This window comes from Agromyces sp. CCNWLW213, from assembly GCF_037199545.1.
Taxonomy (GTDB): Bacteria; Actinomycetota; Actinomycetes; order Actinomycetales; family Microbacteriaceae; genus Agromyces.
The window spans coordinates 110223-150633 of the sequence record NZ_JBBBDX010000006.1 but is presented as its reverse complement, the minus strand read 5'-3'; the positions used below and the strand labels follow the sequence as shown (position 1 = coordinate 150633).

Here is a 40411-nt window from a genome sequence, read left to right as displayed (position 1 = left end):
CGCCCATGGGGGGGGGGGGGAACAGGGGGGTCGTTGTGATGTGAGGGGGGTTACCCCCGGGGAGAATACCCCCCCCCCCCGGACCCTGCGGTCCGGGCGGAGCGGCGCACACCCGCCCCGCCCGGCCGCGTCAGGCCGTGCCGCGCAGTCGCCGCACGCGGGGCGCGGCGAGCATCAGGCCGACCGCCAGGAGCGCGATCGCGAGGAACCCGGCGAGGCCCGACTGCAGGCCCGTGAGCCCGAGCGCGTTCACCGCAGTGAGCTCCGCGACCGCTTCGGTGCCCGAGGCGATGCCGATCAACCGGATGTGGTGGTCGCCCAGCTCGGTGCCCTCGGGCACCGCGATCTCGAATGCCACCGTGCCGTCGGCGCCTGCCGGCTGGGCCTCCATGAGGGTCGGCGTCGACTCGAGCCAGACCTGCACGAGCTCGCCCTCGGCGAAGCCCGCGCCGGACACCGCGAGGGTGGACCCGACCTTCACCGATGCGGCGTCGAGGCGGACGAGCGGTGCCGCGGCATCCGTCGTCGCGGTCGTGCCGGCGGCGGACTTGCCGCCGCCCTTGCCGTTGCCGTTGCCCTTGCCGTCGCCCTTCGCCGGACCGGTGACCTTCTGGTCGTCGACGAGCACCGCGGCCGTGCGTGCCGGGATCGTGAGCGTCCCGGTCTTCGACTTCCACTTCGTCTCCTTGACGACCTCGTCGACGCCCGTCTGGAGCGGCTTCGCGAGCTTGAAGTCGCGGCCCGCCAGCCCGTCGATGTCCTCGGTGATCGCCTCGGGCGAGGCGTTGAACACCACCAGGGCGCCCTCGAGCTCGGGGTCGACGTCCTCACCCAGCAGGTCGTCGATGAGCATCACGATGAGCCCGTCGGTGGCATCCGCCCCGCTGTTCGGGAACGACACCTTCTGCCGGATGAGCTCGGGCTCGCCCAGCTTGAGCAGGTCGACGCTGTCGCGCACGCGCAGCAGGTCGAGCGCGGCGACCTCGGCGGAGGCGATGTCCTCCGCGGTCGGCTTCAGCGACTCGTCGGCGAGCAGCTCCGTCATGGTCGGCCAGTGGTCCTCGTTGTCGGACTTCATCGGCAGGCCCGACCCGAAGGTCGACTCCTGGCCGGTCCAGTCGATCCGGTTGAACCAGTCGCCCGAGTTGTAGCTGTTGCGGTCGAGCGACTTCGAACGCAGCAGCTCCGTGCCGGCGTGCCAGAACGACGGGGACTGCGAGAACGTCACGGTCGCGAGCGACAGCGTGTTCATGCGGACGCGGTCGGCCATCGAGGTCTCCTGCGGCAGCTTCAGCACGCCGAGGTCGAACAGCGTCTCGTTGTCGTGCGCATCGACGTAGTTGATGACCTCCTCGGGGTGGTCGGCGTACCCCGCCGGCGCCCCGTTGTAGTCGACCTCGGCGCCGGACTTCAGCACCCCGTCGTGGCCGGTGAACTGGAAGTCGCGCAGGTTGCCTGCCAGGCCGATCTTCACCAGGTCGGTCTGCTCGCCGAGGTCGCGGACCTGATCGGCGGGCCGAGTGGGCTTGCCGTTCGGCTCGCCCGCGAGCCCGGTGCCGAAGCCCTGCTCGTACTTCGAGTCGCCCGCCACCGGGCTGCCGCCGTGCACGCCGTCGCGGAGACGGTCGTTGAAGGTGGCGATGCCCGTGCCGCCGAGCTGGCCCTGCGTGGCCTGCACGAACCGGGCGTTGTCCGCGACCTCGCCGAAGTTCCAGCCCTCGCCGTAGAGGAACACCTTCGACCCGTCGACGCCGTCCTCCTCGAGCGTGAGCTCGTCGAGCGCGGCGCGGATCGCCAGCATGTTCGCCTTCGAGTGGTGGCCCATCAGGTCGAACCGGAAGCCGTCGACCTTGTACTCCTTCACCCAGAGCACGGTCGAGTCGACCATGAGCTTCTGGGCGACCTCGTGCTCGGTCGCGACGTTCTGGCAGCAGGTCGAGGTCTCGACCCCGCCGGTGGCGTTCAGGCGGTGGTAGTACCCGGGCACGACCTTGTCGAGCACCGACTTCTCGCCCTGGCCCGACTGCGCGGTGTGGTTGTACACCTCGTCGAGCACGACCTGGAGGCCCGTGGCGTGCAGCGCGCCGACCATCTCGCGGAACTCGGCGACGCGGGCGCCGCCCTCGGGGTCGACCGCGTAGGAGCCCTCGGGCGCCTGGAAGTGGTACGGGTCGTACCCCCAGTTGAAGCCGTCGAGGTCGCGGATCTCCTCGATGCACGCCTGCTGCTCCGGCGAGGCCGGGCCGAACGACTCGAGGTCGCAGTCGGGGGTCGCCTGCTGATCGCGGCGCTCCTCGATGGTCGCGATGTCGAACGTGGGCAGCAGGTGCACCGTGTTGATGCCCGCCGCGGCGAGCTCGCGCAGCTGCGCGGTCCCGGCGCTGTTGCGCGTGAACGCCCGGTAGGTGCCGCGCTCGGCCTCGGGCACCGTCTCGTCGGTGATCGAGAAGTCGCGGACGTGCAGCTCGGTGATCGCGCGGTCGACCTGGCGCTCGACGGCCGGCGCGGGCGTCTCGGCCCACAGCTCGGGCTCGAGCGTCGGGTCGTCGAGGTCGACGACCACGGTGCGCGTCGAGTTCACGGTGAGCGCGACCGAGTAGGGGTCGGTCACCGAGTTCTGCTCGACCTGTCCCGTGGTGGGTGCGTAGACGTCGATCAGCCAGCGGTACTCGTCGCCGACCTCAACGCCGTCGGCGACCGACCAGGCGCCCGACTCGGCGTCGAACTCGGCCGGCACGACCTCGGGGTCGCCCGTGGCGCCCTCGGCCCAGACCTGCGCCGAGACCGACTTCGCGGTCGGCGCCCACACCGTGAGCGTGGGCTCGCCGCCGTCGAACGAGGCGCCGAGCGACGCGGATGCCACGGCCTCGGCGTAGAGGTCGTCGAGCACGCCCGGCAGCTGCACCCCGGTCATCGCCGTGAGGGCGTCGCCGTCGCGCTGGGCGACCTGCAGCTCGCCGGTGACGAGCTCGGCGATCGCCTCGCGGTCGAGGCCGACGGGTCGCAGTGCGACGTATCCGGCCAGGTGCGGGAAGGTCGCCGCGAGCTCCTCGCCGATGCCGGCGGGATCGAACTCGAGCTCGACGGACCGGTCGGCGCCGGTGACGGCGCCGTCGGCGTCGCCCAGGCCGCCCTCGGCCGCGTACTCGAGCGTGTAGCCGAGGTCGGCCGCGTTCGCGCCGCCCGGGAGCGACGCCGGCCACGCCAGCGTCTCGGCGTCGAGCCAGTAGGCGCGCTGCTGGCCGGTGCCGGCGAGCGGCGGGTCGGCCACCACGATCTCGAGCACGTGGGTCTCGAGCGTGTAGCGGAAGGTGACGAACTCGCCGTCCTCGGCGACGACGAACGAGATGTTGCCGCCGTTGCGGACGCCGTCAGCACCGTAGTTCTCATCCCACGAGAGGCCGTGTGCGACCTTCACCTCGTAGGAGCCGGCGGGCAGCCCGTCGGTCGAGAACTCGTAGATGCCGTCCTTGTCGCCGTCCTGCGCGAAGGTGACCATGCAGTCCGGCTGCCAGTCGCCGGGGCAGCCGAGCTCCGACTGCAGGCTGCCGGGCAGCGTGACGACGGGGCCCTCGGCCGTCGACGAGACGATGTTGGTGCGCGGGTCCCAGTAGAAGGTGATGGGCCCGCCCTCGGTGGTGTAGGTGACGTTCGGGCCGTCCTGCACGCCGTTGGCGCCGTAGTTCAGCGCCCAGCTGCCGTTGATCGCGACCTTGTACTCGTACGAGCCGGCCGGGACCTCGAACGTGCCGGCGTAGATGCCGTCGGCGCGCTTGGTCAGCTTCGCGGCCTCGCAGCCGGGCTGCCAGTCGCCGGGGCAGCCCATCTCGGAGTTGTGGCTGCCGGGCACGGTGACCAGGCCGATCTCCGGCTCGGGTTCCTCCTCGACGACGAGGTTCACGGCGTTGCCGACCGAGGCGTAGGTCGATGCAGCGGCGCGGTTGCCCGCGGCATCCGTCGACACGGCCCGGTACTCGACGAGCGTGCCGTTCGCGAGCCCTGCGGTGTCGTGGTAGACGCGAGGCGTGGTGTCCTCGGCGGTGCCGAGCGGGGTCCACTCGCCGGAGCCGGCGACGCGCCAGGCGAAGCTCGTCTCCTGCCACGTCGAGTCGGCGACGTCGGCCGAGACCGGCGTGACGCCGGTGACGCCGGCGCCCGCGGCGGGCACGTCGACGGCGATGGCGGAGGCCGCCTCGGGGGCGGTCACCTCGCGGTCGGCCTTCCACACCACGGCGCCGAGCGCCGGCACGGTGACGGATGCCACGCCGTCGCCGTTCGCCGTGACGGCGTCGCCGCCGCCGTAGAGCACCTCGAAGGCGCCGTCCGCGGTGAGGGTGGACACGTCCACGGTCTTCGCCTCGTTCGCGTTGTTCACGGCGACCAGGTACTCGACCTTCTCGTCGCGGTCGACGCGGCTGAACGCGTACACGCCCGCGCCGTCGGAGACGAAGCGCTCGACCTGCGCGCCCTGCTCGAGCGCCGGGTGGGCCTCGCGCAGCTCGGCGAGCGCGGCGATGTGCGTGTAGAGCGGGGCGTCGGTGTCGTAGCGGTCGACGCTCCCGGCCGTCTCACCCGTGACGAGCGGCTGGTTCACGTACTCGTCGACCTCGCTCGCGAAGAGGGTCTGGCGGGCGTCCTTGTCACCGCCGGCGCCGGCGAAGCCCTGCTCGTCGCCGTAGTAGACGACGGGCTGGCCGCGCGTGAGGTACATGAGCTCGTGCGCGAGCTCGTTGCGCTGCACCGCGGTGTCGCCGGAGTTGGCGAGGAAGTAGCCGATGCGGCCCATGTCGTGGTTGCCGAGGAAGGTCGGCAGGGCCGTCGCCGACGAGTCGGGCGTCGTGTAGTAGTCGTCGCCCGCGAACAGCGACTGCAGGTTCTTCGCCGAGTTGCCGGCCGCGAACGAGACGGCCTGCGACTGGAACGTGAAGTCGAGCACCGAGTTCATGTCGGTCTTGCGCACGTACGGCGAGAGCTTCACCGGGTCGGCGTCGTAGACCTCGCCGAACATGAAGAAGTCGGGCTTGCCCTGCGCGTGCGCGTAGTCGAGGACCTCGGTCGACCACTCCTCCCAGAACTCGAAGTTCACGTGCTTGGCGGTGTCGATGCGGAATCCGTCGATGCCGAGGTCGACCCAGTCCTGGTAGACGTCGATGAAGCCGTCGACCACGGTGGGGTGCTCGGTCATGAGGTCGTCGAGGCCGACGAAGTCGCCGAACGTGACCGACTCGCCCGACCAGGTCGAGTCGCCGCGGTTGTGGTACAGCGTCGGGTCGTTGAGCCACGCCGGCACCTTCACGTCGGCCTCCTCGGCCGCGACGGTCGGCGTATAGGGGAAGCTCGTCGCCGGGTCGAGCGCCGGGAAGTCGGGGCTGCCCGCGATCGTGCTCGGGTCGAAGACGTTGCCCGCTGCGTCGCGGTACGGGCTCGTGGCCTTGTCGATGTACGAGTACTGGCCCTCCTCGTACGAGATCACGTCGGCCGTGTGGTTGGTGATGATGTCGAAGTAGACCTTGATGCCCTTGGCGTGCGCCTCGGCGATCAGCGCCTCGAGCTCGGCGTTGGTGCCGAGGTGGGGGTCGATCTGCGTGAAGTCGGTGATCCAGTAGCCGTGGTAGCCGGCGGAGGCGTTCGCGCCCTCGCCCTGCACGGGCTTGTTCTTGAAGCTCGGCGTGAACCAGATCGCGCTCGTCCCGAGGCCCGCGATGTAGTCGAGGTTGTCGCGGATGCCCTGGATGTCGCCGCCGTGGTAGAAGCCCTTGTCGGTGGGGTCGAAGCCGTGGGCGAGCCGGTCTCCCTCGATGCCCGCGGTGTCGTTCGTCTCGTCGCCGTTGGCGAAGCGGTCGGTCATGACGAAGTAGAAGTTCTCGGTGCTGCCGGGCTGACGCACGGGCGGGGCGACGAGCGCGGCATCCGCCTGCTCGTCGTACGCGCCGCGGGCGCTGAGCAGCTCGAGTCCGACGCGCTTCTGGTTGTCGTCGAAGACGACGCGCACGTCGGTGTCGCCCGCGACGGTCAGCGGGATGTTGCCGTCGCCGCCGTCGAGGCCCCAGCTGTCGTCCCAGGCGTCGTTGGCGGCGACCTTGTACTCGTACGAGCCGGCCGGCACGGTGAAGTCCGCCGCGTAGACGCCGGCGGTGTCGGTCGGCAGCAGGTGCGTGGCCTCGCAGCTCGGCTGCCAGTCCTCCGAACATCCCAGCTCGTTCTGCAGCGAGCCGACGAGCGCGAACGTGTCGCCCTCCTCGGCTGCCGCTCCGACGGGTACGACGGCGAGGACGGATGCCGCGACGGCGCCCGTCACCCCCAATGCCAACCAGCTGCGAGCGCGCGCCCGATACGTCATCCTTGACTCCCGAATCCCGGGCACGACGACGTGCCCACCGACATTGGGTGCGACGCTATCGCGACGGTCCGCTTAATGCAAGCGTTTACAACTCGTTGCGCCTCGCTTCGCGTGCCCGTGTCGAGACGTGCCCTTCTCGGGGGTGGGCCGCCGGGCCGGCGAGGCGGCCGGCATTCCGCGTCTGCCGCCGGTCGTTCTCGGAGACCGCCGCGAGAAACCGCGGATCTGCGCGTGATCGGAGGGCGGGATGGTCACGCTCGACGCAGGGGCCGCGCCCGGAAGCCGGCGGCGCAAGCGTTTGCGCGATCACAGCACGCGAGCGAAGGCGGCCCGGCGGAACTGCTCCTCGCGCAGCCGAGCGGCATCCAGGCGGAGCCGGTGGAGCGCGATCGCCTCGTCCCGGTCGAGCGGCCGGGTGCGGCGAGCCCGGCGCAGCCGAGCGAGGACGTGGCGGAGCTGGTCCGCCACGGTCCTGCGCCCGATGGGGCGCACCGGCGAGGCGGTCGGCGTGATGAGTGCGGTGTTCATGATGACTCCTGGTCGAAGGCGTCCGGTGGTGGGCGAGGTCGGGTCTCAGCGGGTGAACGTCGGCGTCCGGCGGTAGCCGTCGCGCCGGAACTGCACGGCGGCGCCGGCGACCGCCGACGCGGCGAGCAGCGTCATCGCGATCATCGTTGCGAGCATCTCGCACCTCCTCTCCGTCCGGATCACGGCCCTGACCGGGCCTGTATCCGTTCTACGACCGGAGGTCGGGGCGTCGCGTCAGCGACCGCTACCGAGATCGCGCGGCACTGCTACCGACATCACGGCGCGGTGATGCCGAGCCGACCGCGGGCGTGCGAGGGGAGCCGGGTCACCCGGCCTGTTCGAGCACGTCCGCCGCGATGCTCGCCGCCTCGTGACGACTGGCGACGCCCAGCTTGGCCAGCAGGGCCGCCACGTGGGTGTCCACGGTCCGCACCGAGAGCACGAGTCGATCGGCGATCTCCGCGTTCGTGAGTCCCTCGGCGACCAGACGCAGGACGTCGACCTGCCTCGCGGTGAGGCCCGCCGGGTTCCGGCGCGTCGCCGTCGACGGCCCCCGCGGGATGCTGCGGGATCCGCGCTGCCGGAGCCTCGCCCGAACGATCCTGGCGAGCGGCAGGGCCCCGATCCCGTCGAGGATCGCGAGCGCCTCGACGAGGTCGGCCTCATCCGGGCTCTCGGCGAGCGCGGCGGCCTCGTGATACGGGGCTCCGGCCGCCCGGAACACCTCCGCCGCCCGTCTCCACTCGCCGCGGGCGAGGACGGCGTAGGGGTTCCGGTCGTCGGACGGCAGGTCGACGTCGTCGCCGGCGGCGTGCAGCATGTACCCGAGCTCGGCGCGGAGCGACGTCGCCTCCAGCCGGACGGCCTCCTCGAACACCGGCCGCGCGACGACCCGTGCGCCGGCAGGATCGCCCCGCAGCAGCGCCGCCTCCGCCAGGGCTGCGGCAACGGGTCCGCGACGCTGCAGCTCGCCGAGCTGCTCGGCGACTCGCCAGGCCTCGGCGAGCATCGCCTCGCCCAGGGCTCCGTCGTTGCCGCGCCGGATGCGCACAGTGCCACCGACGGTGAGCGCGACGCACCTGGCGTGCGGCGCCTCGATGCTCCGGTCGAGGCGCAGGAGCGCGTCATCCCACCGGGCGCGCGCCAGGTCGAGTCGCGCCTGCTCCATCTGCTGATAGGTGACGAAGCCGAGGAACTCGGATCGCTGGGAGATCTCGAGGGCCTGCGCGAGGTGGAGCTCCGCGAGGTCCAGCCGGAACTGGTCGAGCAGCGACCAGACGAGGTTGACCGACGCGCGCGCGGCATCCTCGATGTCGTCGACTGCGAGAGCCACCTCCATCGCCTCGATGAGTTCGCCGATCCCGCGGTCGTCCTCCGCCCGGTACAGCAGGGCCGTTCCGTGATTGTTCAGCGCGTGCGAGAGCACGGCGGTGGCGCCGCTCTGCCGGGCGAGCGCGATCGCCCGGTCTGCGAGTTCCATCGCGCGGTCCGTGTCGTGCGCGAGCAGGGCGAGCTGCGACTCGTTGCTGAGCGCCATCGCGTAGAGTCCGGGGTCGCCGGCGTCGACGAGGACGGCGGATGCCTCGGCGGCCGCGGCCTCGGCCGCGGAGCGCCGTCCGGCGAACCATTCGAAGCGCGAGAGCCATCGCAGGCTCGCGCCCAGCCGCTGCGCGTCGCCGAGCTCGCGGCGGAGCGCGATGACCTCGGTCTGGGCGACGACGGAGTCCGCGGCCGCGTCGGTGGTGTACGACTCGATCGCGTAGGCCTCGAGGAGCTCGACGCGGTCGACGGGCGGGTAGCGGTCTGCGTGCTCCCGCGCTAGGGCGAAATGCGCGCGCGCCTGCCGATGGGCACCGGATGCCGCGGCCTCGAGCCCCGCCCGCGGCGCCCACTCCACCACGGCGTCGACGTCGCCCGCACCGCGAGCGTGGTGCACGAGACGTGCCGGATCCGCGGTCCCGTCCGCGAGGAGGGCGATCAGCACGCGACGCTCCAGCTCGATGCGACGGGAGGCGGGCAGGCCGTCCACCACCGCTCGGCGCGTGAGCTCGTGGCGGAACTGCACTCCGTCGGGCTCGACCACGAGGAGCCCGCCTTCCTCGGCGGCCCGGACCGCTCCCGCGCCGCCGGGCACGAGCCGCGCCAGCAGGTCGGGAGCCACCGGCGACGGTACGACCGCGAGTTGCTCGACGTGGTCCTGCGTGGCGGCGTCGAGCCGGCGGAGCCGGCCCGTGACGGCGTCGACCACGGTCGGCGGCACGCGCGCCGCGTCAGCCGACGCCACGATCTCGCTGACGAAGTACGGGTTCCCCTCGGTGAGCGCGACGACGCGGCCGACGTCCAGTCCGCTGCCCGCCGTGAGGGCGCCGACGGCGCTCGCGGAGAGCCGCCCGGGTGCCATCCGATCGACGCGGTCGCCGTGGCCGAGGTCGCCGAGCAGCCGGTTCAGCGGATGGTCGCGCTCGAGCTCGTCACGGTACGTCAGGACGAGCGACGCGCTGAGGTCGCCGATGCGGCGGGCGATGAAGCGGAGGGCGTCGAGCGTGGCCTCGTCGGCCCAGTGCACGTCCTCGATGACGAGCACGGTCGCGGGCGAGCCGGAGAGCTCGTCCCGCAGCGCGTCGAACACCTCCTCGCGATCGCCGCCGCGAAGTGCCTCGCCCAACTGCGGACGCACCACCGACGTCAGGTCGCGCAGCGGTCCGAGCGGACGGGGGGTCGACATCGCATCGCACGCGCCGAGCAGCACGCGAACGCCGTCGGGCGGGTCGGCCCGCAGCGCGTTCACGAGGCTCGACTTGCCGATGCCCGCCTCGCCGTGGAGCAGCACGACCCGGCCCCCGCCGTCGGCGGCGTCACGTGCCGCGGAGCGCAGGGCGTCGAGTTCGGCGTCCCGTTCCAGCAGCTCCCGGCCCATGCAGCGATCGTGCCCGCGGCCGCGCGCCGACGCAACCGTAGGCCCAGCGAGGCGCGCCTCGTCGCCGGTCCTCGGGCCCGCCGGCGCGTCGACGCCTCACGAACCCGGGTCGGTTCTCACTCGGACGCGAGGCCCGACTGCCAGCGCCGCTGTTCGCGCATGAAGAGCACGGCGAAGATGCCCCAGAGGCCGATGTCGTCGGCGATCCCGAGCGGGCCCAGCATGAGCTCGGGGATCAGGTCGACCGGTGAGATCGTGTAGACGACCGCGGCGACCGCGGCAGCCCAGGTCATCGGTGCGACCCGGTGCTCCCCGTTCTTGATCGCCTTCAGGAACTTCCACATGCCTCCAGTGTGCGGCACGACCGGACGCAGGTCCACCCGTGCGCGACCCGGGGGAATCAGAGCCCGGCGGACGCGGCACAGCGAATGTTGCCGTTCCCGCCGAGTGTGACCGCCGCATCGGCATCACTCGGCGCGAACGGGAACACTCGACGTGCTGGATCAGAGGCCGGAGTAGGCGTGCAGGCCCTTGAAGAACAGGTTGACCACGGTGAAGTTGAACAGCACCGCCGAGAAGCCGATGATCGCGAGCCACGCCGATCGGGTGCCGCGCCATCCGCGCGTCGCCCGGGCGTGGATGTAGCCGGCGTAGACCACCCAGATGATGAAGGTCCACACCTCCTTGGTGTCCCAGCCCCAGTAGCGGCCCCAGGCCTTCTCGGCCCAGATCGCGCCGGCCATGAGCGTGAAGGTCCAGAGGATGAAGCCGATGATGTTGATGCGGTACGCGAGGTTCTCGAGCGAGGCCGCGGAGGGCAGCGTCGCGAGGAACGACTTCTTCGCGGCGTCCGCCGTGGCCGCCACCGCCTCGCGGCGGGCCTGCATGAGCTGGACGACCGACAGAGCGAAGCCGAGCGCGAAGAAGCCGACCGCCGTGGTCGCCACGAACACGTGGATCACGAGCCAGTACGACTGCAGCGCGGGCGGCAGCGGCACGACGCTCACGTAGAAGTTGACCGTCGCGACGCCGAGCGACACGAGCACGAGCCCGGTGATGAACGTGCCGAGGAATCGCAGGTCGGTCTTCCGCGAGAACGTGATGACGACCAGGTACACCGTCGTGATGACCAGGGTCCCGGTCAGCGCGAACTCGTACATGTTGGCCCACGGCACACGTTCGGCGGCGATGCCGCGCAGCACGGTCGCCACCAGGTGCAGCGCCCACGCGATGACCGTCAGCGCGACGGCGACGCGGAGCGACGCGGAGCGGCCGTAGTCGACCGCGCCGTCCCGCGGCGGTCGAGGGGATGCCCCCTTCGCCGTGGCCGTCGCCTTCACCGCGGTCCGCACCGAGCCGCCGCCCGCGGCGGAGGCCGTGGCATCCGCCGTCGCCGGACGGGACGACGCGACCTGCGCCCCGGCCGCCGGCGCGGACGCCGCCGACCGCTTCGCGAGGTCGATCGAGTAGGCGATGAACGCGAGCGCGTACACGGCCATGGCCGAGTACACGGAGAGGATGGAGATCTCGTCGAGCGTCACTGTTCTACCTTACGTCGAAGAACTCTCGGGGCTCCGGGGAGCCGGGTCGGATGCCGCTCGCGCGGGCGTCGCGGCGGGGCCGCCGTGCGCGTCGGCGAACTCCTCGACCGCCCGGTCGAGCCCGGGGTCGTCACCGCGCGCGAGGCCGGCGTACTCGAGCACGGTCGTGCCGTCCGGTCGCGCGACGGCCTTGACCCACATGCGCCGGCGCGGGATGAACAGCGACAGCAGCAGCCCGCCGAGGATCAGCACGGCGAAGGCGAGCACCCACCCCTGCGACGGGTCGTGGTGCACGTCGAACGAGGCGAAGCGGGGCACGCTCTGCGAGAAGTCGTCGGCCGCGGCATCCGGGGTCGCGGTCTCGAACTCGACCGTGCCGAGCCCGTTCGGCAGGTCGGCCGACTCGCCCGGCATCAGCTCGATCGAGTCGACGCCCGTCTGCCCGCCCGTGAGCTGCTCCATGCCGCTCGTGTCGAGCTGGTACACCGAACGCGGCGTGCCCTCGTCGATCCCCAGGTCGCCCTGGAAGACGTTGAGCGTCAGGACCGGGAACACGAGGTCGGGGTACGACGACGTGAACGCGCCCGACGGCAGCGTGGTCTGCGTGGGATAGAAGAAGCCGACCATGCCGACCTGCTCGTCGAGGCCGTCGGGCACCTTGACGACGCCGATCGACGTGAGGTTCGCATCCTGCGGGAGGAACGGCACCGAGTCGGTGAACACGACCTCGCCGTCGGCGTCGCGAACCGTGATCGTGGGGGCGTACCCGTTGCCGAGCAGGTAGACGTCGGTGCCGTACTCGTACAGCGGCTCGTTGACCTTGACCTCGCGCTCGACCGCCTCGCCGTCGCCCGCGATCGTCACGCGCGCGGTGAAGTCGATCGGCTGGCCGAGCGCATCGCGGTTCTCGGTCTCGTACACGGCCTCGAGCTCGTCGAGCGTCAGCCGGTACGGCGTGAGCGACCGGTCGTCGAAGAACCGGCCCGGGTTGAACGAGTCGTACGCGGCGAGCGTGTTGACGAACGACTGCCCCTCGACGATCACGCGCTGGCCCGAGAACCCGAATCCGCCGCCGATGCCGACGGCGACCAGCACCCCGACGAGTGCCGCGTGGAAGACGAGGTTGCCGGTCTCGCGCAGATAGCCGCGTTCCCCCGAGACGGATGGCACCCCGCGCACGTCGTACCGTTCGACCCGGTAGCCGGCGCGCCTGAGCTCCGCGGCGGCGCGCTCGATCGCGGCATCCGCCTCGTCGACGGCGTGGGTCGAGCCCGCCGAGGCCACCTCTCCCGGCAGGGTCTCAAGACGCGGCTCCGCCGCTCCTCGACCTGCAGGAACCAGCACGCGCTCGGTGAACGCCGGCAGCCGCCGGAGCCGCGCGGGCGTCTTCGGCGGCCGCGCGCGCAGCGCCTGGAAGTGGTGCCTGGTGCGCGGCACGATGCAGCCGATGAGCGAGATGAACAGCAGCAGGTAGATCGCCGAGAACCACACCGACGTGTACACGTCGAACATCTGGAACGAGTCGAGCACCGGCGCGAGGTCGGGGTTGTCGGCGAAGTACTGCACGACGCCGTTCGGGTCGCTCGAGCGCTGCGGCACGAGCGATCCGGGGATCGCCGCGATCGCGAGGAGCAGCAGGAGCAGCAGCGCGGTGCGCATGCTCGTGAGCTGTCGCCAGGCGAAGCGCAGCCACTCGGTCGGCCCGAGCTTCGGGGCGGTGACGGCGCCGTCCGGGTTCCGGGCAGCGGATGCCGCGGGGTCGGCGTCCGCCGGGGCGGCCGTGCCGTCGTCGTAGTCGGACGGGCGCAGGGGATCGACGCCGCCGCTGCGCGCGGCTGCGGCATCCGCTCGCTCAGCCTCAGATCGCCGGGACGAAACCACTGATCACCGCCTGCAACTCGTACATCCAGATGGTCCAGAGGCCCGACACCATCAGCAGGCCGATCACGATGAGGAGGGCGCCGCCGATGATGTTCACGGCGCGGATGTGGCGCCGCACGAACGAGAGGGCGTTCGCCGCCCACCCGAACCCGAGCGCCACGAGCACGAACGGGATGCCGAGTCCGATGCAGTACGCGAGCCCGAGCAGGGCGCCGCGACCCGCCGACGCCGAGTCGGCGCTGAGCGCGAGCACCACCGCGAGGGTCGGGCCGATGCACGGCGTCCAGCCGAGGCCGAACACGACGCCGAGCAGCGGCGCCCCGGCGAGTCCGGTGGCCGGGCGCCACGACGGCTTGATCGTGCGCTGCAGGAACGTGAACTGCCCGATGAACACGAGGCCCATCACGATGAGCACCACGCCGAGGATGCGGATGATGAGGTCGGAGTAGCGCGCGAGCCACGCGCCCAGCGCCCCGAACGCCGTCGTGAAGACGAGGAACACGAGCGTGAACCCGGCGATGAACAGCAGGACGCCGAGCAGCAGCCGGCGGCGGGCGCGACGCTGCTCGTCGACCTCGGCGCTCGCCTCGGCGAACCCGCCGAGGTAGCCGAGGTAGCCCGGAACGAGCGGCAGCACGCACGGCGACAGGAACGACACGAGCCCCGCGGCGACGGCGATCGGCACGGCCGCGAGCAGCTGGCCGCTGAAGACGATCTCGCCGAGGTCCATCCGTCGCCGCCGCTACGCCGCCGCGGCCTCGTCGACGAGGTCGCCGACGATGGTCGACAGGATCGACGCGTCCTTCAGCTGCCCGAGGATGCGCGCCGCGACGCGGCCCTCGGCGTCGAGCACGAGCGTCGTCGGCACGGCCGCCGGGGGCACGTCGCCCGCGAAGGCGTACTGCACCGCGCCGTCGTCGACGTCGATGATCGACGGGTACGTGATGCCGTAGTTCTCCTCGAAGGATGCCGCGGTGGCGGCCTGGTCGCGCACGTTCACGCCCACGAACGTGGCGCCGCCCCCGTCGAACTCCTCGGAGACCTCCTGCAGCATCGGCGCCTCGGCGCGGCACGGCGCGCACCCCGCGTACCAGAAGTTCACGACGACGACCTCGCCCGCGAGGTCGGCCGAGTCGATGGACTCGCCGTCGATGGTCTCGCCGGCGAACTCGACCGGCTCGCCGCGCTGGTCGGCGGGGAACTCCGAGATGGTGCCGTCGCCGGCGATGTAGCCCTTGTTGTCACCCGCTCGGTACTGCTCGGCGAGCGGGTCGCTCGAGCAGCCGGCGAGCACGAGCACGGATGCCGCGGCGACTGCGACCGCGGCGGAGAACCGGCGCACCGCCATCACACCGCCCCCACGTCGGTCGCCTGCTCCTGGAGCCCGGCCGCGGGGTCGCGGTACCCGACCTCGACGAAGCGGCGCCCGCGACGCTCGAACGTGGTGATGCTCGACAGCGCGCACCGGCGCCGGCGCGGGTCGTGCGCGAGCGACTTCCCGGCGATGCGACGGTGCGCCATCCAGATCGGGAGCTGATGGCTGACGAGCACGACGTCGCCGTCGTCCACCGCCTCGGCGGCATCCGTCATCGCGGCGAGCATACGGTCGGCGATCGAACGGAACGGCTCGCCCCAGCTCGGCTCCCACGGGTTCGCGAGGTACGCCCAGTTGCGGATGTCGCGGAGCGCGGACTCGCGCCCCGACATCCGCTTGCCCTCGAACCGGTTGGTCGGCTCGATGATGCGCTCGTCGAGCGTCGGCTCGAGCGAGAAGGCCTTGCCGATCGGCTCGGCGGACTGCTGCGTGCGCTGGAGCGGCGACGAGACGAGCGAGGCGACGCGGCGCTTGCGCACGACGAGGTCGACGGCGGCGGCCTCGGCCATCGCGTGCCCGAGGTCGCTCAGGCCGAACCCGGGGAGGCGACCGTAGAGCACGCCCTGGGGGTTGAAGACCTCGCCATGGCGCACGAGATGGATCTGCTCGGCCGGCACGCCCTCCAGTCTACGAAGGGGTTCCCTCGGAAAGCGCCGAGCGCCCGCCACCCGCCGAGTCGCCGAGTCGCCGGAAACCGACCCACGACGGCACGGGACGGTCGGTTCCCGGCGACTCGGCGGGAGGGCGGGCAGGAGGACCGGCGCGAAGCGGGCGGCGAGAGGCGAGCGCAGGGCGGGAAGCGGGCCGGTCGGACGCCGAAACCGCGGCCGGTAGGATGGGCGCTCGTGAACACGCGCACCCTGGTCAAGCAGCTCGCCGCCCTCCCCGACGGGCCGGTCACCGTCGCCGGCTGGGTCGAGACCGTCCGCGACCAGAAGAAGGTGCAGTTCATCATCCTGCGCGACGAGTCCGGGGCGGTGCAGCTCGTGAACCCCGCGGTCCGCGAGCTCGATCCCGAGGGCGTCAGCGTCGGCGCGGCCGAGGCGCTCGCGCTGACCGAGCAGATCTCCGCGCTGGGCCACGGCACGTTCATCACGGTCACGGGTCACCTGAAGCACGACGAGCGCGTGAAGCTCGGCGGGCTCGAGGTCAAGATCGAGTCGCTCGACGTCGTGACCGAGGCGGAGGAGACGCCGATCGCGGCCGACTCCAGCCTCGACAAGCGGATGGACTGGCGCTTCCTCGACCTGCGCCACCCGAAGCAGAACCTCATCTTCCGCGTGCAGACCACGTTCCTGCACGCCCTCCGCACCTACTGGGTCGAGCGCGACTGGGTCGAGATCCAGACGCCGAAGCTCATGGCCTCGGCGTCCGAGTCGCGGGCCGAGCTGTTCGAGCTCGGGTACTTCGAGGGCAAGGCCTACCTCGCGCAGAGCCCGCAGTTCTTCAAGCAGATGGCGCAGCCCGCCGGCCTCGGCCGCGTGTTCGAGGTGGGCCCCGCGTTCCGCGCCGACCCGTCGTTCACGTCGCGCCACGCGACCGAGTTCACCTCGATCGACGCCGAGATGAGCTGGATCGACTCGCACGAGGACGTGATGCGGATGCACGAGGAGCTCCTCGTCGCCGGGTTCACCGCGGTGAAGGAGAAGCACGGCGCCGAGATCGAGGAGCTCTTCGGCGTCGAGGTGACCGTGCCGTCCACGCCGTTCCCGCGCATCCCGCTCGCCGAAGCCAGGCGCATCGTGGCCGAGCGCGGCTACGTCGTGCCGCGCGCCGACGCCGACATGGACCCCGAGGGCGAACGCCAGATCTCGCAGTACGTCAAGGAGGAGCTCGGGCACGAGTTCGTCTTCCTCACCGACTACGCTTCGAGCATCCGGCCGTTCTACCACATGCGCCACGAGGGCGACCCGTCGCTGACGAACTCGTACGACCTCATCTACAACGGCGTCGAGATCTCGACGGGCGCGCAGCGCGAGCACCGCATCGACGTGCTCGTCGAGCAGGCGAGGGAGAAGGGCCTCGAGCCCGAGGAACTCGAGTTCTACCTCGACTTCTTCCGCTACGGGGTGCCTCCCCACGGCGGCTTCGGCATGGGCCTCGCGCGCCTGCTGATGCTCATGCTGCACGAGCACTCCATCCGCGAGACGACGTACCTCTTCCGCGGCCCGACGCGCCTGCTGCCCTAGTCGCGGGCAGCGTACGGCGCACACTCGGCGGGCGCCGAGCGTAGGGTCGAGTCGTGGGCGCGACGACGACCCGGATGGTACGGCTCGAGGGCGGCGCCTTCCGCATGGGCTCGGCCGAGCAGCCCGAGGAGGGCCCCGTCCACGTGCGCGCCGTGGATCCGTTCGAGATCGACGTGCACCCGGTGACGAACGCGCAGTTCGCCCGATTCGCCGACGCGACCGGGTACGTCACCGTGGCCGAGCGCGAGCTGGACCCCGCCGACTTCCCCGGTGCCGAACCGGCCGACCTGGTCCCGGGCTCGCTCGTGTTCACCCCGACGCACGGCCCGGTCGACCTGCGCGACTGGCGGCAGTGGTGGCGGTGGGTCGAGGGCGCGAGCTGGCGGCATCCGTTCGGGCCGGGCTCGACCGTCGACGACCGGCAGGACCACCCGGTCGTGCACGTGGCCCTCGAGGATGCGCTGGCGTACGCGGCATGGGCGGGCAGGCGGCTCCCGACCGAGGCCGAGTTCGAGTTCGCGGCCCGCGGCGGGCTCGACGGCGCCCGCTTCGCGTGGGGCGAGGAGGAGCGGCCGGACGGCCGGCTCATGGTCAATCGGTGGCAGGGCGACTTCCCGTACCGCAACACCGGGGCGAGCGGATGGCGCGGCACCTCGCCCGTCGGCACGTTCCCCGCGAACGGATACGGCCTGCTCGACGTGACCGGCAACGTGTGGGAGTGGACGACGGACCACTGGATCCCGCGCCACGTCGTGCCGGGCGCCGAGCCGGGCGGCGGCGTCGAGCGCGGCCAGCGACACGACCTGCTGGCGGAGGCCGCCGCGGCGAGCGCGGAACCGGGCTCGCGGATCCCGCGCCGGGTCGTCAAGGGCGGCTCGCACCTCTGCTCGCCCGACTACTGCCTGCGCTACCGGCCGGCGGCCCGGTCGGCGCAGGCGGAGGACTCGTCGACCACGCACCTCGGCTTCCGATGCGCGCGGGACGCCTGAGGCCTCAGCCCGTCGCCGCCGCGCCGCCGATCGCCGCCGGCTCCGTCGCGCCGGCGTCGTGCTCGGCGGTCGCGGTCGACCGTGCGGCGCGCAGCACGACCTCGAGCGGCGCCGCCTCGGCGCGCGCGAGGTCGGCGATCGCCGGTCCCTCGATGCGGCGTCCGCGGTGGTCGAACCGCGAGGCGTGGAGCGGGCAGTCCCAGGTCGATTCGGCCGCGTTCCAGTTCAGCACTCCGCCGAGGTGCGGGCAGACGGCCGAGACCTCGCACGTGTCGCCGCCGACCGTCGAGATCCCCACGGGCCGGAGTCCGCGGCGCGCGATGCCGCCGGCGCCCTCGGGCGGCGTCGGCGCGATCTCTGCCTCGGGTGCGCGCAGCGCGCCGACCCAGCCGCGCACCGCGGCGACGCCCGTCCGGAGCCCCGCCATGGCACCCGTCGCGACGTCGGCCGGCGCGGTCAGCCGGGTGCCCATCCGGTGGGCCCAGTCGGGCCGTCGCGCCCCGAGGATCTCGTGGGTGATCCGGATCCCGGCCGCGACGCCGTTGGTGAGGCCCCACTTGCCGTACCCGGTGCCGAACCAGACGCGGCCGCGGCCGCGCGGCATCCGCCCGACGAACGGGACCGTGTTGAGCGAGTGGTAGTCCTGCGCGGCCCAGTGGTCGGGGTCGCCGGCGTCGGGCCACCACGCACGCGTCCAGTCGAGGAGCTCGTCGAGCAGCTCGGCCGTGTCGGCGCGTCCGGTGGGGTGATCGCCGCCGCCGACGATCAGCCGGGTGCGTCCGCCCCACTCGGCATAGCGGATGCTGCGCGAGGGGTCGTCGACGGAGAGGTACAGCCCGTCGGGCAGGCCGTTCCCGCCGCCGGACGATGCGTCCGCGAGCCCCGGGAGCTCGAAGGAGACGAGCATCGACCGGACCCCGACCGCCTTGGCCCAGTACAGGCCGCGGTCGAGGATCGGCGTGCCCGTCGCGATGACGACCGCGCCGCCGGTGAACACGCCCGCCGAGGTGCGCACGCGCACGGGGTCGCTCGCACGGACCCCCAGCACGCGGATGCCCGTGACGAGGTTCCCGCCCGACGCGACGAACAGGTCGGCGAGGCCCCGCATGAGCTCCGCCGGGTCGAGCGCGAGCTGACCGTCGAGCGCTGCGGCGCCCGCGAACGGGAACGGGATGTCGTCGGCCACGTCGCGCACGCGGCGCACCGGGAGCCCCGCCTCGAGGCCGGCGCGCACCTCGGCGTCCACGGCGTCGAGCCCGTCGACCGACTGGGCGTAGCTGTACGCGGTCGCCTCGCGCACGGGGACGCCCGCGCGTTCGCAGGCGCGCCGCAGCCAGTCCTGGCCGGCGCGGTTGCCCTGCACGTACGCCCGCACGAGGCTCGCCGCGTGGTGGCGCCGGATCGTGGACAGCCGGGTGCCCTGGAGCAGGCTCGCCTTGCCCGTGTTGCGGCCGCTCGCGAGCGCGCCCGGCACGTCCTGCTCGAGCACGACGACGCGGCGGCCGGCGTCGCGCAGCATGATCGCGGTCGAGAGCCCGGTGATGCCGGCGCCGACGACGATGACGTCGGCATGGTCGGGTACGCCGGGCAGGTCGGCGGCGAGCTCGTCGGTGGTCGTCATCCGGCAAGTCAACGCCACGCGGCCGCCACCGTCACCCCCTTGAGCGAACGGATGCCGCAGGCTAGCGCCGCGCGGCCGGCACGGCCGCGGATCAGCCGCGGGCGAGGAGCGCGGTCTTGAGCCGCACGGGATCGAGGCGCCAGTAGGCGTGCATCTCGCCGTCGATGAGCAGCACCGGGATCTCCTCGGCGTACCGCGCTCGCAACGACTCGTCGTCGATGATGCTGAGCTCGTCGAGCGTCGTGCGGGGTGCGCCGGGCGTCGCGGCGAGCTCCTCCCGGACGCACGCGACCACCTCGCGTGCGTCGTCGCACAGGTGGCATCCGGGCTTGCCGATGAGGGTGAGGCGGATGTCGGGGGCGCTCATGCGCTCAGGATACGTCCGCCGGCGAGGAGCACGGACGCCGAGCAGCACGGACGGAGGAGGCGCGCGCACCGCGACCGGGCAGCGAAAAGCGCCAGGCCGGGGCCTGGCGCTTCGTGCCGGTCGCCGGAGCGACCTACTTCTTGTTGCGACGCTGGTGGCGCGTCTTGCGAAGCAGCTTGCGGTGCTTCTTCTTCGCCATGCGCTTGCGACGCTTCTTGATGACGGAACCCACGAAAACCTCACAAAGATCCGAGTCGGCCGCGCGTGCCGCAGCCGAGGGCCGAAAGGCCTCGCGGTAGTCTAGCCCATTCGCCGGTGGGGTGCCGATTTCGAGGGTCGCCCGGGGTGCGGCATCCGCTACCGTCGAGGGATGCCACGACCCGAACTCGTGATCCGCACCACGCGCGAAGACGACTGGCCCGCAGTGCGCGCGCTCCGACTCGAGATGCTGCGCGACACTCCCCTCGCCTACGGCGACACGCTCGAGCGGTCGCTCGGGTACGACGAGGCGGAATGGCGCGTGCGCGCGCGCCGTGGCGAGGGACCGAACCAGACGGTCCTCGTCGCGATCGAGGGCGAGCGCTGGGTCGGCACGATGGGCTGCTACGTGCCCGACCAGGCGACCGGCCCGCTCCTCGTCGGCGTGTACGTCGCGCCCGACCGGCGCGGCGACGACCGGGGCGTCGCCCGGGCGCTGCTCGCCGAGATCGAGGACTGGGCCGCGCAGCGGTCGGACACGCTGCGGCTCGAGGTCCACGAGGACAACCCGCGTGCGCGCCGGTTCTACGAGAAGCTCGGGTTCGCGCTGACCGGTCACAGCCGGCCGTACGAGCTGGAGCCCGGCGGGCTGGAGCTCGAGATGGCCAAGCGCCTGCGCTAGCGGCGCTTCTTCGCCGCCACGACCGCGGTGACCTGGTGCGCGGTGTCGGCGAACGCCTTGCCGAGCGCCGACGCGAAGGCGCGCTGCTCGTGGTTGAGGTCGGCCTCGATCGCGGCGTCGACCCCGGCGAGCGCGGCCGCATCGGCCGCGGCATCCGTCGACACGAACGGGATCAGCCAGTCCTCGAGGCGCTCGAGCGGCCCGCGGTCGAGCCGGTAGTAGCGGTGCTGCCCCTCTTCGCGCACGAAGACCAGGCCGGACTCGCGGAGCACCTTGAGGTGCTTGGACACCGTCGGCTGGCTGACGCCCAGCGCGGTGACGATCTCGCCGACGCTGATCTCGCCGTGGGACTCGGGAACCGAGGTCTCGCGGTCGAGGAGCACCCCGAGGATGTCGCGCCGGGTGGGATCCGCCACCACGTCGAAGATGTCCGCCATGGGTCAAGGGTAGTCATTCGCGACGGGGAGTACCATGACACACGCGTCGAGCGGAGGAGGGCGGATGACCGCGCAGCCGGTGGGACGCCGTGGGCTCTCCCGTCGCTCGCCAGGAGGCCGCCGCCGCTCCTGGCTCGGCGGCGTCCGCGACGCGATCGACGCCCTCGTGCGCTCGTCCCCGGCCCGGTTCGCCATCCTGGTGTTCGCGAGCCTCGTGCTCATCACGACCCTGCTGCTGTCGATGCCGATCGCGCGCGCGGGCGAGACGAGCGCCACGCCGCTCGCCGACGCCTTCTTCACCGCCACCTCGACCATCTGCGTGACGGGGCTCACGACCGTCGACATGGCGACGTACTGGTCCCCGTTCGGCAACGCGGTGATCTTCATCGGCATGAACATCGGCGGCATGGGCGTGCTCACCATGGCCTCGATCCTCGGCCTGGTCATCTCGCGACGGCTGGGCCTGCGCGCCAAGCTGATCGCGGCGAGCGACACGAACGCGGCGCGCGCGCACGCCGGCCCCGTCTCCGAGAGCCAGGCGATCCGGCTCGGCGAGGTCGGCGGCCTGCTCGTGACCGTCGCCGTCAGCACCCTCGCCATCGAGGCGGTGATCATGCTCGGCATGATCCCGAGCGTGCTCGCCCAGGGCTACGACGTCGGCACGAGCGTCTGGTACTCCGCCTACTACTCGGTGAGCGCGTTCACCAACACCGGCTTCGCGCCGAACCCGCTCGGTCCGGTCGAGTTCTTCGACGACTACTGGTTCCAGTCGCTGCTCATGCTCGACGTGTTCCTCGGCAGCCTCGGCTTCCCCGTGATCTTCGCGCTGCTGCGCACGTGGCGCACCCCGCGCCGGTGGAGCGTGCACGTGAAGCTCACGCTCACGACGACCGCCATCCTCTGGGTCGCCGGCGCGCTCACCTTCCTCGTGCTCGAGTACGACAACCCGAAGACCTACGGCTCGTTCGGCTTCGGCAAGACCCTGTACGAGGCGTTCTTCATGTCCACGATGACGCGCTCCGGCGGGTTCGCGACGATCGACATGGCCGACCTCTACGGGTCCAGCCTGCTCGTGACCGACATGCTCATGTTCGTCGGCGGCGGCTCGGCCTCCACCGCGGGCGGCATCAAGGTGACGACGCTCGCCGTGCTGTTCCTGGCGGCGTACGCCGAGGCGAAGGGCGCTCCCGCGATGGAGGCGTTCGGCCGCCGCATCCCCCGCGACATGCTCCGCCTCGCGGTGAGCGTCGTGCTGTGGGGCGCGAGCATCGTCGCCGTGTCGACCGTGATCATCGTGCAGATCACGAAGGCGCCGCTCGACTTCGTGCTGTTCGACGTCATCTCGGCGTTCGCGACCTGCGGTCTCTCCACCGGACTGACCGGCGACCTTCCCACGGAGGGCAAGTACGTCATGGCCGTCACCATGTTCATGGGACGCGTGGGCACCGTCACGCTCGCGGCCGCCCTCGCGGCGCAGCAGAAGCACCAGCTGTTCAAACGACCGGAAGAGAGGCCCATCGTTGGTTGATCGCATCAAGCACGACGCCCCCGTGCTCGTCATCGGACTCGGCCGGTTCGGGGCGGCCACCGCCGGCCAGCTCGACCGCCTCGGTCGCGAGGTGCTCGCCGTCGACGACGACGAGGCCCTCGTGCAGAAGTGGGCCGAGCGCGTGACGCACGCGGTCGTGGCCGACGCCCGCTCGCTCGAGGCGCTGAAGCAGATCGGCGCGCAGGAGTTCTCGATCGCGGTGTGCGCGGTCGGCTCGTCGATCGAGGCATCCGTGCTCATCACGGCGAACCTCGTCGACCTGAAGATCCCGCAGATCTGGGCGAAGGCGATCTCGACGTCGCACGGCAAGATCCTCGAGCGCATCGGCGCGAGCCACGTCATCTACCCCGAGCGGGAGGCGGGCGAGCGCACCGCGCACCTGGTGTCGGGCCGCATGCTCGACTTCATCGAGTTCGACGACGACTTCGCGCTCGTGAAGATGTATCCGCCGAAGCCGATCCGGGGCAAGAACCTCACCGAGTCGGGCGTCCGGTCGCGGCACAACGTGACGGTCGTCGGCGTGAAGAGCCCGGGCAAGCCGTTCACCTACGCGACCGAGAAGACCGTGGTGTCCAACCACGACCTCATCATCGTGTCGGGCACCGAGGGCGACATCGAGCGGTTCGCCGCGCTCGAGTGACGGATGCCGCACGGCGCGCGCGTCACTCCATGAGGCCGGCGACGGTCGACACGATCGTCGCCACGAGGCCGATCGAGAGCAGGATGGCGGCGAGTCCGCCGAGCAGGCGCGGGATCGGCGAGTCCGCCTCGAAGCGGAGCCGGTCGGGCGTGCGTCGGCGGTAGTACGCCCGCTGCGACTCGCCGGGCTCGACGTGCTCGCGCTCCTCCTCGTCGAGCGGCCGCTCGTGGAACTCGCCGCCGGCGAACCAGCGCACGCACCGCCCCGCGGGCCCGTCGGCGACGACCGCCTCGGTGGGCTCCCACGTGCCGTCGACGACGCGCGCGAACGCGAACGCGAGCAGGCACAGGGCGCCGCCGACGAACGTGATCCACGCGACCACCTCACCGACGAGCGCGATCACGACGAGCACACCCATGCGCTGAGCGTACCTTCGCGGCGAGGCGACGGATGACGCGGCGCGGGCTCCGGGCCTCCGGCCCTACCGGTGCACCCGCCCCGGGCGTACCATCCGCGCCATGACCACGGTGATCAGCACGCGCGCCCTCGAGAAGCGGTTCGGGCGGACGGTCGCGCTCGACGGGCTCGACCTCGAGGTCGGCGCCGGCGAGATCCACGGGTTCCTCGGACCGAACGGCGCCGGCAAGTCCACGACGATCCGCATCCTGCTCGGCCTGGCGCGGCCCACGGGAGGCGAGGCCCGCCTGTTCGGCGAGGACCCGTGGCGGAGGGCGGCCGAGCTGCATCGCCGCGTCGCGTACGTGCCCGGCGACGTGAGCCTGTGGCCCAACCTGACCGGCGGCGAGTCCATCGACCTGCTGGCCCGCCTGCGGGGCGGCACCGCCGACCGGCGGGCGTACGACGCGCGCAAGGCGCGCCTCCTCGAGGTGTTCCAGCTCGATCCGCGCAAGAAGGGGCGGGCGTACTCGAAGGGCAACCGGCAGAAGGTCGCCCTCGTCGCGGCCCTCGCCACGCCCGCCGAGCTGTACATCCTCGACGAGCCGACGAGCGGCCTCGACCCGCTCATGGAGCAGGTGTTCAACCGCGAGATCAGGCGCGCCTCATCCGAGGGGGCGACGGTGCTGCTCTCGAGCCACATCCTCTCGGAGGTCGAGGCGCTGTGCGATCGCGTGTCGATCATCCGCGCGGGACGACGCGTCGAGTCGGGCACGCTGCCCGAGCTGCGGCACCTCACTCGCTCCTCTGTCGGGTTCGCGCACCGTCCCGAGCAGGACGCCGAGCTGGCCGCGATCGCCGGCGTGCACGACCTCGTCGTCGACGACGGCCGGGTCCGGTTCACCGTCGACAGCGACCGGATCGCGCTCGTTCTGCCCGAGCTCGGACGGCTCGGGGTGCAGGGGCTGACCGTCGCACCGCCGTCGCTCGAGGAGCTCTTCCTGCGGCACTACGGGGACGACGTGTCGACGGCCCGCGAGGAGGCCCACCGGTGAACCGGCTGGCGGTGCTGCTCGCGCACCGGGTCCGGCGCGACCGGGTGCAGCTCGCGCTGTGGATCGTGGGCACGGCCGCGCTCGCGCTCATGGCGACGACGGCGGTCGCCGACACGTTCGGCGATCGCGCGGAGCGCGAGTCGATCCTCCGGCTGACGATCCTCGCGCCGGCGATCCTCGTGTTCCGCGGGACCCCGAACGGCGCGGGCGAGGGCGAGTTCGCGACCTTCCTCATCCTCGCGTTCCTCGCGCTGCTCGCGGGCCTCATGAGCACGTTCCTCGCCGTCCGGCACACGCGCGGCGACGAGGAGCAGGGGCGGGCGGAACTCGTCGAGGCGACGCCCGCGGGCCGGACCCTGCCGACGGCCGCGACCGTCGTGCACGGCGTGCTCGCGAACGCCGTGCTGGGCGTCGCCGTGGCGCTCGCGTTCGGCCTGAGCGGGCTGCCGGCCGAGGGCTCGGCGGTCGCCGGCGCCGCCGTCGCGGCGACCGGCGTCGCCTTCTTCGGGGTCGGCCTCGTCGCCGCGCAGGTGTTCCGCACGTCGCGCGGGGCGAACGGGTTCTCGGTCGCGGTGGTCCTCGCGGCCTATCTCCTCCGCGGCCTCGGCGACGCGATGGGCGAGTCGTCGGAGGACGGCCTGACTCGCACCGCCGCCTGGCCCAGCCGGCTCTCGCCGATCGGCTGGGCGCAGCGGGCGGAGCCGTTCGCGGCGAACGACCTCGCCCCGCTGCTGCTCTCCGCAGGGGTGGCGGCCGCGCTCGTCGCGCTGGTGTTCGCGTTCCAGTCGGCGCGCGACAGCGGCGCCAGCATCCTGCCCGACGCGCAGGGCCGGGCCGCGGCCGGGCCGCTGCTCGGCAGCTCGCTCGGGCTCGCCTGGCGCCTGAACGCCGGGGCCGTCCTGGCGTGGGCGGTCGGCGCCGCGGTGTTCGGCGTGCTGGCGACGACGCTCTCGCCGCTCGTCGACGAGATCGGATCGGACGCGCCGGCGATCGTGGAGACGCTGCGCCGGATCGCGGGCGAGACCGCCTCCTTCGAGGAGGCGTTCGTGACGACCTTCTTCACGATGGTGGGCATCCTCGCCGCGGCCGCCGGTCTGCAGGCCGTGATGCGCGCGCGACTCGAGGAGGCGCACGGCACCGCCGAACCCGTGCTCGCGACGCCGGTCTCGCGGGAAGGGTGGCTCGCCGGATACGCGGTCGTGGCAGCGATCGCCGTCGTGGCGGTGGTCGGCCTGGCCGGCGCCGGCGCGGTCTTGGGCGCGGCGAGCGCGGACGACCCGGGGGCGACCGCCGAGCTCGCGCTGCGGGCGGCGCTCGCGCAGCTGCCCGCCGCGCTCGTCTACCTCGGCGCCGTCCTCGTCCTCCTCGTGGTCGCGCCGCGGCTGACGATCCCCGTCGGGTGGGCGCTGCTCGCGCTCGGGGCGTTCTTCGGCGTCTTCGGCGAACTCCTCGGCATCCCCGACTGGATGCACGAGCTGTCGCCGTTCTCGCACGTGCCGGTGCCCGTCGGCGGCGAGGTCGACTGGACCGGGGGGTCGTGGATGCTCGCCATCGCGGCGGGGCTCGTCGCGGCATCCGTCGTGGGGATGCGCCGCCGCGAGCTCGTGACGGAGGGTTGACCGCCCGCCCGCCGCGTACCCTTGACGGGTGCAGTGCCCGTACTTCGACGCGGGGCGATGCCGGTCGTGCTCGCTCATGGGGCAGCCGTACCCCGGGCAGCTCGCCGGCAAGCAGCGGCATGCCGAGCAGCTCCTCGCGCCGTTCGACGTGCCGGCGTGGCTGCCGCCCGTGGCATCCGGCGAGCGCGACTACCGCAACAAGGCGAAGATGGTCGTCGGCGGCACCGTCGATGCGCCGACCATCGGCATCCTCGACGCCGACGGCCACGGCGTCGACCTGCAGGCGTGCGGCATCTGCTCCCCCGGCCATCGGGCCGCGTTCCCGGTGCTCGCGCGCTTCATCACGCTCGCCCGCCTGACCCCCTACGACGTGGCCTCGCGCCGCGGCGAGCTCAAGCACGTCATCGTGACCGAGTCGCCCGACGGCGAGCTCATGGTCCGCTTCGTGCTGCGGTCGACCGAGCCGCTCGGCCGCATGCGCAAGCACCTGCCGACCCTGCTCGCCGAGCTGCCCCACGCGCGCGTCGTCACGGCCAACCTGCTGCCCGAGCACAAGGCCGTGCTCGAGGGTTCCGACGAGGTCGTCCTGACCGAGGCCGACACCCTGCCGATGCGGCTCAACGACGTGACGATGCACCTGCGTCCGCAGAGCTTCTTCCAGACGAACACCGCGATCGCCGAGGCGCTCTACGCCGAGGCCCGGGACTGGATCCGCGGCCTCGCCCCCGAGGACGCGTGGGACCTCTACTCGGGCGTCGGCGGGTTCGCGCTGCACCTCGCCGACGGCGGCACCGAGGTCACGGGCATCGAGACGAGCGTCGAGGCCGTCGCGAGCGCCGAGCTGAGCCGAACGGATGCCGCGCTCTCGCGCGTCCGCTTCGCCGCGGGCGACGCCACCGCGTACGCCCTGGCCGCGGCCTCCGCTCCCGACCTCGTGGTCGTCAACCCGCCGCGCCGCGGCATCGGCGCCGAGCTCGCCGGGTGGCTCGAGCGGTCGGATGCCGCGCACGTGCTCTACTCGAGCTGCAACGTCGCCTCGCTCGCGAAGGACCTCGCCGCGATGCCGTCGCTGCGGCCGGTGAGGGCGCGCGTGTTCGACATGTTCCCGCAGACGACGCACTTCGAGGTCATGGTGCTGCTCGAGCGCCGGGCGGCGTAGGTCTCAGGCCCGGGCGGCGTACGCCTCAGGCGCCCGCGGCGAGCTCTCGCGCACGCGCGAGGGCCGCGTCGGTCGCGCGGCCGAAGAGCCCCCCGAGGTCGGCCTCCTGCAGCACGGCGATCGCGCGCTCGGTCGTGCCCTTCGGGCTCGTGACCCGTCGCCGCAGTTCGGCGGGCTCGTCGCCGGATGCCGCGAGCAGCTCGCTCGCGCCTCGGAACGTGCCCTGCACCATGGTCGCCGCCTGCTCGGGCGTGAACCCCTTGGCGACGGCCGCCCTCGTGAGCTCCTCGATGAGCAGGAACACGTACGCCGGACCCGAGCCGGAGATCGTCGAGAGCGCGTCCAGCTGCGACTCGGGGACCACGAGCACCTCGCCGACCGTCTCGAAGAGCGACACGACGAGGGCGAGGTCGTCCTCGGTCGACCGCGTGCCCGCGGAGACCCCCGTGACGGCCCGGCCGACGACGGCGGGCGTGTTCGGCATCGTCCGGACCACGGAGACGTGCGACGGCAGGTGCGCCTCGAACGTGGCGACGGTCACGCCAGCGGCGACGCTGACCACGATCGCGCCGGGTTCGAGCGCGTCGGCGATCTCATCGAGCAGGTCGGGCACCATGGCGGGCTTCACGGCGACCACCACGAGCTTCGCCCCCTCCACGGCACGGCGGTTCGCCGCGGGGTCCGTCTCGGTCGCGGAGGCGGTGACCCGCGGCTCGTCGGCGAGCTCGGCCGCGCGCGCCTCGCTGCGATTCGTGGCGCGGATGCCGCCGGCCACCGCGACGTGCGGCTGCAGGAGCCCGGCGAGGATCGCCCGGGCCATCGACCCGGCACCGAGGAACGCGATCGCGGGCAGGTCAACGGGCTGGCGGGAGGTCATGGGTGCCATCCTAGGATTGGCGCATGAGCGCATCAGGCGGACACAAGGCGATCCTCGCGGCGTTCCTCGCGAACACCGGCATCGCGGTCACCAAGTTCATCGCGTGGCTCGTCTCGGGCTCGGCGTCGATGCTCGCGGAGGCGGTGCACTCGGTCGCCGACGCGGGCAACCAGCTGCTGCTCTTCGTGGGCGGACGGAAGGCCAGGCGCGAGGCCGATCGCGAGCATCCGTTCGGCTACGGCCGCGAGCGCTACGTGTACGCGTTCGTCGTCGCGATCATCCTGTTCTCGCTCGGCGGACTGTTCTCGATCTACGAGGGCGTCGACAAGCTGCGGCACCCGCACGAGCTCGAGAACGCGTGGGTGCCCCTCACCGTGCTCGCCATCGCGATCGTGCTCGAGTCGTTCTCGCTGCGCACGGCGGTCGTGGAGTCGAACAAGGTCCGCGGCACGCAGACGTGGGTGCAGTTCGTGCGGCGCGCGAAGGCCCCCGAGCTGCCGGTGGTCCTCCTCGAAGACATCGCGGCGCTGCTCGGCCTGGTCTTCGCGCTCTTCGGGGTGGGCCTCACGGTCATCACCGGCAACACCGTGTTCGACGCGATCGGCACGCTGATGATCGGCACGCTGCTCATCATCGTCGCGATCATCCTCGGCATGGAGACCAAGAGCCTGCTCGTCGGCGAAGGGGCGAACGAGGCCGACCTCGGACGCATCGAGAAGGCGATCATGGCCGGCCCCGAGGCCGAGCGGATCATCCACATGAAGACCCTCTACCTCGGTCCCGACGAGCTGCTCGTCGCGGGGAAGATCGGCTTCCACGGCGACCAGAGCCTGCAGGAGGTGTCGACCGCGGTGAACGTCATGGAGCAGCGCATCCGCGAGGCCGTGCCGGAAGCCCGGGTGATCTACCTCGAGCCCGACATCTACGTCGACCCCGACCTGCAGGCGCCGCCCACCGACGCGATCGTGATCAAGGGACTCGAATGACGGATGCCGCGGGCCGCCCCGTCGCGCTCGTGCTGCGCCACGACACGGCGATCGGCCTCGGCAACCTCGGTCCCGTGCTCGAGGAGCGCGGGTACGGGATCGCGACGGTCGACGCGGCGCACGAGGACGTCGCCGCCGTCGACCCGCTCGCTCCCGACCTGCTCGTGGTGCTCGGCGGCGACGAGGCGGCGTACGAGACCGACCGGTACCCGTACATCGGGCACGAGATCGAGCTGCTCCGGCAGCGGGTTGCCGCCGAGGCCCCGGTGTTCGGCGTGTGCCTCGGCGCGCAGATGCTCGCCGAGGCGATGGGGAGCCGCGCCTACCGGGGACCGCGCAAGGAGGTCGGCTGGCTGCGCGTCGAGCTGACCGAGGCGGGCGCGTCGTCGGCGGTGCGCCACGCGCGCGGCATCCGCTTCGTGCAATGGCACGGCGACACGTTCGACCTGCCGGAGGGCGTCGAGCTGCTGGCGTCGTCCCCCGAGTACGCGAACCAGGCGTTCCGGCGGGGCGACTGGCTGCTCGCCGTGCAGTTCCACCCCGAGGTCACCCGCGCGATCCACGAGGACTGGCTCGCGGCGTGGGGCCACGAGCTGCCCGAGTACGGACTCGACGTCGAGCGGATGCGCCAGCTGCAGGCCGAGTGCGGGCCGGCGGCCGAGGCGGCGTCGCGGACGATCCTCGGCGAGTTCCTCGACGGACTCGACGCCGCGCCCTCGCTGCGCACCGCCGGTCGAGGGGCGGCTCAGTCGCGCACGGGCCGGCGTGCGGGGTCGGTGAAGAAGTCGACGAGCAGCCGCGAGGCCGCCTCGGCCTCCACACCCGCGTAGACCTCGACCCGGTGGTTGAGCCGCCGGTCGCGGAGCACGTCGTAGAGCGAGCCGGCCGCACCGGCCTTCTCGTCCCAGGCGCCGAACACCACGATCGGGATGCGCGCGGCGACGATCGCGCCCGCGCACATGACGCACGGCTCGAGGGTCACGACCAGCGTGCAGTCCGTGAGGTGCCGGTCGCCGGTGACGCGCGCCGCCTCGCGGATCGCGAGCAGCTCGGCGTGCGCGGTCGGGTCGTGATGGAGCTCCCGCTCGTTCCGGCCCCGCGCGACCACCTCGCCGTCGCGGACGACGACGGCGCCCACCGGGACGTCGTCCGTGGCGAGGGCGGCGGACGCCTCGGCGAGCGCGAGCCGCATCCACTCGGCGTGCTCGGGCCGGTGCTGCGGCATCCTCCACCCGCCCCCTTCTCGCCCGCGGGGAAGCCCCGCATCTAGACTCGAGCCTATGCGAGTCCACGTTGCCGACCACCCGCTCATCACCCACAAGCTGACGGTGCTCCGCGACGTGAACACCAGCTCCCCGGTCTTCCGTTCGCTCGTCGAGGAGCTGATGACGCTGCTCGCGTACGAGGGCACGCGAGAGGTGAAGGTCGAGCCGATCGACATCGTCACGCCCGTCGCGCCGACGACGGGCGTCCGCATCGCCGACCCGAAGCCGCTCATCGTGCCGATCCTCCGAGCGGGCCTCGGCATGCTCGAGGGCATGGTGAAGCTCCTGCCGTCGGCCGAGGTGGGCTTCCTCGGGATGGCGCGCAACGAGGAGACGCTCGAGCCGACGACCTATGCCGAGCGGCTGCCCGACGACCTGTCGGGCCGGCAGTGCTTCGTCCTCGACCCCATGCTGGCGACGGGCGGGTCGCTCATCGCGGCGATCGAGTTCCTCCTCCAGCGCGGGGCGACGGATGTCACGGCCATCTGCATCCTCGCGGCGCCCGAGGGGCTCGCGGCGGTCGAGAGGGCGCTCCACGGCAAGGGCGTGTCGATCGTGCTCGGCGCGGTCGACGAGCGACTCAACGAGCACGGCTACATCGTCCCGGGCCTCGGCGACGCCGGCGACCGCCTGTACGGCACCGTCTGAGTCGGCCCGCGTCGTCGCCCCGCGGGCGATCGGTGATACGCGACCTCGCATCGCAGGATCTTCATCACCGGACACGCCGACGCGCACTGGATTTTCCAAGATTCGATGAATCCGTGCCACGTCGAAGGATCTTTCGACGCGGCCTGGCGGAGTGGAGGACCCCCACCGCGCCGACGCGGCAGCGCGCACCGCGTGCGACGTCGCGAGGCGTCATCCGTCGTCACTGTTTGACACATCCTCGCCGGGCGGGTTGACTTCCCCCCATGACCGACACCGCACGCCCCCTGATCGCCCTCGAGGCTCAGAGGATTCCCGGCACGATGATGCCGTCGCGTGCGCTCATGTGTTGTCGAATGTGCCGCTGACCAGCGAACCCCTCGCCGAGTCACGCGACTGATCCCATCCCGATCGGCGCGGCTCCGTCGAACCCGATGCGCTTCCGGGTTCTCCAGGCCCATCTCGCGGCCATCGCTCCAGGCCCCTCGACCGGGGTCCACGACGCACCTTCAGCACAAGGATCCGCCATGTCTCTCACGCTCACCCGTCCCGCCCGTCCCACTCACCCGGCCCTGCGCACCGCGCACCCCGCGGCCTTCGTGTCGCAGCCGGCCCGTCCCGTCGCCGCACCCGCCGCGGCGCCGGCCGCGCCGGCCGCGCCCGCCGCCGAGCGGCCCGCGCCGCGCGTCCGGGCCGTGCCCGAGGGCACCGAGGCCCGCGGCTTCGTGCTCTACGTCGGCATCGACGAGTCGAAGGCCGAGGCGGACGGCACGAGCCTCCACCGCATCGTGGAGGCGCTCCGGAGGCTGACCGCCGAGCTCGCCCCGTCGGCCGAGACCTACGCCGCCGTCGCGCTGGCCCCCGAGGGCGCCGGCGGTCGCGACGTCGACGTCGTGCGCCTCGCGCTCCAGGATCCGGCTGCCCTCGCGAAGCAGCGCGAGGAACAGGGCGACGGCCTCCGCGCCGACGCGGACCGTCACCCCGACGGCGTCATCATCGACATCTCGCGCAAGCGCGTGCTCCTCGACGGCGAGCCCGCGGGCCTCACCTACAAGGAGTTCGAGCTCCTGCAGTACCTCGTGCTCCGCGAGGGCCGGACGATCGACCGCCACGAGCTCATCGACGGCCTCTGGTCCGACGAGGACGAGGTGCCGAACGAGCGCACCATCGACGTGCACGTGCGTCGCCTCCGCGCGAAGCTCGGCCACTACCAGGACATCGTGCGGACGGTGCGCGGCGTGGGGTACCGATTCGACCGGCACGCCGACGTCTCCATCCGGCAGGCGTCGACGCCGAGCCCGGACGTGTTCTAGCCCGCCCCGCATCCGGAGGCCGTCCCGCATCCGGGGCACAGGGGACTAGCGCCCGTTACCGATCCGTTATATATTCGTCGTGCGCCGGTTGTTTGCTGTGGCGGCCGACGCGGAATGTGATTGCAGGACACTCTTGGTGCAAGGGCGAGGGCCGGTCGTCAGCCTCTACGACCGGCCCTCAACCGTCTCTCCGGGCGTCCTCCCCCAGAACGGGTGACGTGGCAGCCGCGGTCCCCGCAGGGCCTCCCCCGCTTCCCTATCCTTGACTGACCGGCGGCACGTCGCCTCGACGACGACGCGGCCGGCACGACCCGAGGAAGGAGCACGGCGTGGCGGATCGCGCGATGGCGGTGGCGGCATGGGAGGCGCTGTTCCGAGCGCAGGTGCAGGTGATGCGCGGCCTCGCCGCCGAGTTCCCCACCGACGTGATGTCGTTCAACGAGTACGACGTGCTGCTGTACCTGTCGCGCGCGCCGGGCCGTTCGCTCCGGCTCAAGGAACTCAACCGGCACGTGCTGATCTCGCAGCCGAGCGTGAGCCGGCTGATCGACCGGCTGGCCACCCGCGGGCTCGTCGAGAAGTCCGACGACCCGCACGACGGCCGTGGGACCCTCGTGCGACTCACGCCGTACGGGTTCGAGCAGTTCCGGCGGGCCGCCATCCTGCACATGCAGTCGATCACCGAACGCGTGGGCACTGCCCTCGACGAGGAGGACCTGCGCGAGCTCACGGCGCTCTGCGACCGGCTCCGGGTGGCCCAGGAGGAGCGGGCGGCGCGGGCCCGCTCGAACACGCCGACGGTGGAGTGAGCGCCCGTTCGCGTCAGCCTCGATCCGCCGGAGCGGCGTCCGACCCGAGCGAGGTCCAGCGGTCCCGGCTGAGCCGGTACCGGCCGAACCCGATGCCGTCGTAGACCGCCTCGCCGTCCGGCACGAAGCCCCACCGGGCGAGCACGGCAGCAGGCCTGCGACTGTGCGGCAGCGAGACGAGGACCGCATCGAGCCCGAGCTCGTGGAACCCCGCGTCGATGGCCCGTCGCGCGATGTCCGCGCCCCGACCCCAGAATCGGGGGTGGAGCACGAGGCCCAGGTCGGCGCCGTCCGGCTCGGCCTGGAAGCCGCCCCAGCCGGCGAACTCGCCGTCGAGCAGGATCGCCCAGGGCCCGTAGCCGTTCGTGGCCCACTGGGCGTCCTTCGCGGCGACCCACTCCACCGCCGCATCGCGCGTGAAGGGCTCGCCGACCAGGGGCATGTGCCGCGCGTTCCGCGGCTCGTTCAGCAGCGCCGCCACCTCGTCCGTCGGGATCTCGGTGAGCCGGACGAACGAGACGGCGGGATCGCTCATGGCGGCAGCGTACCGCCGACCGCCTCAGGCGACTGCGAGGCGCCTGTCGCCGACCGGCGCGCCGTCGCCGACGTGTCGACCGAGCGCGCGGAAGTCCCATCCCGTCGCGCGGTACGCATCGGCGTCGAGGGCGTGCCGGCCGTCGACGATGCGACGCGACGCGACGAGACGGCCGAGCTCCTCCGGATCCGCGCGACGGAACTCGTCCCATTCGGTCAGCAACGCGACGACGTCGGCGCCGTCCACGGCCTCCGCCAGCGAGTCCGCGTAGTCGAGATCGGGGTACGCCCGGTGCGCGTTCCCGTTCGCCTCCGGGTCGTAGACGCGGACCTCTGCGCCCTCGAGGTGGAGCATGCGCGCGACCTCGAGCGCGGGAGCGTCGCGGACGTCGTCGGAATCCGGCTTGAACGCCGCCCCCAGCGCCGCAACCCGCGTGCCCCGGAGATCGCCCCCGGCGAGCTCGCGGATCAGGTCCAAACGGGAATGCGGCGGTGGACCGGGGGCGCGGCCTCGGTCCTTTCCCACGGTGATCGGCAATTCCGCGTCGTCGGCGATCGGCTTGCCGCCGGGCGGGGCTCTCCGGAAACCCGTTCCGATGGCCGGATCCGGGGCGGTGGTCCGCAGGAAATGACGGTGGGGCGGGAACCCTACCTCCCGCCCCACCGCGGCCTCGAAGAGGCCCTCCCCGCCGAGCGACCCGAACTGAGCTCGGCGAGCTGGATCCCGAGCGACCTCTGCTGGGACATCCGGTCGCAGGTGGCGTCTTTCGACGACTGCCGGGCTCGGGGACCCGGCTCGGGTGTTGAGGAATCGTATCCTCCCGGCCGCACCAGGCACACCGCCCCAGAGCGGGGGTCACGCGCTCAGGGGGCAGGGCGGAGCCGGATCAGGCCTCGCGCGGGGTGTCCTCGGGCCAGTCGACCGACGCCTCGTATCCGTCGTGCCGGCGCAGGTAGGCCGCGATGAACGGGCAACGCGGGACGATGCGCTCGCCGCGCGACACGGCGTCGTCGAGGACGTGACGCGCGAGCATGCTGCCGAGTCCCTGGCCCTCGCGGCCGGGGAGCACGACCGTGTGCGTGAACACGATCCTGTTCCCCGGCCGGGTGCGGAACGCCGCGAAGGCGACGAGCTCGCCGTCGATCTCCATCTCGTACCGGCTGGACTCGTCGTCGCGGCGGAACCGCACCTCGGCGTCGGTCACGACTCGACCGGCTGGATGACCTCGCCGCCGGAGGCGACGGAGCGTGCGGAGTCGGCCGACTCGACGACGACCTTGCGCGGCTTGGCCCTCTCGCTCACGGGGATCGTGACGCTGAGCACGCCGTTGGCGTAGTTCGCCGAGATGCGCTCGGTGTCGACGCCCTGGCCGAGGCTCAGCTGGCGCAGGAACGAGGCGGCCTCGCGCTCACGCGTGATCCACTTGACGTCGTCGCCGGAGGGCAGCGTGCGCTCGGCGCGGATCGTCAGGAGCTGGCCGTCGACGTCGATGTCGACCGAGCCCGGGTCGATGCCCGGGAGATCGGCGGTCAGCACGTAGTGGTCGCCGTCGCGGTACAGGTCCATCGGCATGCGACGCGGCCCGCGGCGGGTCGTGTCGAAGATGGCCGACGCGAGTCGGTCGAGGTCGCGGAACGTGTCGTTGGTGGCCATGATCGGTTCTCCTTTCGTTCTCGGCGAAGTTGAGTCGGGTCGACTCAGGCTCTGCCTCGATGATACGAATTGAGTCGGTTGGACTCAAGTTCTCATCGGCGTCAACCGCGCGAAGGTCCGGCCCATTCCCGGCGACGCGACGGCGTATTCGGCATCGACGAGCGCCCCGTCGGGCACGGGCGCCCGGGCGGCGCCCGCCACCAGGACACCCGGTCGACCGGCACCCGGCCGGCCGCCACCCGCCGCGAGGAGATCGCCGACCGGGACGGCACCCGTCGCCGACCCGAGCTCCTCGAACTCGTGGATGACGACCGGATGGGTCGTGACGACGAGCGTGATCAGCCAGACGAACACCAGCGCGAACGCGACGATCTCGAACACGGTGAGCGACACGAGTCCCAGCCGGTCGTGGATCACGAACGCGGACACCTCGAGGCCGAGCGCGACATGGGAGGTCCGCACCAGGATCCGCGGCGTCCGCCGGACGAGCACGGGCGTGAGCGCGGCCAGGAGGGCGAACGCCGCCCCCGCCGCGCACGCGAAGACGTTGTGCAGCACCTCGTCGGTGTCGATGGGCACGAGCCCCACCCCGGCGAGCGAGACGCCGATCACCGCGATGAGGACGCGCACCGTCGGCACCGCACCCCGTCGGGCGTCGTACGCGCGACGCTCGATGCCGCTCGCCAGGCGACCCGACATCGCCGCCATCGCCCCGCCGGAGAGGATCAGCCCGAGGTTGAAGCACGCCGCCGCCAGGTCGTTCGAGGTGCCGAGGGTGCTGAAGTTCAGCGCCCACCACGCCCCCGTCGACGTCATGCTCATGCTCGCCAGGCAGCCCGCGGCCAGCAGCATGGCCACGACGTTGAACGAGCGGTACGCCGACTGGCGATGCGCGCGACGATGCACCGCGCCGGTGACGGCGCCGAGCCCTCCGGCGATCAGGGCCGCCGCGACCACCGACCCACCCGGGAGCGACGTGAAGGCGTCGCCCGCCGCGCCCACCCCGAGCGCCGCGATGGCCGCCCACGCCGACGCGTTCGCCGCGGCCCGGCGGTCGCTGCTCATGCGCGGTCCCCGCCCGCGGGCGGACGTCGGACGGTGGTCGGCGCCGGCGACGAGCAGCGCTCCGAGGAGCACCGTGGCGACGGCGACCGCGACGAGCAGGCAGGCGGCGGCCGCCACCGCGTCGACGGCCCCGACGGTGCGACCGGACCATCGCAGCAGCAACTGCGCGACGGCGATGGCCACCGCCGCGGCGATCGCCGTCATCGCCGTGAGCAGCGCCGCGCGGCGGATGATCGGCGCCCGGCCGGTCGTGGTGCTGGTACCCCTCATAGTCGACCCCGATCGCGGAAGACAAGCCGGTTCGAGGGTAACCGGACAATCCGAGCGCACGACACCGGGTTGCGGGCGGGCCTGGCCGGACGGGGTCCGTTCCGTCCGCGGATCCGCATGATCCCGGGGATCGCGCCCCTGTCCCCCAAACCGGGGGACATGCTCCGGCGATGGTGCAGTCTTGTCGTATGGCACGTCTGGGAACCGACGCCGGGGTCGACCTCTCCCGGATCCGCGAGTCGCAGCCCGTGGCATCCGTCGCCACCGACGCCGCATTCGGCGCGCGCCTCGCGGCGCACTTCCCCACCCTGCACGATCTCTTCGCACGCCTCTACGGCGAGCGCCCCGACGGGCTCGAGGTGCTCGCCGACGTCATCGCCGACGCGGCCGCATCGTGGGCCGAGCGCCCGGCCGACCTCAAGGCCGCCGACGCCCGCCGCGAGCAGGACGCCGGCTGGTACCTGGCGAACCGGATGCTCGGCGGCGTCTGCTACGTGGACCGCTACGCGGGCGACCTCGACGGCGTGCGCGCGAAGATCCCCGAGTTCGTCGAGCTGGGCCTCACCTACCTGCACCTCATGCCGCTGTTCGCGGTGCCCGAGGGCAACTCCGACGGCGGGTACGCGGTGACGAGCTACCGGGCGGTCGCGCCGCACCTCGGCACGATCGACGACCTGCAGCGCCTCGCGGGCGAGTTGCGCGCGAACGGCGTCTCGCTCGTGCTCGACTTCATCTTCAACCACACGGCGTCGGACCACGAGTGGGCGCAGCGCGCGGTCGCGGGCGACCCCGCGTACGAGGACTTCTACCTGATCTTCCCCGACCGGACGATGCCCGACGCGTACGAGCGGACCGTGCGCGAGATCTTCCCCGACGACCACCCCGGCTCGTTCGTGCAGCTGCCCGACGGCCGCTGGATCTGGGCCACGTTCCACTCGTTCCAGTGGGACCTGAACTACGCGAACCCGTCGGTCTTCCGGGCGATGGCCGGCGAGATGCTCTTCCTCGCGAACCTCGGCGTCGACGTGCTGCGGATGGACGCGGTCGCGTTCATCTGGAAGCGGCTCGGCACGCCGTGCGAGTCGCTCCCCGAGGCGCACCTGCTGCTGCAGGCGTTCAACGCGGTGCTGCGCATCGCGGCCCCGAGCCTGCTGTTCAAGTCCGAGGCCATCGTGCACCCCGACGAGGTCGTCGAGTACATCTCGCTCGGCGAGTGCCAGCTGTCGTACAACCCGCTCCAGATGGCACTGACCTGGGAGGCGCTCGCCACGCGCGACCCGCGGATGCTGCGGCAGGCGCTCGAACGCCGGCACGCGCTGCCCGAGGGCTGCGCCTGGGTGAACTACGTGCGCGGCCACGACGACATCGGCTGGACCTTCGCGGATGAGGACGCCGCCGAGTTCGGCATCGACGGCTTCGACCACCGCCGGTTCCTCAACGCCTTCTACGTGAACCGCTTCCCCGGCAGCTTCGCTCGCGGCGTCCCCTTCCAGGAGAACCCGCGCACGGGCGACGCGCGGGTGGCCGGCACGACGGCGTCGCTCGCGGGCATCGAGGCCGGGGACCCGCACGGCGTCGACCGCGTGCTGCTCGCACATGCCATCGCGCTGTCGACGGGCGGCATTCCGCTGATCTACCTCGGTGACGAGGTCGCACAGCGCAACGACCACTCGTACGTGGCCGACCCGGCGCTCGCCGACGACAGCCGGTGGGTGAACCGGCCCCACTACCCGGCCGAGGCGTACGCGCGACGGCACGATCCGTCGACGCCCGAGGGGGCGGTGTACGCAGGGCTGCGCCGCCTCATCCAGGTCCGGCGCGCGACGCCGGAGCTCGCGGGCGGCCGGCTCGTGCCCTTCGACGCGAAGCACCCGACCGTGCTCGGCTACCAGCGGCCGGGCGGGGCGACGGATGCCGCGGCGTCCCCCGCCACGCTGCTGTGCCTGGCCAACGTGGGCGACGCCCCCGCGACGATCGACGCGCTCACCCTCTCGGGCTTCGCGCCGGAGGCGCACGAGCTCATCACCGATCGCCGCGTGAGCCTCGACCGCGGGATCGTCCTCGAGCCGTGCCATGTCGCCTGGCTGCGCGTGCGCGCCGCCGACGCGCCGCCGCGCTTCTAGCCGCGTGCCGCCGCGGAGACGACGAACGGCCCGCCGAAGCGGGCCGTTCGCGGTACCGCGCGCCCGGAGGGACTCGAACCCCCAACCTTCTGATCCGTAGTCAGATGCTCTATCCATTGAGCTACGGGCGCATGGGATGTCGCCTGCGCGCTCTTCGCTGATCAGGCAACCCCGTTACTCTAACCCACCCGTCGCCACCGCGCCAATCGAGCGGCGCCGCCACGCGCGTCGAGCCTTCGCGACTCGTCGCCGAGCGGGAGTACGTTCGGCACATGAGGCTCGTGTTCACGTCCTGGCTGGCCGGCATCGTCGTCGGCCTCGCGTACATGTTCGCCGTCGTCATCGCAGGGAGGTAGCCCGTGCGCATCCGCCAGCACTCGCTCAGCATCTTCTTCGGGGTGATCTTCCTCGTCGCCCTGGCCCTGCAGTCCGTCGCCGGGCTCGTGGTCGTCAACGAGGAGCACGCGCAGCACGGCGAGCCGATGGTGACCTGGGCCGACTTCGTGACGTCGTCGGACTTCGTCGTCGACGTCGCCGAGAACTGGCAGTCCGAGTACCTGCAGTTCTTCCTCTTCATCCTCACCACCATCTGGCTCATCCAGAAGGGCTCGCCCGAGTCGAAGCAGCCCGGCGAGGAGGGCGTCGGCACCGACGAGGACCAGCTCGTCGGCCGGTATGCGCGCGCGGACTCGCCGGCCTGGGCGCGCGCCGGCGGGTGGCGGCTGTGGGTGTACAGCAACTCGCTGCTGCTCACCATGGGCGGGATCTTCCTGCTCTCGTGGCTGGCGCAGGCCCTCGCCGGGCAGGTCGTCTACAACCAGGAGCAGACGCTGCACGGCGACGAGGTCGTGGGTCTCGCCCAGTACGCGGTCTCGGCCGACTTCTGGAACCGCACGCTGCAGAACTGGCAGTCCGAGTTCCTCGCCGTCGGCAGCATGGTCGCCCTGTCCATCGTGCTCCGCCAGCGGGGCTCGAGCGAGTCGAAGCCCGTCGGCACGCCGCACGAGGTCACCGCGGTCGAGGGCTGAACGGATGCCGCGGGGCCGGCGCGCCCGCTGCGTGGGGCCCGCCCCGCGGCATCCGCTCGGCTAGCCCTTGATGCCGGTCGACGCGACCCCGTCGATGATGCGCTTCTGCGCGAGGAAGAACACGATGATCATCGGGATGGTCGTGATGACGCTCGCCGTGACGATGATCTCCCAGTGCCACTCGCCGCCGAAGCCGTACGCGTCGACGAGCGACTTCAGGCCGCGGGGCACCGTGAAGGTCGACGAGTCGCGCAGGTAGATGAGGGCGCGCATGAGGTCGGTCCACACCGCCTGCACCTCGAAGACGAGCACGACGGCCAACGCGGGGCCGGTGAGCGGCAGCGCGATCCGCCAGAACA

Annotated in this window: 37 protein-coding genes and 1 tRNA gene (1 of these 38 running past the window's edge); 15 read left to right on the top strand and 23 right to left on the bottom strand. The window is 72.2% G+C overall.

Annotated elements, in window-relative coordinates; translation table 11 throughout:
- Positions 1–130: 130 nt before the first annotated feature.
- The 9 genes from pulA to WBQ80_RS12810 all read right to left on the bottom strand — a co-directional run bounded on the left by pulA (position 131) and on the right by WBQ80_RS12810 (position 15199).
- Positions 131–6340: a pullulanase-type alpha-1,6-glucosidase gene (gene pulA, locus WBQ80_RS12850; protein ID WP_442893188.1), complete on the bottom strand. Its 6210-nt coding sequence runs from the start codon at positions 6338–6340 to the stop codon at positions 131–133.
- A 306-nt stretch (positions 6341–6646) separates the two neighbouring features.
- Positions 6647–6868, bottom strand: coding sequence for a hypothetical protein (locus WBQ80_RS12845; RefSeq protein ID WP_336572151.1), 222 nt, complete (start codon positions 6866–6868; stop codon positions 6647–6649).
- A 325-nt stretch (positions 6869–7193) separates the two neighbouring features.
- Positions 7194–9785 (bottom strand): ATP-binding protein, encoded by a 2592-nt coding sequence (locus WBQ80_RS12840; RefSeq protein ID WP_336572152.1) that lies wholly within the window; start codon positions 9783–9785, stop codon positions 7194–7196.
- A 116-nt stretch (positions 9786–9901) separates the two neighbouring features.
- On the bottom strand, positions 9902–10129 hold the full coding sequence (locus tag WBQ80_RS12835; RefSeq protein ID WP_336572153.1) for a YkvA family protein: 228 nt from the start codon (positions 10127–10129) through the stop codon (positions 9902–9904).
- A gap of 159 nt (positions 10130–10288) precedes the next feature.
- Positions 10289–11284: a c-type cytochrome biogenesis protein CcsB gene (ccsB, locus tag WBQ80_RS12830; protein WP_336572203.1), complete on the bottom strand. Its 996-nt coding sequence runs from the start codon at positions 11282–11284 to the stop codon at positions 10289–10291.
- A 51-nt stretch (positions 11285–11335) separates the two neighbouring features.
- Positions 11336–13135 (bottom strand): cytochrome c biogenesis protein ResB, encoded by a 1800-nt coding sequence (resB, locus tag WBQ80_RS12825; protein WP_442892701.1) that lies wholly within the window; start codon positions 13133–13135, stop codon positions 11336–11338.
- A gap of 49 nt (positions 13136–13184) precedes the next feature.
- Positions 13185–13937, bottom strand: a complete 753-nt coding sequence (locus tag WBQ80_RS12820) for a cytochrome c biogenesis CcdA family protein (protein ID WP_336572155.1) — start codon at positions 13935–13937, stop codon at positions 13185–13187.
- 12 nt (positions 13938–13949) lie between these two features.
- Positions 13950–14555: a TlpA family protein disulfide reductase gene (locus tag WBQ80_RS12815; protein ID WP_336572156.1), complete on the bottom strand. Its 606-nt coding sequence runs from the start codon at positions 14553–14555 to the stop codon at positions 13950–13952.
- Positions 14555–15199 (bottom strand): histidine phosphatase family protein, encoded by a 645-nt coding sequence (locus WBQ80_RS12810; protein WP_336572157.1) that lies wholly within the window; start codon positions 15197–15199, stop codon positions 14555–14557. Before WBQ80_RS12810 ends, WBQ80_RS12815 begins: the two co-directional genes overlap by 1 nt.
- Positions 15200–15427: 228 nt before the next feature.
- On the opposite strand from WBQ80_RS12810, the gene aspS reads away from it, so the two are divergent.
- Both aspS and WBQ80_RS12800 read left to right on the top strand, forming a co-directional pair.
- On the top strand, positions 15428–16771 hold the full coding sequence (gene aspS, locus WBQ80_RS12805) for an aspartate--tRNA(Asn) ligase (protein ID WP_336572158.1): 1344 nt from the start codon (positions 15428–15430) through the stop codon (positions 16769–16771).
- Positions 16772–16845: 74 nt separating this feature from the next.
- Complete coding sequence (locus tag WBQ80_RS12800) at positions 16846–17760, top strand: formylglycine-generating enzyme family protein (RefSeq protein WP_336572204.1); 915 nt, start codon at positions 16846–16848, stop codon at positions 17758–17760.
- 4 nt (positions 17761–17764) lie between these two features.
- Here WBQ80_RS12800 and WBQ80_RS12795 read toward each other — a convergent pair whose 3' ends face one another.
- From WBQ80_RS12795 to WBQ80_RS12785, 3 genes are all read right to left on the bottom strand, one after another.
- Positions 17765–19381 carry an FAD-dependent oxidoreductase gene (locus WBQ80_RS12795; RefSeq protein ID WP_336572159.1) on the bottom strand — a complete coding sequence of 539 codons (1617 nt, stop codon included), beginning with the start codon at positions 19379–19381 and terminating at the stop codon, positions 17765–17767.
- A 91-nt stretch (positions 19382–19472) separates the two neighbouring features.
- Entirely contained in the window at positions 19473–19748 is a 276-nt protein-coding gene (locus WBQ80_RS12790) for a glutaredoxin family protein (RefSeq protein ID WP_336572160.1), read from the bottom strand.
- Positions 19749–19881: 133 nt separating this feature from the next.
- Entirely contained in the window at positions 19882–19980 is a 99-nt protein-coding gene (locus WBQ80_RS12785) for a 30S ribosomal protein bS22 (RefSeq protein ID WP_003792170.1), read from the bottom strand.
- 138 nt (positions 19981–20118) lie between these two features.
- On the opposite strand from WBQ80_RS12785, the gene WBQ80_RS12780 reads away from it, so the two are divergent.
- Positions 20119–20628 carry a GNAT family N-acetyltransferase gene (locus WBQ80_RS12780; RefSeq protein WP_336572161.1) on the top strand — a complete coding sequence of 170 codons (510 nt, stop codon included), beginning with the start codon at positions 20119–20121 and terminating at the stop codon, positions 20626–20628.
- On the opposite strand, the gene WBQ80_RS12775 is transcribed toward WBQ80_RS12780, so the two are convergent.
- The gene (locus tag WBQ80_RS12775; RefSeq protein WP_336572162.1) at positions 20625–21065 is read right to left on the bottom strand and encodes an ArsR/SmtB family transcription factor; all 441 of its coding nucleotides are present in this window, start codon (positions 21063–21065) and stop codon (positions 20625–20627) included. The two genes, WBQ80_RS12780 and WBQ80_RS12775, sit on opposite strands and share 4 nt — an antisense overlap.
- A 64-nt stretch (positions 21066–21129) precedes the next feature.
- On the opposite strand from WBQ80_RS12775, the gene WBQ80_RS12770 reads away from it, so the two are divergent.
- Both WBQ80_RS12770 and WBQ80_RS12765 read left to right on the top strand, forming a co-directional pair.
- Positions 21130–22593 carry a TrkH family potassium uptake protein gene (locus WBQ80_RS12770; protein WP_336572163.1) on the top strand — a complete coding sequence of 488 codons (1464 nt, stop codon included), beginning with the start codon at positions 21130–21132 and terminating at the stop codon, positions 22591–22593.
- On the top strand, positions 22586–23254 hold the full coding sequence (locus WBQ80_RS12765) for a potassium channel family protein (protein ID WP_336572164.1): 669 nt from the start codon (positions 22586–22588) through the stop codon (positions 23252–23254). The genes WBQ80_RS12770 and WBQ80_RS12765 overlap by 8 nt, the downstream gene beginning before the upstream one ends.
- Before the next feature lie 22 nt (positions 23255–23276).
- Here the strand turns inward: WBQ80_RS12765 and WBQ80_RS12760 are convergent, their stop codons facing one another.
- Positions 23277–23672, bottom strand: coding sequence for a hypothetical protein (locus WBQ80_RS12760; protein ID WP_336572165.1), 396 nt, complete (start codon positions 23670–23672; stop codon positions 23277–23279).
- 100 nt (positions 23673–23772) lie between these two features.
- Here WBQ80_RS12760 and WBQ80_RS12755 point away from each other — a divergent pair, with 100 nt between their 5' ends.
- From WBQ80_RS12755 to rlmC, 3 genes are read left to right on the top strand one after another with little or no spacing between them, the layout of a single operon-like run.
- Entirely contained in the window at positions 23773–24705 is a 933-nt protein-coding gene (locus WBQ80_RS12755) for an ABC transporter ATP-binding protein (RefSeq protein WP_336572166.1), read from the top strand.
- Positions 24702–26324, top strand: a complete 1623-nt coding sequence (locus WBQ80_RS12750; protein ID WP_336572167.1) for an ABC transporter permease — start codon at positions 24702–24704, stop codon at positions 26322–26324. Before WBQ80_RS12755 ends, WBQ80_RS12750 begins: the two co-directional genes overlap by 4 nt.
- A 28-nt stretch (positions 26325–26352) precedes the next feature.
- Positions 26353–27483, top strand: a complete 1131-nt coding sequence (gene rlmC / locus WBQ80_RS12745) for a 23S rRNA (uracil(747)-C(5))-methyltransferase RlmC (protein WP_336572168.1) — start codon at positions 26353–26355, stop codon at positions 27481–27483.
- 25 nt (positions 27484–27508) lie between these two features.
- Here rlmC and proC read toward each other — a convergent pair whose 3' ends face one another.
- Positions 27509–28360: a pyrroline-5-carboxylate reductase gene (gene proC / locus WBQ80_RS12740; RefSeq protein ID WP_336572169.1), complete on the bottom strand. Its 852-nt coding sequence runs from the start codon at positions 28358–28360 to the stop codon at positions 27509–27511.
- Positions 28361–28383: 23 nt separating this feature from the next.
- Here proC and WBQ80_RS12735 point away from each other — a divergent pair, with 23 nt between their 5' ends.
- Together WBQ80_RS12735 and WBQ80_RS12730 are read left to right on the top strand one after the other, a co-directional pair.
- Positions 28384–29346 carry a cation diffusion facilitator family transporter gene (locus tag WBQ80_RS12735; RefSeq protein WP_336572170.1) on the top strand — a complete coding sequence of 321 codons (963 nt, stop codon included), beginning with the start codon at positions 28384–28386 and terminating at the stop codon, positions 29344–29346.
- Positions 29343–30176, top strand: a complete 834-nt coding sequence (locus WBQ80_RS12730) for a glutamine amidotransferase-related protein (RefSeq protein ID WP_336572171.1) — start codon at positions 29343–29345, stop codon at positions 30174–30176. Before WBQ80_RS12735 ends, WBQ80_RS12730 begins: the two co-directional genes overlap by 4 nt.
- On the opposite strand, the gene tadA is transcribed toward WBQ80_RS12730, so the two are convergent.
- Positions 30092–30571: a tRNA adenosine(34) deaminase TadA gene (tadA, locus tag WBQ80_RS12725; protein WP_336572172.1), complete on the bottom strand. Its 480-nt coding sequence runs from the start codon at positions 30569–30571 to the stop codon at positions 30092–30094. The genes WBQ80_RS12730 and tadA overlap by 85 nt on opposite strands.
- Positions 30572–30626: 55 nt before the next feature.
- On the opposite strand from tadA, the gene upp reads away from it, so the two are divergent.
- The 3 genes from upp to WBQ80_RS12710 all read left to right on the top strand — a co-directional run bounded on the left by upp (position 30627) and on the right by WBQ80_RS12710 (position 33378).
- Complete coding sequence (gene upp / locus WBQ80_RS12720; protein ID WP_336572173.1) at positions 30627–31259, top strand: uracil phosphoribosyltransferase; 633 nt, start codon at positions 30627–30629, stop codon at positions 31257–31259.
- 524 nt (positions 31260–31783) lie between these two features.
- Positions 31784–32569, top strand: coding sequence for a winged helix-turn-helix domain-containing protein (locus tag WBQ80_RS12715; RefSeq protein ID WP_336572174.1), 786 nt, complete (start codon positions 31784–31786; stop codon positions 32567–32569).
- 329 nt (positions 32570–32898) lie between these two features.
- Complete coding sequence (locus WBQ80_RS12710; protein WP_336572175.1) at positions 32899–33378, top strand: MarR family winged helix-turn-helix transcriptional regulator; 480 nt, start codon at positions 32899–32901, stop codon at positions 33376–33378.
- 13 nt (positions 33379–33391) lie between these two features.
- Here the strand turns inward: WBQ80_RS12710 and WBQ80_RS12705 are convergent, their stop codons facing one another.
- From WBQ80_RS12705 to WBQ80_RS12685, 5 genes are all read right to left on the bottom strand, one after another.
- Positions 33392–33913 carry a GNAT family N-acetyltransferase gene (locus WBQ80_RS12705; protein ID WP_336572176.1) on the bottom strand — a complete coding sequence of 174 codons (522 nt, stop codon included), beginning with the start codon at positions 33911–33913 and terminating at the stop codon, positions 33392–33394.
- A gap of 24 nt (positions 33914–33937) precedes the next feature.
- The gene (locus WBQ80_RS12700) at positions 33938–34390 is read right to left on the bottom strand and encodes a UDP binding domain-containing protein (RefSeq protein WP_336572177.1); all 453 of its coding nucleotides are present in this window, start codon (positions 34388–34390) and stop codon (positions 33938–33940) included.
- 409 nt (positions 34391–34799) lie between these two features.
- Positions 34800–35117, bottom strand: coding sequence for a GNAT family N-acetyltransferase (locus WBQ80_RS12695; RefSeq protein WP_336572178.1), 318 nt, complete (start codon positions 35115–35117; stop codon positions 34800–34802).
- Positions 35114–35566: an Hsp20/alpha crystallin family protein gene (locus WBQ80_RS12690; protein ID WP_336572179.1), complete on the bottom strand. Its 453-nt coding sequence runs from the start codon at positions 35564–35566 to the stop codon at positions 35114–35116. Before WBQ80_RS12690 ends, WBQ80_RS12695 begins: the two co-directional genes overlap by 4 nt.
- A gap of 84 nt (positions 35567–35650) precedes the next feature.
- The gene (locus WBQ80_RS12685; RefSeq protein ID WP_336572180.1) at positions 35651–36901 is read right to left on the bottom strand and encodes a hypothetical protein; all 1251 of its coding nucleotides are present in this window, start codon (positions 36899–36901) and stop codon (positions 35651–35653) included.
- A 188-nt stretch (positions 36902–37089) separates the two neighbouring features.
- Here WBQ80_RS12685 and WBQ80_RS12680 point away from each other — a divergent pair, with 188 nt between their 5' ends.
- Positions 37090–39024, top strand: a complete 1935-nt coding sequence (locus WBQ80_RS12680; RefSeq protein ID WP_336572181.1) for an alpha-amylase family protein — start codon at positions 37090–37092, stop codon at positions 39022–39024.
- Positions 39025–39082: 58 nt separating this feature from the next.
- Here the strand turns inward: WBQ80_RS12680 and WBQ80_RS12675 are convergent.
- Positions 39083–39155: transfer RNA gene (locus tag WBQ80_RS12675), tRNA-Arg, on the bottom strand.
- A gap of 228 nt (positions 39156–39383) precedes the next feature.
- On the opposite strand from WBQ80_RS12675, the gene WBQ80_RS12670 reads away from it, so the two are divergent.
- On the top strand, positions 39384–40052 hold the full coding sequence (locus WBQ80_RS12670) for a DUF6766 family protein (RefSeq protein WP_336572182.1): 669 nt from the start codon (positions 39384–39386) through the stop codon (positions 40050–40052).
- Positions 40053–40112: 60 nt separating this feature from the next.
- Here WBQ80_RS12670 and WBQ80_RS12665 read toward each other — a convergent pair whose 3' ends face one another.
- On the bottom strand, positions 40113–40411 hold the 3' end of the coding sequence (locus WBQ80_RS12665) for a carbohydrate ABC transporter permease (RefSeq protein ID WP_336572183.1). The gene runs 643 nt beyond the window's last position; 299 of the gene's 942 nt are visible here — the last part of the coding sequence; the start codon falls outside the window, past its right edge; its stop codon occupies positions 40113–40115.

Coding starts and splice junctions, on each gene's coding strand:
- pulA (WP_442893188.1), bottom strand. CDS start 6,340: ATGACGTATCGGGCGCGCGCTCGCAGCTGGTTGGCATTGGGGGTGACG.
- WBQ80_RS12845 (WP_336572151.1), bottom strand. CDS start 6,868: ATGAACACCGCACTCATCACGCCGACCGCCTCGCCGGTGCGCCCCATC.
- WBQ80_RS12840 (WP_336572152.1), bottom strand. CDS start 9,785: ATGGGCCGGGAGCTGCTGGAACGGGACGCCGAACTCGACGCCCTGCGC.
- WBQ80_RS12835 (WP_336572153.1), bottom strand. CDS start 10,129: ATGTGGAAGTTCCTGAAGGCGATCAAGAACGGGGAGCACCGGGTCGCA.
- ccsB (WP_336572203.1), bottom strand. CDS start 11,284: ATGGCCGTGTACGCGCTCGCGTTCATCGCCTACTCGATCGACCTCGCG.
- WBQ80_RS12820 (WP_336572155.1), bottom strand. CDS start 13,937: ATGGACCTCGGCGAGATCGTCTTCAGCGGCCAGCTGCTCGCGGCCGTG.
- WBQ80_RS12815 (WP_336572156.1), bottom strand. CDS start 14,555: ATGGCGGTGCGCCGGTTCTCCGCCGCGGTCGCAGTCGCCGCGGCATCC.
- WBQ80_RS12800 (WP_336572204.1), top strand. CDS start 16,846: ATGGTACGGCTCGAGGGCGGCGCCTTCCGCATGGGCTCGGCCGAGCAG.
- WBQ80_RS12795 (WP_336572159.1), bottom strand. CDS start 19,381: ATGACGACCACCGACGAGCTCGCCGCCGACCTGCCCGGCGTACCCGAC.
- WBQ80_RS12790 (WP_336572160.1), bottom strand. CDS start 19,748: ATGAGCGCCCCCGACATCCGCCTCACCCTCATCGGCAAGCCCGGATGC.
- WBQ80_RS12780 (WP_336572161.1), top strand. CDS start 20,119: ATGCCACGACCCGAACTCGTGATCCGCACCACGCGCGAAGACGACTGG.
- WBQ80_RS12775 (WP_336572162.1), bottom strand. CDS start 21,065: ATGGCGGACATCTTCGACGTGGTGGCGGATCCCACCCGGCGCGACATC.
- WBQ80_RS12770 (WP_336572163.1), top strand. CDS start 21,130: ATGACCGCGCAGCCGGTGGGACGCCGTGGGCTCTCCCGTCGCTCGCCA.
- WBQ80_RS12760 (WP_336572165.1), bottom strand. CDS start 23,672: ATGGGTGTGCTCGTCGTGATCGCGCTCGTCGGTGAGGTGGTCGCGTGG.
- WBQ80_RS12755 (WP_336572166.1), top strand. CDS start 23,773: ATGACCACGGTGATCAGCACGCGCGCCCTCGAGAAGCGGTTCGGGCGG.
- proC (WP_336572169.1), bottom strand. CDS start 28,360: ATGACCTCCCGCCAGCCCGTTGACCTGCCCGCGATCGCGTTCCTCGGT.
- WBQ80_RS12735 (WP_336572170.1), top strand. CDS start 28,384: ATGAGCGCATCAGGCGGACACAAGGCGATCCTCGCGGCGTTCCTCGCG.
- WBQ80_RS12730 (WP_336572171.1), top strand. CDS start 29,343: ATGACGGATGCCGCGGGCCGCCCCGTCGCGCTCGTGCTGCGCCACGAC.
- tadA (WP_336572172.1), bottom strand. CDS start 30,571: ATGCCGCAGCACCGGCCCGAGCACGCCGAGTGGATGCGGCTCGCGCTC.
- upp (WP_336572173.1), top strand. CDS start 30,627: ATGCGAGTCCACGTTGCCGACCACCCGCTCATCACCCACAAGCTGACG.
- WBQ80_RS12715 (WP_336572174.1), top strand. CDS start 31,784: ATGTCTCTCACGCTCACCCGTCCCGCCCGTCCCACTCACCCGGCCCTG.
- WBQ80_RS12705 (WP_336572176.1), bottom strand. CDS start 33,913: ATGAGCGATCCCGCCGTCTCGTTCGTCCGGCTCACCGAGATCCCGACG.
- WBQ80_RS12690 (WP_336572179.1), bottom strand. CDS start 35,566: ATGGCCACCAACGACACGTTCCGCGACCTCGACCGACTCGCGTCGGCC.
- WBQ80_RS12685 (WP_336572180.1), bottom strand. CDS start 36,901: ATGAGGGGTACCAGCACCACGACCGGCCGGGCGCCGATCATCCGCCGC.
- WBQ80_RS12680 (WP_336572181.1), top strand. CDS start 37,090: ATGGCACGTCTGGGAACCGACGCCGGGGTCGACCTCTCCCGGATCCGC.